Origin of the sequence: Helicobacter labetoulli, from assembly GCF_003670275.1 — a bacterium.
GTDB classification, from domain to species: domain Bacteria; phylum Campylobacterota; class Campylobacteria; order Campylobacterales; family Helicobacteraceae; genus Helicobacter_C; species Helicobacter_C labetoulli.
Map to the genome: position 1 here is coordinate 1 of NZ_QXJF01000001.1, position 57,671 is coordinate 57,671.

A 57,671-nucleotide genomic window follows, 5' to 3' on the forward strand; every position below is an offset into this window, starting at 1 on the left:
GCGTAAGATCGTCGGCAGCGTCAGATGTGTATAAGAGACAGGTACTGTTTAAATGGGGGAATTTTGGAAGTATTATCGCGGGGAAAAACACTTATAAAAATTTTTTTATTTTATCCCAATTGTCCCTTACCACCCCCCCCCCCCTTGTTTTGTTTTTTTTTTTTTTGTATCCTAGCACCTTTTAAACTTTACGCCACTTTTTTAAAATAGGTTCAAGGATATTTATGTTTTTTTCCTATCCGCTAGATTCTACACTTCTTTTGCGTAAGAAAAAATCGCTTAAGAGACAATTGCTAGATACTTTACAAACGAATACAGAATCCACTTTACACAAAAATATTGCTATTTTGGGTGGATCTAGTACGCAAGAAGTATGTGATATGCTTGAGCTATTTTTGCTTGATTGCGGGATTGTGCCGCATTTTTATCAAAGTGAATATAATAAATTTTATGAAGATTCTATTTTTGAAAATAAAGCTTTGAAGGATTTTAAGCCAGATATTATCTACATTCACACGAGCTTTGTTAATGTGCGTTTTGATGAGAGTGAATGGGCGGCTTTTACTCAAGTGTGGCAAAGTCTAAGCGATACATATCAATGTGCGATTATTCAAAATAATTTTGAATTGCCTCCGTATAGAATCTATGGCAATCTTGATTCTATCCTGCCGAGTGCGAAAACGCAGTATATCCACACGCTGAATGCGAAAATCCACACAAAAATATATGAAACCCCAAATCTCTATATACACGATATTTGCTATCTTTCAGCTAGTCTTGGACTAGAAAAATGGTATGACTTCTCGCTCTATGCAAGGACAAAATATGCCCTAAGTCTTGAGTGCATACCACATCTGTCGTGGAATCTAAGCCATATCATCAAAGCGATTTTTGGTATCAATAAAAAGGCTTTGGCGCTTGATTTAGACAATACGCTGTGGGGAGGTGTGATAGGCGATGATGGCTTAAGTGGGATACATATAGGAACAGAAACACCATTGGCAGAGAGCTATACGCTCTTTCAAAAATACATTAAAGACTTAAAAGATCGTGGTATTATGCTGAGTGTCTGCTCTAAAAATGAATATGAAAATGCTAAAAATGGCTTCACACACCCTAGCTCCATTTTGCGATTTGACGATTTTATGAGTTTTCAGGCAAATTGGAATCTAAAAAGTGAGAATATAAAAGTCATAGCTAAAGAGCTAAATATTGGGCTAAACACACTTGTATTTATTGATGATAATCCAACTGAAAGACATCTTGTTTCACAATCTCTGCCAAGTGTAGCCGTCCCAGAATCTCACAACCAACAAATTGACAGAGATTCTCAAGCTGTCTCTCAAATGCTTGGCGTAGATGTGCTAGATTTTATCCCCCATATTGATAAAAATGGCTATTTTGAAAGCATCTCTGTATCACAAGAGGATTTAGAGCGTAATAGCTACTATACGCAAAACAAGGCAAGAGATGAGGCTTTAAGTGCATTTACAAACTATAACGAGTTTCTTCAAAGCCTTGCTATGAAAGCCCAAATTATTCCATTTTCCCCTCTATTTATGGAGCGTATAGCACAGCTTACAAATAAAACAAATCAGTTTAATCTCACCACTAAACGCTATACACAAGCCACTTTAGAATCCATAGCAAAAGATTCTAGCTTTATCACATTGCAGGGGCGGCTAAAAGATAGGTTTGGCGATAATGGGCTTATTGCCCTACTCATCGCAAGAATAGAGGATAAAACGGCACATATTGATTTATGGCTTATGAGCTGCCGTGTCCTAAAGCGGACAATGGAGTATGCTATGCTTGATACCCTTATCAAACACGCAAAAACTAAGGGCGTGAAAACACTTATAGGTTACTACTACAAAACGCAGAAAAACGCTATGGTAGCAGATTTATATAGCGATTTTGGCTTTAGCTTGAAAGCACAAGATGGCGATGATAGCATTTGGCAGCTTGATATAGACAAGTATAAGCCCAAAGCTTATTTTATAGGAGTAAATGATGACTAAAGAAGCAATTCATAGTAAGGTGCAAGATATTTTTAGAGATATTTTTGATGATGAGACACTCAATATTGCAGAGCAAACTCATAGTGAAGATATTGAAGAATGGGATTCTTTAAGTCATATTAATTTAGTTGCTGCGATTGAAAAAGAGTTTTGCGTTAAATTTGCATTGGGCGAACTGCAAGAGCTTAAAAATGTCGGTGATATGCTGAATCTTATTATCAAAAAGCGTGTGTAAAATGAATGCTTACACATTTGATGAGATTAGCATAGGGCATACAGAAACTTTTGAGTTTAGTGTGAGTGAAGAAAAAATGGATACATTTTTAAAGCTTACCAATGATACAAATCCTTTGCATATAGATTCTACTTACGCAAAGCAAAATGGCTTCAATTATCGCGTAGTGTATGGAATGCTAAGTGCGAGCTTTCTATCAACCTTTGCAGGTGTATATCTCCCCGGTAAGTTTTGCTTACTGCACGAAGTGGCTATTGGATTCTTAAAGCCTGTGTATGTCGGCGATATGCTAAAGATTACAGGAAAAGTGATAGAAAAGCAAGAAGCATACAAGCAAATCACTATTAAAGTGGCTATTGAAAATACGGGGGGAGGGGTAAAACCATTTAAAATTGCCAAAGGACATATCAAAGCGGGTGTTTTACACTAGAGATTTTACACAAGGGGACAATATTGAAAGATTCCATTCTTATTACCGGAGCAAGTTCTGATTTGGGTGTATCGCTTATTCAAAGGCTAGATTCTAAAGCTACCATTTTTGCACTTTATCATAGCAATAATGTTTTCAAACAACAATGTTTTAGTGATAGGCACATTATTCCACTGCAATGTGATTTGAGCGATATACATCAAATACAAGCGATGATAACACATATTCAAACCATAGCTATACCTAACAAGATCGTTCATTTAGCTTCCCCTAGAATCTGCAATACACATTTTGGCAAACTTGCTTGGGAGGATTATAAAACACATTTAAGTATCTCTTTGGAATCCATATTTCACATTCTTCAAGCCTTTATACCGCAGCTTGTAAGGCAAAAAGATAAGCGGGATAAAAAGGTAGTCTTTATGCTTTCAAGCTGCACTATGGGCGTGCCACCTGCGACGCTAAGTCATTATGTAACAGCAAAATATGCACTTTTAGGCTTACTTAAATCGCTCACAAGTGAGTATAGAAGCAAAAATATTCAATTTAATGCCATCTCTCCATCAATGATTGAAACAAAATTTCTATCAAATATAAATGAAAAAATAATAGAGCTAAACGCCTATAATCACCCGCTTAAACGCAACGCTACAATAGATGATGTCCTACCTACACTGCTCTTTTTGCTAAGCAGAGAATCTAACTACATTAATGGCGAAAATCTCATCATATCTGGCGGAGAGGTGTTTTAATGCTATTTTCATCATATATCTTTATTTTTGCCTTTTTACCTGTGGTGTTTTGTGTGTATTTTATGCTTAATCACAAAGGCTTTTATAGGACTTCTATTGTGTGGCTTACATTTGCTAGTTTATTCTTTTATTCATATTGGAATATTATGTATCTGCCGCTTTTGCTACTCTCCATTGGCTTTAATTATACGATTTCTGGCTTTATGCTAAAAGCTCAAGAGAAAGCAAAGCTTGGCAGTATGCAATTTTTGAGTAATAAAAAATTGCTTTACATCGCAATTATTTTTAATATCTCATTACTTTGCTTTTTTAAATATATGGACTTTTTTATAGAGAATGTGAATCTGGTTTTTGGCAGTGACATTGGGCTACTTCATATTGTGTTGCCTTTGGGGATTAGCTTTTTTACTATTACGCAAATTGCGTTTTTGGTGGATTGCTATGAAGGTTTGGTGAAAGAGAGAAATCCTATCAATTACGCACTTTTTGTTACATTTTTCCCTCATCTTATTGCCGGTCCTATTTTGCATCATAAAGAGATGATGCCCCAATTTGCCGATACGAATAATAAGATTCTAAACTATAAGAATCTCTCTCTTGGGCTATTTCTCTTTTCCATTGGCTTATTTAAAAAAGTAGTCATTGCTGATAGTTTTGCAAGGTGGGCGAATGCTGGATTTAGTGTGGTAGAAAATGGCGAGATTCTTAATTTTTTTGAATCTTGGGCGAGTATTTTATGCTATGCTTTTCAGCTCTACTTTGACTTTAGCGGATATAGTGATATGGCTGTGGCTTTGGGACTTATGTTTAATATCAAACTGCCTATTAACTTTAACTCCCCATTTAAAGCGTGTAATATTTCTGATTTTTGGCGTAGGTGGCATATAAGCCTTACAAATTTCATCACCACTTATATCTATACGCCTATGATTAGAGCTTTTAAGAATCCTACATTTGCCAAAATGATGGTGGCTACATTTTTGACTTTTCTCATCGCTGGAATCTGGCACGGATCTGGCTGGGGCTTTGTGATATTTGGGGCTTTACACGGCTTAGCCCTTGTGATCCATCAATATTGGAGTAAAAAATGGAGTAAGATTCTACAATTTAAGTTTCCAAAGATTCTAGGTTGGCTACTCACTTTTCTACTCGTGCTTGTGGCTTTTGTATTTTTTCGTGCTGAAAATCTGCAAGGGGCGGTGAATCTGTTAAAGGGAATGTTTGGTGGGGACATAGTCTTACCTAGCTTTTTAGAATCTAGGCTTGGATTCTTAAGTGAATATGGGATTCAATTCCATTGGTGGTTAGAGCAGATAGAGGGGAGCTTTATAACGCCATTGTGGATTCTAGGGGCTTTTATTGTGTGTTTATGTTTCAAAAATAGTGTGGAACAAACAGCACATTTCAAGCCTACAAGATTCAATCTTTTTACAACCGCTCTTTTTTCGCTTATAGCTTTTCTTTCCATTGATAAAGCACAACAATTTTTATATTTTAATTTTTAAGGAGCAAAGATGAAATATAAAAAGTTTGTTTTATCTTATTTTATGATTTTGCTTATATTTGGACTACTGCTTGTAGGCATATTTTATTATCTCTCTAGAATCTTTGAACATAATAGCTTTGAAAGCATTGTGAAAAGACAACTGGAGCAGAACTCCATTTATGGCACAGCATTAAATGAAAATGTCTTTGCCTACAAGCTTGAGCTAGTGAAGCAGATAAAGCCAAAGATTATAGCACTTGGTGCCTCTAGGGTATTGCAGTTTAGAGAAAAGTTTTTTATAGATTCTTTTGTGAGTGCGGGTAATGCGATGAATACACTCAAAGAAGGGAGGTTATTTTTAGAAGAAGTATTAAAGTTTTACAAACCTGAAATAGTCATCTTAGGGCTTGATATTTGGTGGTTTAATGCTTTATATCCAAACTATGAAAGGGGAGAATATTTTAATATCACAGGGACAAATATTAGCACAACAAAGATACTTGATATAGCAAAACATATTTACAACCAGCAATTCTTTCAATCTCAATATCTCTTAGACAATCATTTTATTACAAATCCTTATAGCAATCTTGATTCTTTAGGACTAAATGCCATATATAATGGCAGGGGCTTTTTCAAAGATGGCTCATATTTGTATGGAGAGATTTTTAAAAACGAAAAGACTAAAGATGCCAACTTTACTGACACCTTGTTACGCATTACACAAGGAATAAGTAGGTTTGAATATGCTTCCCACATAGATGCAAAGCGTATGCAGGATTTATTTGATATACTCAATCTTTTAGAAAAACATCATATACAAGTTGTTATTTTTATCCCTCCTCTTGCTCCAAGTGTATATCAAGCTATGCAGGACAAACAAGAAAAATATGCTTATATTGATGAACTCTTTGCAACATTGCAAAAATATCACATCCCTTTTTTCAACTATCACAATCCGGCAGTTTTACATAATGACAATTGCGAGTTTTTAGATGGTTTTCACGGAGGAGATGTATTTTACGCAAGAATCCTTGCAGATATGGCACAAAAAAGTGAGATTCTAAAATCCTATGTCAATATGCCTTATCTCACAGAGCTAATACGCACACATAAAGGCAGGGTATTTTCTAAAGATTCTGTGAGCGATTTAAAAGAGCAAGACTTTTTAAATTTGGGGTGTGGGAAGTAAGGCTATCTCCCTTTTTTCTTTTTATTGTCCCCCCCCCCCTTTTTTTTTGCACCGCCTTTCTACTACTTTTTTGCCCTTTTTGTTTATTACTCGTGTCGCAGGGCGTCAATGGGGTTAAGCTTTGAAGCGCGTCTAGCTGGGAGATAGCCAAACAAGATTCCAATAAAAGCAGAAAACAAAAAGGCAACAATGGCTGTTGGCACATCAAAAATAAATGGAATCTCCATATAATAGCTTAATCCAAGTGAAGCAAAAAACGCCCATATAATCCCAATCAAACCACCAAAGGAGCTTAGTGTAATAGATTCAATCAAAAACTGCATAAGCACCTCACTTTGCAACGCCCCAATCGCCATACGCGTCCCAATCTCCTTTGTCCGCTCGGTTACAGAAACAAGCATAATATTCATAATGCCAATACCCCCAACAATCAAACTCACCCCCGCTATCATACCCAAAAGCCCTGTTAGCCTTTTTGTCGTGGAAGTAAGTGTTTGCTCAATTTGCTTAGTATCCATAATCTCAAAGGAATCTTTCTCACCAACGCGGACATTTCTCACTTCACGCAAAGCCTGAGTTAAAACAGGAAGTATTTCTGTGGAATCGGCATTATCCTTTGCCCTAAGCATTAAGCGATTAACAAAAAAGAGTGAGTTATTCCCTGAAACAGAGCGTAAAAACGCCTTCATAGGCAGTAAAATCACATCATCTTGATCATTTCCCATACCGCCCTGCCCTTTAGATTCTAAAACGCCTATACATTCACATACAATGTTATTTAAGCGGATTTTCTGCCCGAGCGGATTACTCTCATTAAAAAGATTTTTTCGCACAGATTCGCCTATCAAGCAGACATTACTCCCCACACGATATTCATTTTCTTCAAAGTCCCTGCCCTCACTACTATCCCATTGCGTTACTTCAAAAAAGCCTTCCGTTACGCCTTGAGCCTGTGTAGTGGTATTTTGAGATTGAAATTGCAGCACAACTGAACTTTGCAAGATGGGTGCAACAGCTTGTATATAATCTTGTGTAAGGGCTTGTAGCCTTTGGGCTTCTTGCAAACTAAAATTACGGCGTAAATTTGCCCCACTTGGATTCATAGCCCTTGCAGGAAACACAAGCAAAAGATTGCTTCCAAGTGAAGAAATTCTATCTGTTATCATTTTGGTTGTGCCATTGCCTATGCTAATCATCACAACAACCGCCCCAACGCCAATAATCACGCCAAGCATTGTCAAAAATGCGCGTAGAAAATTCCGCCTTATCTGCCGAAAGGCTAACATAAAGGCATTGAGTATCATAAATCCCCCTTAGAATCCATCTCTAAAGTATCAGTAGTTATAGAATCCGCCCTTAAAGATTCAGCCTTTTGAGCGTTTAAAGTATCGCTTTGTGAATCAGCCACCAACTTACCATCTAAAAAATGCAATTCTCTCTTGGCATATCTCGCCATATCCGGCTCGTGCGTTACCATAAGAATCGTAATACCTAAACTTTGATTTAAGCTCTTTAGAATCTCCATTATCTCCACACTTCTTTTGGTATCAAGATTCCCCGTTGGTTCATCGGCAAGTAAAAAAAGTGGTTCCTGTGCGATCGCCCTAGCGATAGCCACTCTTTGCTGCTGTCCGCCACTTAGCTTGGCACTTGTATGCTCTGCCCATTCTCTAAGCCCTACTTTATCAAGCGCTTTCAAGGCTATCTCTTCACGCACTGCCTTTTTCACCCCACGATACATCAAGGGTAGCTCCACATTTTCAAGTGCCGTTGTGCGGGGCAGGAGATTAAATCCTTGAAAAATAAAGCCTATATAATTGCGGCGGAGCAAGGCGCGTTCATTGTGAGATAAGCTAAACACATCTATATCCCCAAAGTGATATTCTCCACTACTCCCCACATCAAGTGTGCCTAGAATATTGGCAAGGCTTGATTTACCCGATCCACTAGGACCCATAAGGGCGACAAACTCCCCCTTATCTATCTGCAAACTCACGCCCTTTAATGCTTCAAACGCACTCTCTCCCTTGCCATAAGTCTTATGAATATTTTTTAGGACAATAAAATTACGAGATTCCATATCTCTGCCTTACTTCATCTTTATATTTGTAATGATGGGCGTTGTTTCATCAATTCCACTTAGAATCTGCGTAAAATTCCCATTGCTAATGCCTAGCTCCACGCTCACAGATTCTGCCTTGCCATTGTTTAGAATCCACAGAGTCCCCGTTTTTGTATGAGATTTTTGTTTGCTATGAATCTGTGCTTTGGGGCGAGGTGGCGGGGCAAACATATTCCCAAGAGATGAGCTAGTTTTTTTACCCCCCACTTTTTGCAAGGATTTGTTTAAGTCAAAATACAAAGCCGAGCTTGGCACAAGCAGGACATTTTCTGCCTTTGCAGTGATAATATCAGCTGTAGCACTCATATCAGGGCGTAAAAGCAAGGATTTGTTATCCACTTCAATTTTAGCACGATAGATAATAATACTTGAGCTTGAGCTACTAGAACTTGAATTACTTGAGCTACTAGAACTGCCATCACCTGAGCCAAAATTCACACGATTAACCTTTGCGTGAAAGATTCTATCTGGATAAGCATCAACGCTAAAAGTAACCTCCTGCCCCTCTTTGACTTTGCCAATATCAGCTTCCGAAATACTTGCATAAAGCTGCATCTCTTCTAGGTTTTCAGCTACCTTAAACAAAGTTGGTGCTTGAAAACTCGCCGCCACACTCTGCCCTACTTCCACATTACGAGTAAGCACAATGCCATCAACGGGCGAGATAATCTCGGAATTTTTTAAATCAATCTTAGCACTTTCAATACTTGTTTGAATCTCCACAATAGAAGCGCGTTTAATATCCACATCAGCACGAGCACTTGTATAATTTGTCTTGGCATTTTGTAGCTCTAAAAGCGAGGGAGAAGCTCCATTTGTCGCATTATACAACTCTTGCAATCTATCATAATTCCACTTTTTATCCTTTAAAGTTTGCTCACTTGCTTTGAGTTGGGCTTTAGCGGAATTAAGCTGTGCGGTGTATTTGGCAATTTGCTGATTAATGCTTTCAGGATTAATGCGAGCTAGAATCTGCCCTTTTTTCACTTCATCATTTTCTTCTACCAACACTTCAAGCACTAGCCCAGAGATAACACTCCCTATCTCCACTTCATTCACGGGGGAAAGTGAGCCAGAAGCCGAAATGCTTGATTGTATATCGCCTCTTGTTGCGTGTGTGCTCTCAAAACTTACTTTTGATTGAAGCAGCCACCACACAAGAGCACTGCCTAGAATGATGATAACTAATATAGCGATGATAATGCCCCACGCTAGAGGCGTGAGCTTTTTTCTTATTTTTTTGGGCTTTAATGTTTGATATAGATTCATCATTCTACCTTTTGCGTTGAAGTTTGTTGTGCTACACTTTCTAGTGCGAGATTCCCACCTAATGCTTTAAAAAGCGTGATGAGTGAGAGAATCTCATTTGTCTTTGCGTTAAAAAGCTGTGTTTGCAAAGATAGATAAGTGTTTTCTTGTGTTAAAAAATCATTTGTATCAAGCACTCCACGCGTATTTTTGGCACTATTACTTTCATAAGCTTTTACTCCCACTTCATAGGCATTTTGCGTATTTTGAGTTTGTCGTTTTTTAGATTCTATATCAAACAAGGCATTTTCAATTTCACTTAAAGCGGTGTTAATATTATTTTGCAAAGTGTAGTATGCCTCTTTACTTAGCTCCTTTTGAATAAGGTAGTTTTGCTTTAAAGATGTGCGATTAAGAAGCGGGGCGGTAATGGAATTTGCGATTTGAAAAACAAGCGACCCAGCCCCTGCACTGCTATATAGAATCTCACCTACAGAGCCACTAAGAGAAATGCTAGGCAACCTTGCAGCTTTTGCATTAGTTTGCTTGTAAAGTTGAGAATGTAAGGCGTATAAGCTAGATTCAATATCGGGGCGAGAGAGCAGAATCTCACTTGGCATTTTATCTATATGAAATGTTGCAATTTGTGGAAAAGTATAAACAGATTCCATAAAATCTATATGTTTATTCAGCTCACTCAATTCAATGTTAAGTAATACAAGCAGGGCATTTTTATTTTGTTCAAAGGTATAAAGCAGGGTTTCATAGCTATTTTTTTGTGTCGTGGTATTTGCCACAAAGCTTTGATATGTAGCAATGTCAATAAGCCCAAAATGCAACTTTTGAGTATTGATAGATTCAATCTCTTCAAGATTCTTAAGCGTATTCTTAGCAAGATTTAACGCTCTAGCATTATCACGCAATGTAAAATACAGATTTGCCACTTCGGCAATAAGCGAGATTTGTGCGTAGGCGAGATTGCTTTGAGCGATGGCATAGTCTTTTTTACTTGATTGACGCAAAGCATTAAGCTTCCCAAACAAATCAAGCTCCCAGCTCATACCTACACTTGCATTTATGGAGTTTGCTCCGGGGCGGATAGCTGTGGTTTGTGAAAGGGTGCGTCTATCAATGTAGCTTGAGTTAAGGCTACCATTGATTGTAGGGAGCATACTTGCGGTATTGATTTTTACTTGCGATTTGGCTTGCTTAATACGAGAAGTCATTGTCAGCACATTAGTATTATTTTCTAAAGCAATGTGAAGCAAAGAATGAAGCTCTTTATCATCAATGAGTGCTATAAATTGCTTAAGACTAAAGGGCATATCATCTGTGTGATTTTGAGTAGATTCTGTATCTTGTTTTATTTGTGAATCTTGAGATGATAAATCTTTGGCAAGTGAAGCAATATTATGAAATTTTTGTGGGATATGCGTTTGCTCTGCACTCTCTTCAAGACTTGGAATCTTTGTGCTACACCCTGCAAAAATGCAAATAAGTAAGATTCTGCTAAAGGCTCTAAAATGCGTCATTCTATCCCCTAAAATCCTTAATATAAAATGAAGTCTGGCATACTATTGAAACATTGTGAAGTTTAAGTGAAATCAAAAAAAAAAAAAATATAATATGAACCCTCTCAAAATTTTACACAAAAGGAGTGCAATGAGGTATGTTTATTCAGTTTTAGTGCCATTATGGCTGATTTTAATGACTGCGTGTTCTCATCAAGGGGCTTTGCAAACTTTCAACGAACACTATTATGGTGGAGAGGATACAAAGGCTTATGAATACGCAAAATCACAAGCAGGAGATTCTGGAGATGTTTTATGGAATCTACAAGCGGGTGTCAGTGGCTTTGGCTCATCACAAGAAGATGTTGCAACTTTGCTAGAACAAGGAGAGGGATTGTTTAACAAATATGAATCTGAAGGCTTGATGGGTGGCTTATTTGGCAATGTGGGTGCTGTGCTTGTGAATGAAAATGTCAAAACCTATCGTGGCAATATCTATGAGGGCGTTTTATTTAACTACTACAAAGCGTTAAATGCTATGGAGCTAGGAGATTACGCTTTGGCTCGTGTAGAGTTTAATAGAGCAAATGACAGGCAACGCAGGGCAAAGGAGTATTTTAGAAAAGATATTAATAAAGCAATGGAAGAAAGCAAGAAGGAAAATGCTTCAAATGAGGATCTTAAAAATATTAATGCTGGACATACCAAGGAAAGCACAGCTTCTATTTTAGAATCTCAATATAGCAACCTTAAAAACTTTAATATCTATGAAGGCTTTATTAACCCAGCTGTAAGCTATGTTTCAGCTCTATTTTTTATGAGTGAGGCGGATTACTCAAAAGCGACTGATTTGTATAAAGAGGCTTATGGAATCACTCACGCTTATGTAATCAATCAGGATTTAGAAGTGATGAATAAACGCAAAAGGGGTGATAAAACAAAATACACTTGGTTTATCATAGAAGATGGCAAAAGTGCTTCACTTGAAGAGCTATCCATTGACTTACCTGCATATCTTGTAAGTGAAAGTGTCTTGCACGTGGGCGTGTCAATCCCACAACTGAAAGAGGGTATCCCAAGTGCAAGTTTATACCAAGCAGTGAGTCATAAGAACAAGAGAGAATACAAGGCTTTTGAAGTAAGTGATACCGATGGTGTTATTGCAAATGAGTTTAGTGAAAAACTCCCTTTTATCCTTACTCGTGCTATAAGCTCTGCCATCTTAAAGGCAACAACTCAAGCGACTTTAAATAATGTGGGTGGCGATCAGTTTGGTGCGACTGGAGCGATTGTAGGATCGCTTGTTGGAGCGGCTTATTCTGCAGCTACAAATAATGCTGATGTGCGTATCACAACAGCTCTGCCAAAGCGAGTTTTAGCTCTGCAAGTGCCAAATAATGCGTTAGATTTTGCACTTCAAGCCGATGGCAACACATTGTATGAAGTAAGTTTTTCTTGCAAAAAAGATACAGAAAGCGAGAAAAAAGTAAGCAATGTTATTGTTTTGTGCGATAAAAATGATAACATTCTTTATCTGCGTTCAAAAGGTAAAAATCCAACTTATCAAATTCTAAAAGGAGGAATCAATGAATAAGAAGTTAGTAGCGTGTGGAGTGGCTTTAAGCACACTTCTCATAGCTGGGTGCAGTGGCGGACCTGAATATGTAGATGCGTCAAATTCTAAGGCGTATGCGAGTATGGGCTTAGATTACCACGATATTGAAAAGGCAGCCACTGATAGTGTGCAGTCTCTTTTGAGCAGTGCTCAAGTGCGTGAAATCTCACAAGGTGGGAAGAAAAGAGTCGTTATGATTTCTGGTGTAATTAATGACACTATGCAGACGATTGATACCGACCAGCTTAGTCGTAAGATTACACGCGATATGAGAAATAGTGGTAAGTTTGTGCTTACTCTAGCTCAAGGGGCAAAGACTGAAAAAGGCATTGATATGGCAAGAAGTGCGCGTGATAATGATGAGTTTGATCAACGCACAACCATAGAAAAAGGCAATCTAAAATCTGCCGAACTTTCACTCTCTGGGAAAATCGTGCAAAAGAACACAAAAGTTGGCTCAAAGCAACGCACAGATTATTTTTTCTTACTTACACTGACCAATCTTAAAGATGGAACTGTTGTCTGGGACGATGAAGTCAATATCATCAAGCTTGGCTCAAACTCATCGGTAACTTGGTAAGATTCTAAAACTAAAAACAAAGGAGATAAAATGAATACAAAGGCAAAATTGTTAGCAGGAAGTGTTGTAGCGGCATTATTACTCATTGGCTGTGGTGGCGATGATTCACTTGGGGTTGGCGGTAAAAGCATAGATAAAAAAGCACTTAAGGCTCTCAATCTTAAAGGTGCGCCAAATTGGGTGCTTAATGCTGGACAAGGCGATATGAGTGCTATTGGAGATGCGGAAATTGTAGGTGGAGATTTAGGCTTTGCGCGCAATGAAGCCCTTGCTTTAGCTAGAGATGAAATCGCACGACAAGTTTCAGTAAGTGTTAAAGGCTCACTTTTAAATGCTAAAAGCAAAACTAAAAGTGATATGGGTGATGCGAGTATGCAGTCTATCACAGAGGAAATTACAAAACAAAGCACAGATACGATTCTTAGTGGGACAAAACAAACTGACACTTGGATAACTGATGATGGCTCACGCATTTTTGTTCTTGCAAAGCTTGATGAAGGTAACAAAGCAAAACTTGAAGCAAATGTAAAAAAGCAAATTGCTCAAAACAGGCTTATCCCCAATGATATGAAGCGAGAAATGCTGGAAAACCTTGATTTAAGCTCTAGTGCTGAATAAAGATTGGTAGAGAATGCGGTTAATAGGTATCTTAGCGATAGGGGCTGTTTTTTGGTTGGCTGGTTGCGGTGGCGATTCGCCTAAGCAACCTACTTGGTTTGGTAAAAACGCACAAAGTGAAGCTTTTATGATTGGCTTTGGTAGTGCCAAAACGCTTGATGTCGCCAAAGCAAGAGCATTAAGTGATATAAGCAATCAGCTAAGTGTGCAGGTGAGTTCGCAGTTTAAATCACACACACAAAGGCAAGATTCCCATATCACACATAGTGTGAGCAATGAAGTCAAGCTTGATACGGCTGGGATTGAGCTAAGTGATGTGAGCTATGTCAAAGATGAGTTTAAGGACAATCAATATTTTGTCCAAGCTCAGATTCCAAAAGCTTCACTCATTAAGCAGTTTCAAAACTCATTTAACAAAGAGTATGGTGCTTTAAACTTTAATAGAATGTCGCAATGCAGTAGCATTTCAATCAAAGACAAAATGCGTCTAGCGTATGCATTAGATAAACTTAGTCTTTATGGAATGCTTTTGCACTCGCTTGGTGTGAATACAAGGGATCTTTCAGCACTTGAAGATACGCTTTCCGCAAACTCGCCCATGCCCACCGCACGGCTTCAGATTCAAGGTGCAGAGGCTGATATTGTCTCAGCTGAACTTGCACAGGAGCTAGGAGAGTTTTACAACTTTGATTCAGAGGCGGAGAATGTGATTAATGTTAAGCTTAAGATGGTGCTTATTAACGGGAATACAATTAAAGCTGATGCGATTATGACAATCTATGATTGCCGCAAAAATGCTGTATTTACAACTAGTGTAAGTAACATTGATGATTCGCTTAGCTTCACAGCCAAACGCATTGGGGTTCAGCTCTACAAAAAGCTTCAAGAATGGGTAGAAAGCTAATCTCTTAACATTTTGAAGAATCTCTTGGCTAAAAAGCCTTTTGATTTTTTTAGCTCTCCACTTCGGGGAGCTATTTTTCACTTAACTTTATAGATTAAAACTCTTACAAATTAAATTTTAAGATTTTGAAATCCGCCCTACATTCTCTCGCGTAAAAAGCTACTTAAATGCTTTATTTTTTTTTGGGTAAGACTTTAAGAAAAAAGCTATTTTTTAAGGAATATGTCAATGAAGTAAAAATTGTTTCTTTAAAAAATTCCGCCATTTACATTGTCAATAAACTTCATCTTATTCACAACAGAATCTATAAGCCCCTTCATTTCTTTGCTGTGATTATCATTTGAGGCAATTTTCTCAAACTCATCAAAGCTTAATTTTGATGAGTTGTTTTTGAGATAATCCATTGCAACTTTTTCGTTACTATTAATCAACCCCTCTTGCTTGAGTGTCTTTGCAAGATTCTCAAAAGAAGTCTTATCTTTGAATCCACCCTCCAACTCACCGCCAATTTCCCTAGCCTTTTCCAGTTCTTGAGATGGAGAAAACTTATCTTCAATTCTTTTGGTAATATCTGTATATTGTAGGGAATGTGTGGATTTGTCTCTATTATGGAGGCTATCAACGCCATTAATATCCTGCTCAGATTCACGAGTTCTATTTGCATTTTGCGGTTGATTAGCGACATTATAAATATTGGCGAGTAGCCCTTGCACACCGCCGTGATTAGTTTTTGTAATATCCACTCTGCACCTCCATTAAATAACAGAATATAAGCAAATAATATTCCTAAAAATCCCAACCCTTGCGTGATTTATCCTGCTCTACCTCCTGTTTCTCATCATTGCTTGAATATTCTTGTTTGCTTGTATCTTCTCCTTTAGATTCTAATAGCTCTAGCAAAATTGAGTAAGCCTTATCAATCTCCTTAAGATAAGTAAGGGAAGTATCTTGAAAGCTTTTGTTGATATTTTTATTATCAAAAATATTTTGCTTTGTCTGCTTGATAAGATTATGATACTTTTCGCTTAGCTTTGCCTTGTCTAGCTCATTTGTATCTGTTAGCTCAAAAATAGCCTTAGCCTGTTTCAAATCCATTTTCAGCTCATCAGCATATTCTTTTTCAAACGCATTGTATATGGCATTAAAATCATCATTAGCTATCTCAAAATACGCCGCAATATCCACAATGCTTTCTTGCTCAGAATCCTCAAGCTTACCATCAGCATACGCAAGGGCAAATAAAAACTCCACAACTTTTAACCGCTTTTTATACTCACCCTTTGTTAAAGCCACATAGCTCTCACATAGCTCATCAAGGCTGATACTTGGTGTTTGCTCTTTTTGGACAATCTCTTCTAGCTCCTCCTTGCTCAATCGTGGATTCTTAGATTCAGCTGCCATATCACTTAGAATCTCATCTAAAAGCTGCTTTTCCAAAAGGCAGATTTGCTCATCACTCCACACTACCCGCGCAATAATAGCTGCAAGAATTGAAAATTCATTTGATTTGATTTTACCTACCCAAGGATCTTGCATTTGATAAGGATTATCAAAATTTATAGGTGTATTATCCGCATTATTTGAGCCAAAAGGCATATTTTGTGGATTTTGATGAAGTGGATTTTTAAGATAATCTTGCAAAGTGTTGTAAAGAAAGTATATAACAACTCCAGCAATGAGTAAAAGTACGATTTCCATAATCTATTATCCTTTTGTGAGTTTTGCGGCATTTTAGCAAAATTTACTTTAGCGTTTGTTAATGCGTTTTTCAAAATCTTTTTTTAGCTTTTCTTCTTGCTCTCGTTCAGCTTTTTTTAACCTTTTAAGCTCTTCAATCCTCTCATTTTCAAGGGCAATTTTTTTCTCCCTACTATCACGGATTCTCTGCATATACTGTTCACGCCTTTTTGGGTCTTGATAGCGAATAGGCTTCATAAACAGCACACCCACGATGATAAAGAAAAATACCAACGCCATTGCAGCATCTTCCCCACCAAAATGATACCAAGTCGCCCCAACAACCGCCGCTAGAAGAAGTTTCCAAAACGCCTGCATTAAAACATCTCTACTTTTTGCTGATGATAGTTAAAACCGAGCTTTTTAGGGTCATTTTCTCCAAAAGCAAGAAGTAAAATTTGGGGCAAAAACACAATGGGCAATGCGATATTATCACGATTATACGCTCTACAAAGTCCAGCTCGTTTAGAATCCAACATCTCAAATTGACTTAATGAATGCGTAAGGATAAAATCTATCCCCAAATCTGCCAAATCAAAAAATAATCTTGCACTATTATATAACGCACTTTGCGAATTGCTCTGTAAGAGATGAGCATAATATTGTAATGCGATTGGATTTTCAAGCATTGTTAAATCAATTTTTTTATAAAGTCCGTGATTTGTGCTTTTGGGTAAATGCCCTTGATAAGCTCCACGCACAATAATGGAGCTAAAGGGTGAAAATCTTTTTTGGATAAGAGATTCAAAATTGATAGTATTTAACAAATCTGGTAGATAACTCATCTGCACCTTACTATCATAAAGCAAGTTAAAGCGATGTAAAAATTGCTGTTCAATATCACGCATAAGTTCAGAATCTGATTCTATAAGTGTTTTAGCATACAACGCATTAGCATACGCATCTTCTTCTAAAAAAACAAGCGTGGCATTCAGCGAGTTTGCCAAGGCAAGATTGTAGGCGACATTACGCAACAACACATCTTTTTGCACAAACCTTGCAAAATATCCACCACAATCAAGCAATGAATCTTTTGGCTTTATTATCTCAAGCTGCAATCTCCAAAAAAGCTCTCCTGTGCTGGTTAGCAACGCTTTGGCGTTTTCATATCTGCCATATATAATATACTTCATAGCCTAAATCTCCTTGAGTGTGTATAAATGACTGAATTGCTTGTGTTTTGTCCTAAGCACAAGCTCTATAAATTCCCATATTTCCTCATCAAGTGCAGTGCCGCGTGGATATACCATATCTGTCAAACTTACAAAGTTTAAAACTCCACTTTGATGCTCAATCACCCACTCTAAAATCTCGCCAAGCTTCTCTGGGTGGCGAGCAAGTAACCATTTAAGATACAAGAAAAATCCATCTCCTAAATACTCATCATTACTCATCGGCGTAATGAGATTAAGCAAAAGATATTTATCTAGCTCTTCTCTCTCCTCAACACTCAAAAAGTCCGCCCACGCAAAAAATGTATCATATTTTTTTCTCAACGCCTTTTTATCAATAAGTAAATCTTTATACGCATAATAAGTGCTTATAGGCTCAATCTGCCATTCATTGCCAAATCGTTGAGTCAAATCAATCATTTCAAGATTCTCAAAAATAGCAATACCATTAATCCGCAATGCCAAATGCTCCACATCACAGGCATATCCACTTATTTCTTGGCTCAAAAATATAAGCAAATCTCGCAAAGTTTGATTGCTTTTTACCTGAAAAGATAGCTTTTTATAATAAGGGAGATAATCCACACCTGCTTCAAATGCAAAAACCTCTAATTGCACCTTATCCATTAAAACTCCTTAGCCTTATAGATTCTATTCTTAAATGCCCCGATTGTAGCACATTTCATTTGCACTATCCCTTAAAAGGTTAATTATTTTTTAAAAAATCTACCATTTTCTGGATTTAACGCAAAGGCGAGATTGGACTGCTCTAGCCCCTCTCTTTGAATAGATTCAATCTCTTGTAGCTCTTCTTCTGAAAAGTTATAAAAGCAAGGGTGGCTTACATTGGTAAAAAGTGGAATCTCACGCAACAAATCGTTATCGTGAAGCAGAATCTGCACAATTCCCTCATACTCAATGCTTACAAAGCTCCCAATATTTTCACTCCCAAACCCCGCCTCAAAACTCATACAGCCCTCGTGCAACTCTATGCTTTCAAAAGTGTATCCCGCCAAAACAAAAAGCGTAATCTCATTAAAAGTGCTTGTGATATGTTCGGGTAGCTGTGGAGAGAAACTTGCTTTTTTCATATCACACAAAATGTTGAAATTAACACTATTTTGAACTAAAAACTGCAAAATATCCCGCGTATGTGTGTTCATTACCGACTTAAACTGCGGCTGAAAGAGTATCTTGCGCATTGACTAGCTCCTTAAACTCCGTAAGCATTTTTTGCACTTCATTCATACCGATGAGCCAAAACTTATCACTTTCTAGATTCAGCCCAAACGCACTGATTAGCTCTTTGGGACTCTTGCTTCCCCCAAGCGATAAAAATTCCGTATATTTTTGGATAAATTTCTCTTTGTTGCGTGGTGTTTTTTGAGATTTGTATAAGCCAAAAAGAGCCAAAACAAGCAATTGTCCATAGCTATACGCATAGCAATAAAAAGGTGAATGCACAAAATGAGGAATATAACACCACCAGCTTTCATAATTCTTGCTTAACTCAAGGCTTTCCCCAAACATTCTCTCATTTTCTTCACGCCAGATTCTATCAAAATCCTCCGCCTTAAGCTCATCACTTAGAGCGTGAATCCTCCGCTCAAAATGTGTCATTGTAACTTGACGAAAGAGTGTTGAGAAAATATCTTCTAGCTTCCCAGCATAAAGCGGAATCAGCTCATCTTTATGGAGAGAATTTTTCAATGTATCAAAAAGTAGCATTTCAGCAAAAACAGAGGCGGTTTCTGCCGTAGTAAGTGGCGTGTCCATATTGAGATAACCTTGAGTTTTTGAAAGCTCTTGGTGAATCATATGCCCAAACTCGTGAGCGATTGTAAAAACATCACGACGAGAATTTGTGTAGTTTAAAAGCACATAGGGGTGAGCGCTTGGCACACTTCCGTGGCTAAAAGCCCCACCGCGTTTATTTGCCATAGGGTGTGAATCTACCCAGCCTTTTTTCAATGCCTTTGAAGCTATGTCTTTAAACTCCTTGCTAAAATCTCCAAACGACTTTAGCACAAGCTTCAAGGCGTCATTATAGCTCACATCACTTTGCTTAGATTCAAGTGGTGCGTAACGATCATAGTCTTTTAAACGCTTAATGCCAAGCAACTTTGCCTTTATCGTGTAATATTCTCCAACAAGCCCATAATGCGAACTCACAATATCAATGAGCTTATCGACACTTTTTTGTGTCGCACCATTACTTAAATGCCGAAAAGATTCAGGGAGTTTGTATCCACGCAACGACTGCATAATATTTAAATCCTTACACACCATATTGAGAATATAGCTTAATAGATGGCGTGATTTTTTAAGCTTTTTGGTAAAGATTTTTTGAGCTTCTTTACGCACACTGCGTTTAGAATGATGTAACAAACTAAGTATCTCTTCTTCACTTAAACTAGCTTTTTGTTTTTTAATCTTTTTTTGCACAGGGCTTTTGGTGTTTGCTTTGTCATTTGGTATAGGATTTTTAAAACTAAGATGAGATAAATGCTCATCAAAAAGCCGAGAAAATGCCCCCACACCAACCGGTGAAGTAGCCAAAAGCACCCTTTCTTCTTTAAGTGAGAGACTAAACTCATCTTGCTCAATAAGCTTTTGTAAAAAATAGGAGTATTGTGGGCTAGATTCAATACATTCTTGCCGCTTATGCTGTGGGAGTTTGCAAAACTCTAGTTCAAAAAATAGCACGAGATTCTGAATCTGTGTAGTTTGCAGCTCATATTTGGCGTATATATCACCTTGTGTGGTATCTTTAGCAAAGCCCAAAAATACAAAGGTCATAACCCGTCCAATACCCTCTAAAATATCCTCATATTCCTTGATAACCGCACAAAACCCCTGTGGCTCTATCTCACTTAGCTTGCCTTCATATTTTTTAGCAAACTGCTTGGCATCACGCTTGAGAGAAAGCATAAATCGCTCAAGCTGCTCTTCACTCCTAAAAAGTGCCTTTAAATCCCATTCTGTAGTTTCTATCATTCCTCGCTCCTTTTTTAAAGTTTGTATATCATCTCAAATCTTTAGCTCCTCTAGCTCATCTTCTTGAATGAGTGTCAAAGCTTTAAGGAAGCTTAGCTTATCCATTTGCATACCTGAAGTCATATTTTTCAAAGTAAGCGTTTTTGAGTTAAACTCACTCTCACCAATTACGATAACAAACTCGTGTCCTTTGGCATTAGCATAGCCAAACTGCTTTTTAAGCTTACTCACCTCTGGATAAACTTCAATGGGGACTTTTGAGCGGCGGAAAGATTCTGCTAGAAAATGCGCGTAACCAAAATACGCACGATCCATACAAACAATAAGCGCACGAGCGGAAGTTGCCTTTTTATCAAGTAAATTTAGCTCTTCAAGTGCTGCTAAAAGCCTATCAATACCAATGCTCGCACCCACACCACTCATTTTATCCTTAGAAAAGGTGCGTGTGAGATTATCATACCGCCCACCTGAACACACGCTCCCTATACTTTTTAGGGCATTCAGCGTTGTTTCATACACAATCCCGGTGTAATACCCAAGCCCTCTAGCGATTGAAAAATTCACACGATAAGTATCCCTATCCATTTGTAAAGGCTCTAGCACCGTATACAAGGCTTTTAAATCCTTTATGCCTTCCCTTGTATTTTCATTCCACTCTTCCATAAATGATATTTGTTTGAAAAAGCTCTCACTATCGCCCTGCTGCTTGATTGAAGTATATTCTAGCAGATTATCAGCTTGAGTGCTAGAAAGACTAAGCTCTTTTTGTAGTTCCGCACTTACAGCCTCTTTTCCAATCTTATCTAACTTATCAATAATCCGCAAAGTCGCATTGACATTCCGCTCCCCTACAATGCCGCAATACTCGCAGATTCCATTTAAGATTTTACGATGATTAAGCCAAATAGTAAATTCATCTATGCCAAGCCCCACAAGCGAAGCGTATATCACTTGCAGAATCTCCGCATCACAAGAGATACTATCACTCCCAATAAAGTCAAAATCACATTGTGTAAATTCCCTATATCGCCCCCTTTGCGCTCTCTCTCCACGAAACACATTCCCAATAGCAAAGCGTTTAAAAGGCAAATCCACTTCGTTTTTATATTGCGAGACAAAGCGTGCTAAAGGCACAGTCAAATCAAAACGCAACGCTACATCTCTATCCCCGTGATCCTTAAAGCGATACAATTCTTTTTGAATCTCTTCACTCCCCTGCTTTACAAGCACTTCAGCATATTCCAAATGCGGCGTCTCAATGGGGACAAATCCAAAGTTCATAAACACACTGCTAACCTTACTTAACAAATGAGCTTTAGCAAGAGCCTCTTTGGGTAATCTATCCTTAAAGCCACTAAGTGTGCGGGGTGTGATAAGTGCCATTATAAAACCTCCTAGAATAAAAAAGCAAAATTTTAACCTATTAAAATTCCAAAACTCTACATTTTTTGGTGCGATGTTTAGATTTTTTAAGATAAATGCAAGATTTTATCTTAAAAATGTTGTATTTCGGCTATATTTTTAACTATTTTTATTCTCACATACTTTAATTTTTGAATTTTTTGGCTTTTTCTTTGCTACAATTTTGACTTTATTGCATTATGCTAATTTGTGGAGTTAGAATCTTGTTTCAGTCTCATCATACAATTCATACCAAAGATGTTAAAAGCATTTTGTTGCGGCTGCCAAATTGGCTAGGCGATAGCGTTATGGTATCTTCTGCGTTTGAATGGCTTAAGCTTAGCTTCCCCTGTGCTGATTTTAGCCTTGTAGGCACAAAGGCGAGTTGTGGAATCTATGAGCGAGATTCACGCATTAAACATATTTTTATTGATGAAAGCAAAAAGGCTAAATCTAGAATCCTAGCCACAAAAGACTTAGCCAACGCCATAGGCAAACACGACTTAGCCATTACTTTTAGCAACACCTTTTTTTCTGCCCTGCTTTTGTATCTCATAAAAAGCCCTGTGCGTATAGGTTACGCAAAAAACGCTCGTGGATTCTTGCTTACCCACGCATTAAAATTACAAAAGCAAAATTTACAAGGCAAAAAATATCATCAAGTGCTTTTATATCTCTCTCTCATCGCCCCACTTTTACAAGTAAGAGAGCAAGTAGCCCATAAGCTCACACAAGCAAATAACTCAAATAACACCCCAAAAGAGACAATCTCACACAAGATTCTAATGCCAAATGAAATTTTAAATACCCTCTCAACAAAGCCTTTGCAACTTATTGCGGATTCTATACAGATTTGCTCAAATAAGCCTAACATCGGCATAAATCCCGGTGCTGCCTTTGGAAGTGCCAAGCGATGGGAGCAGTCGTATTTTATAGAAGTTATACAATACTTTTTAGATAGAGAATATGAAGTCTATCTCTTTGGCTCAAGCGCTGAATCTAGTGCAAATACAGATATTGCTTCTGCCTTAAAGAATCATAAAAACTTACAATATTTTCATAATCTCACAGATAAAACAGGCTTAAGCGAATTAATTGACTATATCAACGCTATGAATGTTTTTATCACTAATGATAGCGGACCTATGCATATCGCCACAGCGTTGAAGGTCCCAATAGTAGCCATTTTTGGACCCACAGATATAAATGAAACAGCTCCGTATATCCCAACCCACACAGAGCAGTCCATTACCTTACTTCATATTGACTTGCCCTGCTCTCCTTGCAAAAAGCGTGAATGCCCTTTAAAACATCATAATTGTATGAAGCTCATCTCGCCACAAGAAGTTATCACTTCTACACTAAGAGTGCTAGAAAATCAACCAAAAAGGCTAAATAATGATAATTGACGCACATAGCTCCACACCATTGCAACGCTACAAGATTCTAAGCAACACCATAACCCCCCGCCCAATCGCGTGGGTTAGCACGATTTTTCCAAGTGGCAATATAAACCTTGCACCATTTAGTTTTTTTGCCCCAATTAGCGTGAATCCACCCATTTTTTCACTTTGTATAATGCAAAAAAGTGATGGTAGTCAAAAAGATACTTTTAGAAATATCATACAATCAAAAAAGGCTACTATCAGTATGTGTGAGCTTTCACATCTTCAAGCCTTGCAAGATTCTAGTGATGAGCTAGACTACAATGTCAGTGAGGCAAATGAGTTTGACATTCCACTTGAGATTATAGAATCTAACTATCCACCCGTGCCACAAGGGATAAAAGTCGCTTTTATGTGTGAGCTATATGATGTGCTAGAGCTTGGCGATAGTAAAAGTGTGCTACTTGAAGCAAAAAGCTTTTATATCGCTGATGAGCTTTACACAAAAGATTTAAACTTTTTGCCACAATTTATTGGACGCGTAGGGCGTATATACAAAAGCCCGGGCAGTCAAATATTCTTACAAAATAACCACGAGAAAAAGGACTGATATGCCCGTGTCTTTACTTAAAGAGTTGATTAGATTACCGAGTGTTACGCCCAAAGAATGTGGGATTTACACAATAATCAAAGCAAGGCTTGAGCAGATTCAATCGCCACTTTTAGAAAAAATTGTCATTGAGCAGGAAAATGAGGGGGTAAAAAACCTCTTCTACCTCTTTTATCCAAAAGGTAGCGATGTAAGCACATTGCCCCATTTTTGCTTCGCAGGACACATTGATGTCGTCCCCACAGGTGAAAATTGGCAGTATGAACCATTCTCTGCTAAAGAAGTAGATGGATATATCTATGGCAGGGGAACACAGGATATGAAAGGCGGTGTAAGTGCCTTTGTGAGTGCGATTTGCCAAAGTTTAGAATCTCAAAGCCTTGTAGATTGTATGCTCTCTATCCTGCTTACAAGCGATGAAGAAGGGGAAAGAACTTATGGCACAAAAATTATGCTAGAAGAGCTACAAAAACGCGATTTGCTTCCGCATTGCTGCATTGTCGCCGAGCCTACAAGCACACATCACACAGGCGATATGCTAAAAATCGGTCGCCGCGGCTCCATTAATGGCACACTCATCATTGAAGGCAAACAAGGGCACGCCGCCTATCCGCAAAAATGTCTTAATCCCATAGAATTGCTTGGGAGCAGACTTGGGCTTTTGGCTGGAGTGAATCTTGATAATGGCAATAGCTATTTTGAGCCGAGCAAACTTGTGATAACCGATATTCGCGGTGGTATGGAGGTCGTGAATGTAACGCCACAGAATCTTAAAATAATGTTTAATGTAAGGAACTCTCCCTTAAGCGATGAAGATTCTATCCGCACATATATAGAATCTACTCTTGCCACATTGCCCTATACGCTGACACTCAAAACAAGCTCCCTGCCCTTTATCACTGAAAGCAACACAGAACTTGTAAAATCACTCAATGCCGTGATTGAAGCAAAGATAGGCAGAAAGGCGGAGCTTAGCACAAGTGGTGGAACAAGCGATGCGAGGTTTTTCTCTGCTTTTGGTGTCAAAGTGGTAGAACTTGGCGTCCCAAATGATAGAATCCACGCCATCAATGAGCGAGTAAAAATAGATGATATTCTCATACTGCACGATATTTTCATTGATTTTCTAGCAATTTTTAAAAATAGTGCTAAAAAATTTGTTTGAGTTTAGAATCTACACAATCTATAAAAGGAGTTATAAATGGCAATTATCGCACAAGCTAGGACATTAGAGTGGTTTTTTAAAGCTTACCCACAGCTCAATGTCGTAAAAGAATATATCTCTCAAGCTCTCAATCCGCAAAGTGAGATTCATAAAAGAATTTCAACACTTCAAATTCCACAATCTCAAGATAGAATTGAAGTGAGCTATCCCCTTGAATACGGCATTAGAGCCATTGAGCAAAGCTATTATCTTAAGCCTATGAAAAACGCATTTTTTGAAACACACAAAGCCTATTTAGACTTTCAACTTGTAGTAAGCGGTTATGAATATATGTGTATTGGCGATAAAGACACTTTTGATGTGAAGATTCCTTATGATGAAGCTAGGGATTTAATCGTGTATGAAAACACCCTACCACAGAATCTTTGCTTAAGTAATACAAATACCAAAGGAACGCAAACACAGCAAGATTCTAGCAATAATCAAAATAGAATGCTAGAATCTTGCTATACACTCCCAAACAACGAAACTTTAAATGCCCCTTACCGCACACAGATTCTTTTAAGTAGTGGGGATTTGGCTATATTTTTTCCAGAAGACACACACGCTGGGGGCTTAGAGCCAACACCTGATATACTCCCACATTCTAAAATTATCAAAAAAAGTGTGCTAAAAGTCCCGGTAAGCCTGATTCTCTAAGGCAAGTGGTAAATTTAAAAACTTGTAAATTAGAATCTCTAGCAAAACTCAATCAATCACTTGCGAGTCTGCTTTAAGTCCAAAATCTCTAAAAATAAATATGCTTTCGCCTAGAATCTCAGCTTAACTTTCCTGCATACACGCCATAAACTCTTCCTCACTCAAAGTCCTAATTCCTAGAATCTGTGCTTTCTCTAGCTTACTCCCTGCCTTTTCTCCATAAATCACAAAATCCGTCTTCTTACTGACACTTGAGCTTATCTTTGCTCCCTTAGATTCTAGCATTTCAACAACCTCATCTCGTGGCTTATTCAATGTGCCTGTTAGCACGATACTTTTGCCATAAAAGATATGATTCTCATCAAATTTTATCTGCTCACTCTTTGGCTTAAGAATCTCAAGCAATTTAGCGATTAGCTCTTTATTTGCGTGGTTAAACTCCACAAGTGAATACGCCATCTCTTCCCCAAAGCCATCAAGACCTAGAATCTGCTGAAAATCCGCACTAAAAGTATCTCTGCCAAAGCTTTGAGCTAATCTCTTACTCGCCCCCTCACCTATATGCTCAATTCCAAGTGCGTTGATAAAACGCCATAGCTCCACACCTATAGTATTTTGTATCGCTAAAATAAGATTTTTTGCCCTTTTTTCTTTCCAACCCTCAAGGGCTAAAAGCTGAGATTCTTCTAAAGCATAAATATCTAAAATACTTTGGATTAAGCCATTTTCAAAAAGCTGAATTACAATCTTTTCGCCTAGTCCTTCAATATTGAGTGCTTTTTTTGAAGCAAAATGGATAATAGATTCTATCACTCGTGCTTCACAGCTCAAATTTTGACATTTGATAAAAATCTCTTCAATCAATAGCTCCTGCTTACACACTGGGCAATGCGTGGGCTTTGTGATAGGGATTTGTGTGCCATCACGCAACGCACTTAAAGGCTTTATAATCTTAGGTATCACATCACCACTGCGGATAATAATCACTTCATCATTTATGCGTATGTCCTTGCGTTCAATCTCGCTAAAATTATGCAGTGTCGCACGAGCAATCATCGCCCCTTCAATCTCCACAGGCTCTAGTTCCGCCACAGGCGTGATAATGCCCGTGCGTCCCACTTGCAAGGTAATATCTAGAATCTTAGAGCTTTTCTCCACAGCTGGAAACTTAAACGCACACGCAAAACGCGGAGATTTAATCGTCCAGCCGAGTTTTTGCTGAGATTCTATCTCATCAAGCATTATCACCATACCATCAAGCATTATGGGATAAGCATCGCGTTTTGATAAAAGGTTTTTATAAACCTGTGAAATGTCCTTGCTATCCCTACAATGTGTAAGGAAAGGCACAGGAGCAAAGCCGAACTCTGTAATTTTTTGCAACGCTTCATAAAAGCTACCAAACTCACCAAGTCCCGCTCCAATCCCCCAAGGCATAAAGCGGAGTTTGCGTTTGGCTGTGATTTTAGAATCTAGCTGCCTTAGGCTGCCAGCGGCAGCATTGCGTGGATTAGCAAAAAGACTAAGATTCTGTTCCAATCGCTCATTATTGATACGCTCAAAATCATCTTTAGCTATCACCACTTCACCGCGTATCTCAATCTCCCCTTTATAATCAATACTTAAAGGAATGCTTTGAATCGTCCTTGCATTGCTCGTTACAAGCTCACCCATAATGCCATCGCCCCTTGTAGTTGCACTCACTAAGATTCCATCACGATACAACAAGTTGAGACTTGCCCCATCAAATTTTGGCGAACAAGTAAAACTCGCTTGTGGGTGGCTTTTATATATCCTCTCACACCACTCTTGCATTTGCGTTTCATCAAAGACATCTTCTAAACTCCACATACGCTCTATATGGGAATTTTTACTAAAAGATTCTAAGGGCGTGTCGCCTACGCGTTGAGTTGGGGACTTTGGGCTAATAAGTGTTGGGTTTTGCTTTTCAAAGTTTAAGACTTGATGATATAGCTCATCATATTGGCTATCAGTGGCGATTGGGTCATCAAGCACATAATAATGATATGCCATTTTTGTGAGTGTTTGAATATGTGTATTGTATTCTTGATGTGTCATAGGCGTCCCTTTAGATTCTAAGTTTAATGGGTTTTAATGCTATTTTATGTATTTTGAGGTAGAATTATAACACTTTCACTCAAATACTAAGTTTTGAAAATACTAAATTTTGGAGGCAGGGTTTGACACAGGGACAAAATGCGATTGACAAAACCACTTCGTTACACCTTAATAATGAAGTGCAGTTTTTATGCTTCACACTTGAAGAGGAAAAAGATGGCACAAATCAGCTTTATGCGATGAATGTATTTAAAATCCGCGAGATTATTTATTATGACAACGAGCTTACAGAAACTGCTGGGGATAATAGTGGCATTATCCTAGGCTATCTTACCGTGCGTGATGAGACGATACCGCTTGTAGATATGCGACGATGGCTCTATTATAGCAAGGATAATCCCTATAGAGATTTGCGAGAATATTCGCTTAATACAGAAAAAAGCCTTGTGATTATTTGTAGCTTTTCAAATAATACCGTTGGGCTTAAGATTATGGGTGTGAAACGCATTATCCATAAAAGTTGGAATGATATTAATGTCGGCTCGGAGTTTGGCATTGATGGAGATTCAAAGATTACTGCGACAACAAAATATGATGATGGCTCTGTGATACAGATTCTTGATGTGGAGAGAATGCTTATAGAAGCCTTCCCTGCGGGTAATGCCGCAAATGAGCTTGAGATTAATGATTTGCAAAGTATTTCAAGTGATAAAATCATACTTTTGGCTGAAGATTCTAAATCAGCTGCAAAATCCTTGCAGAAAATCATAGAAAAGCTTGAGTTAAAATATTTTAGCTTTCCTAATGGCAAGGCTTTGCTTGATTATATTCATAACCCCGGAGTGGTGGCAAATATCGGTGCTATCATTACGGATTTAGAGATGCCTGTTGTCTCTGGCTTTGAAGTGCTAAAGCGTATCAAAGAAACCCCTGCGACTTGCCATATCCCCGTGATTATCAACTCATCAATGAGTAGTGATAGCAATCATCAAATGGCGGAACGACTAAAGGCTGATGGATTTATTAGCAAATCTAACCCTACTGAGATTGAACAAGCATTGCGTCAGATTCTCGTAGGGCTTGATTTTTAGATTCTATTTTATAACTTCATAATTTTAAAGGTAAAAAATGTTAAGAACTCATTTGTGCACAGAATTAGGCAAAGAAGATATTGGTAAAGAAGTTCAAGTATGCGGTTGGTGTAATACTTACCGCGACCACGGCGGCGTAATTTTTATTGACTTGCGTGATAAAAGCGGGATTATCCAGCTTGTGTGCGACCCGAATAGTCAGGCTCATAGCATTGCTTCAAGTGTGCGTGATGAATATGTGCTTTTAGCAAAAGGTAAAATCCGTGCTCGTGGTGATGGATTAGAAAACCCAAAATTAAAAACGGGTATGATTGAAATTGTGCTTGAAAGCCTAGTGATTGAAAATAAATCTCCAACCCCTCCAATTGCCATCGGCGATGAAAGTGTGAATGAAGAACTAAGGCTCAAATATCGTTATTTAGACTTGCGTTCACCCAAAGCGTATAATATTTTTAAAATCCGCTCCGATGCGGCAATTGCAGCAAGAAATAGTTTGCAAAAAATGGGCTTTCTTGAAGTGGAAACACCCATTCTCACAAAAGCCACACCTGAAGGGGCAAGGGATTATCTCGTGCCTTCTCGCGTTCATTCTGGTGAGTTTTACGCCCTGCCTCAAAGCCCACAGCTTTTTAAGCAACTCCTTATGATGAGCGGCTTTGATAAATATTTTCAAATAGCTAAGTGCTTTAGAGACGAGGATTTGCGGGCAGATAGACAGCCTGAATTTACTCAAATTGACATTGAAATGAGCTTTTGTGAGCAAAATGACATTATTGCTATGGCTGAAACATTACTGCAAGATATTTTTGCAGCCTGTGGAGAGCAAATCGCCATACCTTTTATGCGTATGCCCTATACTCAAGCAATGGAATCTTATGGCAGCGATAAGCCGGATTTACGCTTTGAAATGCCGCTTGTGGAAGTTGGTGATTTGTTCTTAGATTCAAGTAATGAGATATTTAAAAATATCGCTAAAGATTCTAAAAACAATCGCTTCAAAGCCCTTTGTGTTAAGGGTGGGGATACTTTTTTCACACGCAAAAGTCTGGGTGAAGCTGAAGAATTTGTGCGTAAATTTGGAGCTAAAGGACTTGCTTACATTCAAGTTAAAGAAAATGAGCTAAAAGGTCCGCTTGTCAAGTTTATATCAGAATCTGCAATGAATGAGCTTATCTCACGCGTAGGAGCAAAGCCAAATGATATTATATTTTTTGGTGCTGGAGCAAAAAAAGTCGTGTGGGATTATATGGGGCGTTTGAGACTTAAAATTGCCGCGGATATGAATCTTATTGATGAGAATATGCGTAAATTTTTGTGGGTGGTGGATTTCCCAATGTTTGAAAAAGAAGATGGCAAGGTAAAAGCCCTGCACCACCCTTTCACAATGCCAAAAGATTTAGACAAAGATGATGTTGAAGAGATAGAATCTATCGCCTATGATGTGGTGCTAAATGGTATTGAACTCGGCGGTGGAAGCATTAGAATCCATAAAGATAGTATTCAAAAAAGCGTCTTTGAGCTGCTAGGCATTACACAAGAAGAAGCACAAGATAAGTTTGGATTCTTGCTTGAAGCCCTAAGTTTTGGAGCACCACCTCACGGGGGGATTGCCATAGGTTTTGATAGGCTTATTATGCTTTTAGCCAAAACACAAAGTATCCGCGATGTGATAGCATTCCCAAAAACGCAAAAGGCTACCTGTCCGCTCACTCTTGCCCCAAGTGCGGTAAGTGATGAGCAGCTAAGAGAACTTCATATCCGCCTTAAAGGCTAAACTTAGAATCTAACACAGAAAATATAAGGGAATGGAGTGGATTCTCATAACAGCATAAAAAACAAAAGAAGAATCTTTTTCCTGCCTTTTCTCTTTGTGCTTTATGCGACACTCTGCATTCTTGGCATTTTAGCTTACCGATATTTCATTACACAAATGCCACTTTTTGACCACACTTTTTTAGAGCTTGTATCAAGGAGATTATCCTTGTTTTTATCTTTTTGTTGTGAATCTCCCCGCATTTTTTCCTATACTTTTTCCCACTTTGCAACATAACCTTATTGTTTTTGGTCTATGCCTTGCTCTTGTTGCTGTATTTTCTTTCACAGGGCTATCTGCCAATACACCTAAACTCAATGTGTCTATCGTGCTATTTTCAAGTCTTAAAATCATCTTTGGCTTTTGCCTTGGCATTGTATTTTTTATATTTTGCATAGCATTTCAAAGCTCTATTTTTGAAAGATATGACTTCACAGGTAGAAACTATGGGATACCATTTCATAAAAGAGTTCTCTTTCAAGACTTAGGATTCTAGATTCTCACAATCTATAAAAATCACGCAAATGCCATATTTTTAGCACGAGTTAGAATCTCCTTAGCCCCTTTAGCAATAAAGCTTTGTGCGAGATTTTTGCCAAGAGATTCTGCCCTGACAATTTCATCTTCCAACATAGAATCTTCCAAACTCTCCTGCAAAATTTCTTGCCCATTTGGTAGCCCAACCATAGCCCTAAGCCTTAAAATCTCACCATCATACACCCCTTGCACGCCTATTGGCACTTGACAGCCACCCTCAAGCACACGCACAAAAGACCGCTCCGCACTCACGCACAATGCACTTTTTTTATGCGTGAGCTTTGAGACAATCTCAAAATATGCATTATCCTTTCTCATCTCAATACCCAAAGCCCCCTGCCCCATAGCAGGTATCATAAAATCTAAAGGCACAATATGGCAAATCCCCATATCATTTTTTTTCACATCAATGCCTAGTCGCTTCACACCCGCTTGTGCCAAAATAATCGCGTCAAACACACCATTTTTGAGCTTTTCTAAACGCGTTTGTATATTCCCACGCAAACTTAGCGTATCTAAATCCGCACGAAAGGCTTTAATCTGCATAGAGCGGCGAAGTGAAGTCGTCCCCACTCTCGCACCTTGTGGCAAAGATTCTAAACTCTCATATTTCATACTCAAAAAACAATCCCTGCAGTCCTCACGCTCTGTAATTGCCGCCAAATCAAGCAAAGGCATAATCTCCACAGGCACATCTTTTAAACTATGCACGGCTAAATCAATCTCTTTATCCAAAAGCTTTTGTTCTAGCTCCTTTGTGAAAAGCCCCTTGCCACCGATTTTTGCCAATGGCACATCAAGAATCTTATCACCTTGCGTTTTGATAATCTTAAATTCTGAATCTAGCCCACACTCATTTTTCAAGCGAGATTTGACATATTCTGCTTGCCATAGAGCCAATGCACTCCCGCGTGTGCCAATGATAAGTTTTTTCTCCGCAACATTTTGCATTTTTACCCCTTTAGCTATTCCGCCCTAGAATCCCAAGCAGATTTTCAAGTGTATTTTCATCACATTGAAGCTCAAACTTCTCTAATCCCTTACGCTTGATAAGCTCTACTCGCCCATCATTTAGCCCTTTTCCCACAATCAATGCAAATGAAAACCCAAGTAGCTCAAAATCCTTCATCTTCACTCCAAACCGCTCATCTCTATCATCAAGTAGCACATCTATACCCCTAGCCTTGCACTCTTCATAGATTTTTGTAGCAAACTCATTTTGCGTATTGTCTTTAACATTTGAAATGATAATGGCTAAATCAAAGAGCTTGACCTCTTTTCCCCACACACAGCCAAGCTCATCGCTTTTTTGCTCTAAAATTGCCGGTAAGATTCTAGATACACCAAAGCCATAACACCCCATAATCAAATCCTGAATCTTGCCATCTTTATCTAAAAATTGTGCATTCATTGCGTGAGAATACTTTGTGCCAAGTTTAAAAATATGCCCCACTTCAATGCCTTTTGTGTAATACAGCTCACCTTGACATTTTGGACATAAATCTCCCTCTTGTGCTTTAGCAATATCCACAAAGTTAAGATTCTCAAATGTGTCTAAATCCACACCGACAAAATGATAATCTTTTTCATTGGCTCCACAAATCAGCCCTTGAGCCTCTCTCAAACTCTCATCAAAATAAATGTATTGACTTTGTGTTATATGCCCCAAGCCATAAGGTCCTATGAATCCAGCCTCTAAGCCCACTTGTGTCATCTCCTCTAACTCCGCATCTTCTAGGCTTAAAAAAGAGCTATCCACGCGATTAATGGTATTAAGCAGTTTTGTCTCTTCAATCTCATCATCACCTCGCACAAAGCCATACACAAGCTCAAAGCTCCCATTAGCCCTTATTGCCTTTTTCACAACCGCCTTTAAGAGATAGAATCTATCCACTTTGAAAAACTCGCTTAGAGATTCTATGCTTTTAATATTTGGTGTATAGAATCTTGCAAACTCCGCCTTTGGTGGATTCTTATCATATCGTAGCTCATTTGGACGCGGGGAAACTCGCAACGCCCTTGAGCCTATCTCAACATTTGCACCATACTCGCAGTTTTTACACACAACAATCGTATCTTCCCCGCAAGGAGCCAATACCATAAATTCCTTGCTTCCACTTCCGCCAATCGCTCCAGAATCCGCCTCCACGATTTTAAAATCCACACCTATGCGTTCTAAGATTTTTTTATAAGTTTGTTCCATTACATCAAACTCTCTATCTAAGTCCTCAAAGCTACTATGAAAACTATATCCGTCCTTCATAATAAATTCACGCCCACGCATAAGCCCAAAACGAGGACGCACTTCATCGCGGAATTTTGTGTGAATCTGATAGAGATGAATGGGGAGTTGCTTATAGCTTTTCACACCATTTTTAGCGATAAAAGTTACCACTTCTTCGTGTGTAGGTCCTAGCACAAACTCATTATCCTTCCTATCCACAAAACGCAAAAGCTCTCGCCCATATTTCTCATATCGCCCAGATTCACGCCACAAATCCGCAGGAGTAACAAAACCCATTAGAATCTCTTGTGCACCGGTTTTATCCATCTCTTCTTTGATGATATAACGCACTTTATCAAGGAGCTTCTTTCCAAGCGGCAAAAAGTTATAAATCCCACTGCCAACTTGCTGGATAAATCCACCCCGCATAAGATATTGATGACTTTTTAGCACCGCGTCTTTTGGGGCATCTTTTAGGGTATTAACAAAAAGCTGTGAAAATCTCATATATCTTCCTTTACAATGGTGGTGTCTTTTTCGCATTTATAGTTATTTAGCATAACAATTTCATCGCCAATATCAAACATACTCTTCATTGCTTCAATGATAGGATCTCCTTGATGGCTCTCACTTGCTTGTCGTAGCCTCATTGTGGGATTATGTAAAAAGCTATTAAATGCCCCGTGGAGAATCTTCTCTACATTTTGACGATACTTTTCTGGTAAAAACCCTTTCTTAATCGCCCTATCAAGCTCTTTGAGTGAAGCTTCTTTAGCCAAATAACGGATATGCTTTATCACCGGCTCAACACTCAAAGTCTGCAACCAAGTAAAAAAATCTCTCGTATAAGATTCTAGAATCTTATGTGCCTCTTTGGCACTCTCATCACGCACATTTTTATGCTCATTGATAATCTCCTGCAAATCATCAACACAAAAAATTTCTAAATCCGCAACGCTCATAGATTCTATATCGCGAGGCAAGGCTAGGTCAAACCACATACGCTTGACTTGACTAGGCTTCACCATATTTGCCTTAATAATACACTCTTCTGCACTTGTCGCACTAAAAAGCAAAGTAAAATCATTTAAAATTTGAGGGAGTTTTTCAAAAGATTCTATATTTACATTTTGAGAATCCAGCTCTTTAGCAAGGCTATGGGCGTTATGCTTTGTGCGGGAAAGAAGGGTAATTTTTGCTCCAGCATTAAGCAAATGCTTGCACGCAAGGCGTCCCATTTCTCCACTACCTATAACCAATGCGTGAATGGAGCTAAGATTCTGTCCAATTTGCTTAAGCTTATGCTCTGCCATACGCACCGCTGTGGAGGCTACCGAGATGCTATGGGCTGAAATATCAGTTTTTTGTCGCACACTTGCTGCACACTTAAAAGCAAAATGCATTAAACGCGTCATATCCCTACCACACAGCCCACTATCAAAAGCAATTTTATAGGCATTTTTAAGCTGTCCTGTGATTTGTGTCTCACCTACCACAAGGCTATCAAGACTTGAAGCCACACCAAAAATATGATAAATCGCATACTCATTTAAACGCACAATGGCATTTTGCTCTATGAGTGTAGAATCTAAGCCTGTGTATTTTGCTAAAGTGTCGTATATGTGCGTTCTTGCTATTTTTCTATTATACATACTTACATAAATTTCAATACGATTACAAGTGCAAAGCAAAATACTCTCGCTTATGCTTTCATTTTCATTAATCTCTTGCAAAAAAGGAAGTATTTGGGTTTGAGTGATATTTAGCTTTTCACGCATAGCAATATCTGTATTCTTATGTGAAAAGCTTACCACCATATATTGAGTTTGTTCTTCTTGTCTTTGCATATCCACCTCTAAAATGTCCGCTCAACCATCTGCGTGATAATTTCTTGTAATTTTGCATTATTTTCATTAGCCACAGCCATAAGGGCTTTGTTGGCAAATATTTTTGCTTCATCTATACTTTGGGAAATGATATTGTGCTTTTGCATTTGCACTCTTATCCAAACCTCCTCTTCCTCGCTTAGCTCCTTTGCCCAAAGATTACGGATATGCTCACGCCCATTTTCATCTAGCTTTTCATACATAAGCATAAGGGGTAGGGTTATCTTACCTTCTTTAAAATCACTCATTGCGGGCTTGCCAAGTGTTTTTGAATCCTGTGTAAAGTCCAAAATATCATCAATAATTTGAAAAGCTATGCCAAGATTTTCACCATAGATTCTGTATATATTTTTATTTAGCCCTTTGAGTATTGCTCCACACTCTGCTGCAGCGACAATAAGAGCAGCAGTTTTATTCGCACACATTTTAATATAGGCTTGTTTATCAATATGGAATCTTGAAGCAAGTGAAACATCTTCAATCTCGCCAATGGATAGTCTCACCACCGCTGAAGACACACTTTGGGCTAATCGCACATCAAGACAACTTAATTCATAAAATGCCTTAGAATACAGCACATCGCCCAACATAATGGCGTTTTTATTTCCAAAAAGAGCGTTGATTGATGGCTTTTGACGCCGTGTTTGTGCCTCATCAATCACATCATCGTGCAAAAGAGATGCACTTTGAATCATCTCAATCATCGCACATACCCTTAAGGCATCTTCACTCACACCACTAATAGCAAGTAAAAGCTTGCTTCTTAGCATCTTACCTTGGCTAAGATGGGAGCTAAGATTTAGCACTTCATCATTACCGCACTCTTTGATATACATATCAATATGTGCCTTAATCCGCTCTAATGCAAATTCCAAACTCATCAATCCACCCCTTGCGAGAGATTTTCATCAAGCACAGAGACGCCAAACCCCTCGATATATAGCTTCAAATGTGCTTTCTTATCAGCAAAATCTTTAAAATATAAGAGTAGTTGCGGGTCATCTTTTAGCGTATTGTCCCCTCTACTAAGGGGAAGCTTAAAGGCGTTGCGTTGATAGTCCTGATACAGCACAACTTGATGATTAAACTTATCATAACGGATATACAGCACAAGTCCTTGATTTTTAAATAATGTCCAGCGAAACTCTAGCTTTTTTTGCACATTGCCCAAATCAAAATGTGCAGTATAGACCTGCTCTTTTTTAAGCTCAAGGCTCTTTTCCCAACTCCATTGTGGAATCGCCCCATAAGCTTGTATCACAACAAATAGGGCATACAAGAGACATAAAAACTTCGCTCTATTCATAATTTCCCAATATATTTGCCATAGAGGTTATTGCAAGATTCTGCTTCCCACTCTCTATCTCTTCCTTATTTGCTTCATCAAAATAATACGCCTTAAAAGCCTTATCCACATCTATATCTTTTTGTTCTAAAAGTGCCTCATACACCACTAAGCGTTCTAACAATCGCTCTAGTTCCAACCCAACTAAAGTAGGTGAAGCATTGCAAATAATCTCTTGCCATTTTTGTAATACACTCCCCTCAAAAAACGCATCTTCCATTCTACCCTACTCCTTTATAGAATCTAGTCTTTTTAAGACTGCTTGTGCGTGAGCGTGAAGAGATTCACACTCCGCTAAAATAGCACAAGATTCACCCATTTGCCTAATAGCTTGTGCGGAGAAAGAAATAATAGAACTTCTTTTTGTAAAATGCTCCACTCCAAGGGGAGAAAAGAATCTTGCACTTCCTCCTGTTGGCAGCGTGTGATTGGGACCAGCGAGATAATCTCCAATAGGCTCACTTGAATACTCTCCTAAAAATATCGCTCCAGCGTGCTTGATATAGGGCAATACATCAAATGGAGCTTGAGTGAGAATCTCCAAATGTTCCACAGCTAACGCATTTGCTATCTCTATACTTTCTTGTAAATGGCGTGTATAGATGAATATGGAGCGATTTTTAATGCTTTGCTCCGAGATAGCAAAACGCGGCATTGTGGGGAGAATCTTTTCAATCTTTGTCTGCACATTTTTGATAAGCTCCATATCATCGCTTATGAGAATGGAGCTTGCCATTTCATCGTGTTCAGCTTGAGAGAGTAAGTCATAAGCGACATACTGCGGATTTGCACTTTTATCAGCAATAATGGCAATTTCGCTAGGACCTGCCACCATATCAATATTGACTTCACCAAAAACAAGTTTTTTCGCACAAGCGACAAAAATATTGCCCGGACCTGTGATAACATCTGCCTTTTTTACACCCTCAACACCATACGCCATAAGCCCAATAGCACTTGCCCCGCCAACTTTATATGCCTCTGTAATGTTACACAAATGTAAAGCTGCAAGTAGCAAGGGATTTAGCTCATTATGTGGAGCGGGGGAACAAACGATAATCTCCTTGACACCTGCGACAATAGCAGGAATTGCATTCATCAAAAGTGAGCTAGGATAGGCGGCTTTACCACCCGGAATATATAGCCCAGCGCGTTCCATAGGCGTGATTTTAGAGCCAAGAATTGTGCCATTTTCTTCACAATCAATCCAAGTTTGTTGTTTTTGTTTTTGATGAAATGCATAGATTCTATCATAGGCAAGATGAAGAGCTTTTTTTAAATCTTTTGGCAAATCATCATAGGCTTTGGCACACTGCGTTTGAGAGATTTGCAAATCCTGCAAACTTTTTGCTTCCCACTTATCAAAACGAGCGATATGCCTTTGCAAAGCTCCAAAACCTTCATTTTTTATCTCTTCAAGGATACTCTGCACGATAGATGAAACCTCTCCCATATCCATCTTGCCACGCTCTAGAATCTTTGCAAATTCTTTATCAAACTCACAAGTATGCGTATCAAGGATTTTCATTCTTTTCCCCATAATCAAAAGTAAATGAGAATTATATACAGCAACTCTAAACAGACAAACACTTGCACCAAAAGGCACTAGGATTTAGATTGTAAAGCCTAGAATCTAAAAATCATAGCCGCGTAAAATCCCAATATTAAAATATGCTCTCAAACTTTATATCGCACAAAAAGGCATTTTAAGAATCTGAGCTGTTTTTGAACGCCACTCATTAAAATGAGTAATTTTCTCTTCTAGTGGTCGCTTATACGATGGAATCATCTCGGCAAGTTTATCTTTCCACGCACTACTTTTCATCTCTTCACCAAAACAACGCTCAAGCACTTGTAGCATAATATCTACAGCTGTTGAAGCCCCCGGCGATGCACCAAGCAGAGCTGCCAATGTCCCATCACTTGAAGTAATGACCTCTGTGCCAAATTGCAAACTTCCCCTGCCATTACTATCTTTTTTAATAATCTGCACCCTTTGCCCAGCAAATAATGCCTCCCAATCTTCAATCTTCGCATCGGGAAAAAATATGTGTAGCTTACGCATTCGCTGCTTATTTGACATTAAAATCTGTTTAATGAGATAAATTGTCAAAGGCACATTGTCAATACCCGCTTGAAACATCGGCAAAAAGTTACTAAAACGCACTGACATAGGAAGGTCAAGCAAACTTCCGTGTTTTAAGAATTTTGTATTAAACCCCGCATAAGGACCAAAAAGCAACTCTTTTTTACCCTTAATAATACGCGTATCCAAATGCGGCACAGACATCGGCGGATCACCAATAGATGCTTTACCATATATTTTCGCATTATGTTTATCAATAATATCACGATTTTTGCACACAAGCCATAAACCACCAACAGGGAATCCACCATAGCCACGACCCTCTGGTATGCCACTTTTTTGCAATAATGGAAAAGAACCACCACCTGCACCTAAAAATACAAATTTTGCCTTGACTTGCTTTTTTTCACCAGTCTTAGTATTTAGCACATCTAAAACCCATGAAGCACCTTGTTTTGTGAGATTCTGCACCTTGTGGCTGACATATACATTAAAGTTATCTTTTTGGCTAAGCTTTTCTTTAAACTGCCTTACAATCTCGCCAAAATCCACATCTGTGCCTTCCTGCATATATGTCGCAGCTATGGGTTGATTCTCATCTCGCCCTTCAAGCAAGAGTGGAGCCCATTGCTTAATCTGCTCTTTATCTTCAGAATAAACCATATTTTTAAAAAGCGGACAACTTGCCGTGAGTGTTTCATAGCGTTGCTTCAAATATGGCACGATATGATCCACCACAAAGCTCAAATGCGGCACTGAATTTAAAAAAGTCTGTGGCTCCTTTAAAATTCCAGATTTTACACAATACGCCCAAAACTCCTTGCTAAGCTCATATTGCTGATTAATCCTAACTGCCTTTGTAATATCAATACTACCATCTTCTTTTTTTGGTGTGTAGTTTAACTCACAAAGTGCCTGATGTCCTGTCCCGGCGTTGTTCCATACCATGCTGCTTTCCAACGCAACATCATCAAGCATCTCATATACACTGATATGTGCTGAGGGTTTAAGCTCCTTTAGCATCGCTGCTAATGTCAAGCTCATAATCCCTCCACCAACCAAAACTACTTCTGAATCCTCACTCATTCCCTTGCTCCTTCCTCATACTTACGCTTTGGGCTAGGCTTATATAAGCTTAAATGCTTTTGTGCGTTAGGGGATTATTATGTATTAAACCTACCTTTGAAGTTCTCTTTATGTTAGGACATTTTTGTAAATGAGTATTCAAAAAAAGTAAAATAAAAAATAACTTTGTTACTAAAATCACTTTTTTACATATTTACACTATAAAGATGGGAAGTTTTGCCACACTCTACTAAGCTTTATGCAAGATTCTAGAGTATTAATATTCATATCTTAAAGCTTTGTGTTAAAGCTTCACACCCACATATAGCGTGGAAATATTCGCACTATATGATTTAACAAAATAACTCTTCACGCCCCTTTGTGAAAGTTTTTGTGCCAGCTCATCGCTACTTACAAAATTTTGTATAGAATCTGGCAAATATTTATATGCTGCATAGTTTTTTGACACAAGCCCACCCACTAAAGGCAGAATCTTAGAAGTATAAAACCGCATAAGAGAGCTAAACACTCCCCTCTTCTTATTGTTCATAAATTCCAAAATAACAATAACGCCACCGGGCTTTAATACACGCACAAACTCATCTAATGCCTCTTCAAGTGCCACAACATTACGCAATCCATAAGCAATGGAGAGAATATCCACACTTTGAGACTGAATATCAAGTGCCTTTGCCTCACCCTCTTGTAAGGTAAGCCTCCCCTCTTCCAGCAATGCAGCAAGCTTTTGATGCGCCACTTCAAGCATACCACTTGATGGGTCTATCCCACGCAAATGTGCAATATGCTTTTGTGCCTTGTTGGCTTCATTTTGCCAATGCCAAAGCATATCGCCCGTCCCACAAGCCACATCAAGCACACATTCAATATGTTCTTTCCCCAAAGCCTCAAATGCCTTCTTACACGCACTCACACGCCAACTCACATCAACGCCTAAGCTCATCATACGATTTGCCTTATCGTAGCTTGGGGCAATCTCATCAAACATATTGACAATCTTTTCTTGTTTATGCAATGTTTCTTTTGTGATTGAGTCGTGTGGATTCTGCTTACTCATTACTTTCCTTTACATCATTCATTTTTTGTGTTACAAAGCCAATAAGTTCATCAATTTGAACCTGCGTTTGTCTGCTTGAAGTCCCGCCTAGTGTGTCTCTTGCGTTCATAGAAGATTCTAAACTTAGCACTGCCTTTACCCCCGCCTTTATCCTAGAATCTATACTTAAAATTTCAGATTCAGCTAACTCACTTATATCCACGCCCTTATGCTCCGCATACGCTACAACCTGCCCTGTGATATGATGTGCGTCTCTAAATGCTACGCCACATTCACGCACCAAAAAATCCGCCAAATCAGTCGCACTCAAATGTCCGCATTTTGCCATTTTTGCCATATTTTCTGTATGGATTGTCATAGTTTGAATGCACTCCTTAGCAATTCGCAAAGAAATTTTTACATTTTTAATCGCATCAAACACGCCCTCTTTATCTTCTTGCGTGTCCTTATTGTAGGCAAAAGGCAAACCTTTCATCACGCTAAGCAGTCCTATGAGTGATCCATACACTCGCCCACTTTTCCCACGCAGGAGTTCAGGCACATCGGGATTTTTCTTTTGGGGCATAATGGAGCTTCCTGTCGCATACGCATCGCTTAGGGATATAAACTTAAACTCCGCACTGCTCCATAGCACCAGCTCTTCAGCCACACGCGATAGGTGCATAGCAATCATTGATAGGCTATAAAGCATATCCAAGGCAAAGTCCCTATCACTTACTGAATCCATTGCATTAAGCGTAGGCTTTGCAAAGCCAAGCGTTTGAGCTAAAAATTCCCTATCATTACCATAAGGTGTCCCAGCCAATGCCCCGCTTCCAAGAGGGCAGAGATTATTGCGTTTAAAATCATCTTCCAAACGCTCCACATCTCGCTTAAAGTTACACGCCCACGCTACGAGATGAAAGCCAAAGTTAATGGGTTGGGCGTGTTGCAAATGTGTCATTCCGGGCATAATGCTTTGTGTATGGGCTTTGGCAATATCTAAAAGTGTTTCCATCAACTCTAAAAGTAGAATTTGAATCTCTTTATTATTCCTTAGCACAAATAGCCGAAAATCCACCGCCACTTGATCATTACGAGATCTTGCGGTGTGAAGTTTCTTGCCCACTTCACCGATATGCTTTGTTAGGGCAGATTCTATTGCCATATGTATGTCTTCATCGCTTATCTTAAAGCTAAAATCACCAGATTCTATTTCCTGTGCGATAGATTCAAGCCCTTGTAAAATCTGTGCTAGTTCATTTTTATTTAAAACACCGATTTTTTCAAGCATTTGAGCGTGGGCTTTTGAGCCTTGTATATCCTCACGCCACAAAATCTTATCAAACAAAATAGAAGCGTTAAATTCCTCTAAAAGTGAGCTAGATTCTAACTCAAATCGCCCTCCCCAAAGCTTTGCCATCTCACTCTCCTAAAAAGGCTTACACACTGCTAAAAACGCAATGAGAATAATGGCGATTGTTGGGAATTCATTGAAAATTCTAAAAAATGTATGTGTTCTCTTGCACAAGCCATTACCCAAAGTTTTAATAAAGTATCCACAAGCAAAATGATACACCACAAGCAACAACACGATTGTAAGCTTGATATGTAGCCAGATTCCAGAATCTGCAGGTTTTAACAGACTTGGGTTTAGAGCTATCATCGCTACACCTGTGGCAATTGTCAGCACCATTGCAGGTATGCCAATAAACTTATATAGCCTTATCTCCTGAAGCTTAACAATCTCCACAAACTCCGCATTATCCCTATGCGTAGCGTGATAGACAAATAATCGCGGCAAATAAAACAACATAGCCATCCACGACACAAGCACAACAATATGAAATGCCTTTATATAAAGATATTCCATTTTTTCACTCCTTTTTTAGAATCTTAGCTCAAAATCTCAAGGTCGGTATTATACCCACTTTGAATGAATAGGCTCTATCTGCTTAAATCAAATTTGTTTATCAAATTTTGCCTTTATGCTCTCTATATTCTCCTTTTCTCCTTCTAAACGCAAAGCAATGCTATTTTCCAAAAAAGATTCTTTAACTAGCTCCACGCCTAGCTTCTTTGCCATATACTCGCATTGTGAAAGCAAGGCATAGTCAATCTCAAAGTTAAGATTTTCACGCAATACAAAATCTTCCAAAAGCCCTTGTGATTTTGCAGAATCTATGGCATCTTTTATCGCATTCGTATAAGCCCGAACAAGCCCTCCAACACCTAACAATGTCCCGCCAAAATACCGCACCACAATCACGCCAATATCAATGAGATTCTCCCCACGCAAAACATTGAGGCTTGGCATTCCGCTGCTTCCCTTTGGCTCTCCATCATCATCAAAAGATTCTAGAATCTGCTTAAACTCATTCAAATGCCGCGTAGCACTCACAAAATGAACTGCTTTAAGATGTTCTTGTTTAAGAGAGGTAAGCAAAGATTCAAACTCACCATAAGGAACTAAAAAAGCTAAAAACTTTGATCCCTTACTTTCAAAAATCCCTTGTGCTTGAGAATATAAAGTTTTCATTTATATTGCAAATAATAAGTCGCCTTATTGCCCCTTAGCTCCATTTTATCACCCTTCTTTTTAACAGCAAACTCTCCATCAAGTGCTTTAAAAAACCAAAATTCATAATTCATTCCCTCATTCTCTTCACACATACGGCGAGATGAGCCTATCCCGCTTACTTGCAGTTTTTTGCCAATGAGTGCAAATGTTGCAAAATAATTATTACACACACCCACGCCAAAAATGCGATTTTCATCAGCGTCAAAAATCATTGTTGATTTTGCACCCTCCCACACAGGAGTTAGCTCTCTAGCATCGTGCAGGACAATCTTATACACATACCATTCCTGTTTAGATTCTAAAAGATTCTCCTTATTTTCCTGTTGTAATAAATCCACAAAACAACCCTGAATCCCTATCATAAGCCCAGCAGCCAAAGCAATCCTAAAGAATAAATGTGAAATTTTCATAAAAACCCCTTTGTTATATTTTAAGTTATAGCAGAATCTAAGCCATTTGTAAGTGTGCCATTATAGAATCTCATTGCAAATAAAACCCAACTCAACAAAGGCAAAATATGCGTATTGACCTACATAATCACACAACCCTTTGTCATCACGCCACAGGAAGTATGGAGGAGTATATCGCTTGTGCGATAGAAAAAAAGATTGATGTTTTTGGCTTTTCTTGCCACGCACCTATGGCATTTGATGAAAAGTATCGTATGTCTAAAGATGAGCTGCTAGGGTATTGTGAGAAGATTCACTCTCTCAAAGAATGCTATCAAGGGCAGATTCAAATTTTGTGTGCCTTGGAGGTGGATTATATTTTAAATAAAGAATATTTCATAGAATCTCAAGTGCTAGAATATCCCTTTGATTATCTCATCGGCTCCGTGCATTTTTTAGATAATTGGGGCTTTGATAATCCTGAGTTTATCGGCAAATACGCTGAAATTAATATAGAAGAATGTTGGGGCGAGTATCTCCACTCCATAGCACAAATGGCACAAACAGGGCTTTTTCAAATTGTTGGGCATATAGATTTGCTCAAACTCTTTGGGCATACGCTCCCAGATTCTCAAATCCCCAATCTTAACCTTGCTTTAGAATCTATTGCTGATAATCATCTTGCCATAGAGCTAAATCCAGCCGGATTGCGAAAACCTATTAAAGAAGCCTACCCATCAGCCAATATTCTACAAAAAGCCTACAAAAAGGGCATTCCCATTACTTTTGGCTCGGACGCTCACGCTTTAGAACACATAGGCTTTGGTTATGAAAAGCTATGCGATTTGGCTAAAAGTATCGGCTACACCCACGCCTTGTATTTTACAAACAAAGAACCTGTGAGTGTGAGAATCTAGCGGATTTTATTTGTTTCAAACCCTAATGTAAAAAACAACAAACTACAAAGCTTCCGCACTAAAATTTTCAAGCTTTCAACACCACCAAGATTCTAGCTTTTAGGCTACCTATAAAAGCTAGATTAAATCTCCACTCTGTCCTTACATTTCAGGCACTCACGCATTTGCTTTTTGCGATATTCCCTCTCACACATTGCCCCACCGCATTTTTCACATTTTTGGGCAGTAGGTTGAAACTTTGAGATAAAGTTACATTTTGGGTAATTCTTACAGCCAAAAAACGCTCCCCTGCGGCTAAATCTCTGCACTATCTCCCCTCCGCACTCCGGACACGCCACACCTTCCACACTCTTTGGCTCTGCTTTATTTTGCAGTGATTTTGTATTTTTACACTTTGGATAGCCACTACACGCGATAAATTCTCCATTACGCCCAAGCTTCTTTACCATAGGCTTGCCGCATTTCTCACACTCTCCATATTCCGTAGAATCTGCTTGTTCATTCTCTTGTGGTTTCCTCTCATTAGGCTTAATATATTTACACTTTGGATAACCACTACACGCGATAAACTCTCCATAACGGCTTTGTCGCTGCACGAGTTCCTTTCCACACTGCGGACACATCTCGCCTGTGGGGATATTGACTTTTTGTGAAGTGATATTTTTCTTACCAGATTCTATTTTCTTGATAAATGGGTCATAAAAATCCCAAAGCACCACCTGCCAATCCATACGCTCCTGTGCGATTTCATCAAGCTTATCTTCAAGCCCTGCGCTAAAATGCGAATCTACAATCTCATTAAAATTTTCTTCAAGCATAGCTGTGGCTTTAAAGGCACTCTCTTGTGGCACAAGCTGCTTTTTTTCTAGCCTCACATACTCTCTATTCACAAGCAAGGCAATTGTTGGTGCATAAGTTGATGGACGCCCTATACCTAAAGTCTCCATACTTTTAATGATACTTGCTTCAGAATATCTAGGGGAAGGCTCTGTGGATTTTTGCTCACTTTTTACCTCTTTTAGCACTACACTTTGCCCCTGCTTACACTCGGGCAAAAGTTTATCCTTATCATCACTCCCCATAATTTTATAAAATCCATCAAACACAAGCTTCCGCCCACTTGCTTTAAACACAATCTCATCATTTGCTTCATTTGGGGCAAAAAGAATGTTTTGCGTTTCAAATACCGCATCTTGGCTTTGTGAAGCAAGAAAGCGATTATAGATTAATGTATAGATTTTTAACTCATCAGGCTTTAAATACTCTTTAGCAAGAGTTGGAGTAAAAGCGAGATTTGTCGGGCGGATAGCCTCGTGAGCCTCTTGAGCGGCTTTAGACTTTGTACTGTAATTTTTAGCTTTAGCCGGGACATATTCCTTGCCATAAGTTTTTAAAAGCACCTCCCTAGCAGAATCTTGAGCCTCTTTGGCGATATTTAGACTATCTGTTCTCATATATGTAATAACCCCCATCGTCCCAAAGCTCGTATTTACCCCTTCATAAAGCTTTTGAGCGATACTCATTGTGCGTGTAGGTGAGTAGCCAAGCAGACTTGAAGCACTCTGTTGTAATGTAGAAGTCATAAATGGCGGAGGCGTGGGCGTTTTCTTGCTTTTTGTAGTGATTTCTTTAATGTAAAATTGCTGTTTTTTAATGTTTTCACACATTTGCTCTACGAGCTTAGAATCTTGGAGCGAGAGTTTTTCAAGCTTTTGATTATACACGATGAGTTCAGATTCTATATCGCTATTTTTTTCTCCGCCCTGTGTGGCAAAAATCGCCCCTATATTGAAATAAATTGTTGGCTTAAAAGCCTCTATCTCCCTTTCTCTATCTACGATGATTTTTAAAGCCGCACTTTGCACACGCCCAGCTGACAACCCTTTTTGAATCTTAGAACTCATAAGTTGAGAGAGCTTAAAGCCTACAATCCTATCAAGCAGCCGCCTAGCCTGTTGTGCATTAACCCTTGCCATATCAATTTTTCTAGGATTTTCCAAGGAATGTGTAATGGCATTTTTGGTTATCTCGTGAAAGACAATGCGCGGAAACTCATCATAAGGTCGCTTCAAAGCCTGTGTAATATGATAGCCTATCGCCTCCCCTTCTCTATCCTCATCGGTTGCGATATAGGTTGTTTTTGCCTTTTTATGGGCTTGTTTTATCTTTTCAACAACATCGGCGTGATCTTTACTAATGGTGTATTGTGGCTCAAAGTGTTTATTCTCAATCTCTATCCCAAAGCTATATTTTGGCAAATCGCGAATATGTCCTTTTGAAGCAAGGACTTCATATTTGTCTCCTAAAAAATGTTTGATTGTTTTTGCTTTGGCTGGTGATTCTACAATGATTAAGTCTTTCATAAAAGCCCCTCTAGTTCCATATAAAAAGTAAAAGCGGATTTTAGCACAGATTCTAAACAGAATTTCTACAAAAAGCAAAATATAGACTGCAAAAATTGGAATGCCTTTTGCTTAATCGGCATAAACAAAAAAACTTTAGCAAAGGATGCAAAAATGAGTTTTAGGATAAACACAAACATCTCCGCCCTAACTGCCCACACCATTGGTGTGCAAAACAATAGAAGTTTGCATAGCTCACTTGAAAAGTTAAGTTCTGGTTTGCGATTAAATAAAGCAGCAGATGACGCTTCAGGTATGGCGATTGCCGATAGTTTGAGAAGCCAAAGTGAGAGCTTGGGACAAGCTGTAAGAAATGCCAATGATGCTATTGGTATGATTCAAGTAGCTGATAAAGCAATGGACGAACAGCTCAAAATCTTAGATACTATTAAGACAAAAGCCATTCAAGCCGCACAAGATGGACAAAGCACAGAGACAAGAAAGGCATTACAAAGTGATATTATCCGCCTCTTAGAAGAGCTAGACAATATCGCCAACACTACAAGCTACAACGGACAACAAATGCTTTCCGGTGCATTTTCAAACAAAGAATTTCAAATTGGGGCTTACTCAAATACAACGGTCAAAGCCTCTATTGGTCCAACAAGCTCGGATAAAATAGGACACGTGAGAATGGAAAGCAGCTCATTTGCAGGGGAGGGAATGCTCGCCTCTGGTGCTGCAAACAACCTAAGTGAAGTAATGCTAAAATTCCGCCAAGTTGATGGAAAGCACGATTTTGAACTTGAAACGGTAAAAATTTCAACTTCTGCTGGGACAGGCATTGGTGTTCTCACAGAAGTCATCAACAAACACGCTGATACGCTTGGTGTGCGTGCTGCGTGGAGTGTTATGGCAACAGGTGATGTGCCGGTTTTATCTGGAACGGTGCGAGGACTTGTCATCAATGGCGTAACGATTGGGAATGTCAATGATGTGCGTAAAAATGACTCCGATGGTCGTTTGCTTAATGCCATTAACTCAATCAAAGAGAGGACAGGCTGTGAGGCTTACACAGACATTACAGGGCGGATAAATGTAAGAAGCCTTGATGGAAGGGCGATTTCCATTCAAACAGAGGACGATAGTGGTAAAGTCTTTGGTGGTGGAAACTTCGCTGGAATCTCCGGGACAGATCACGCCATTGTGGGGCGTTTAACGCTTATTAGAACAGATGCGAGAGATATTATTGTAAGCGGGATAAACTTTAGCCATATTGGATTCCACTCTGCACAAGGTATTTCAGAATATACGGCAAATCTCCGCTCTGTGCGTGGTGAAATGGACGCAAACATCGCTTCAGCGTGTGGGGCAAACGCTAATGTGGCTCAAGCAAACTTACATTTTGATGGTATTGGTGCTGGGGTTACAAGCCTTAAGGGTGCAATGGTTGTTATGGATATGGCAGAATCTGCACGGATTCAGCTTGACAAACTAAGAGCGGATATTGGTTCGGCTCAGATTCAGCTTGTTGCAACGATTAACAATGTCTCTGTTACGCAAGTTAATGTCAAAGCCGCAGAATCTCAAATCCGCGATGTGGATTTTGCCTCTGAATCTGCGACATTCTCTAAGCATAATGTTTTGGCACAAAGTGGTAGCTTTGCGATGGCTCAAGCTAATGCGGTGCAACAAAATGTTCTTAGACTGCTTCAATAATCGCCCTAAAGTTCTAATAACCTAAAACTTTAAGAATACGCTATGCAGGATTTTTTCTCTCTTAATCTTTCAGCTTTGGCGGTGCGTTCCCCCGCCCTTGCCTTAAAGCTTAAAGATTTTGTCCCAAATCAAAACTATGAAGTGTTTCAAGGCAGTGATGTTTTAAATATTAATATCATTGATAAACGCACAAATACGCCTTTATTTCAACACAATCCCCTTGACGAGACAAATGCCAAAATCGCCGAGTTTGGAGCATACTCACACTATCCATATTTATATTTTTTTGGCGTGGGCAATGGTGTGCTTTTTAAGGTTTTATTACAAAATGAGCTTCTTAAACGCATAGTTGTGCTAGAGCCAGAATTAGAGCTGCTTTTTATTGTGCTTCATTTTATGGATTTTAGCCGAGATATTTTAGAGCAACGCATTATGTTTATTGATGCTACAAGTGTGGATTTCACAGGCATTGATATTTTATTCTCCACTAATCGCGATGCGAAAATTTACTCCAAAGTCTATGATTTGCATTTGTTTAATGCCTATTATAACGCTTATGCGGATTTATATATCAAAATCAATCAGCTTTTTATCCGTGCTATTGAGCATAGTGTCATCAGTGTGGGGAATGATAGCCGAGATTCTATTGTTGGTATTCAACAGCATATACAAAATATCCCAAGCGTGATTCAAAGCCCGACTTTGCTTGATTTACTCGCACAGATTAAAGGCAGAGATACAGCTATTATCGTAGCCACCGGTCCAAGTCTTAGCAAACAACTTCCGCTTTTAAAGCAGATTCAAGACTATGCGACTATTTTTTGCATTGATGCTTCATTGCCAATCTTAGTAAGAGAGGGCATTAAACCTGATATTGTCTTTTCATTAGAACGCGTAGAGCCAACGGCGAAGTTTTACGAAGATACACCAAAAGAGCTAAGAGATGGCATTGTCTTTGCTATTACTTCTATTGTGCATAAAAGGCTAAAGGACGCATTAGAGGGGGATTTGGTGCAATACTCATTGCGTCCATTTGGCTATACAAACTATTTTGAAATTGCTGAATACGGCTATTTGGGTATTGGTATGAGTGCGGCAAATATGGCATACGAGCTTGTTGCTCACGCTAGATTCAAGCGATGTATCATTATAGGACAGGATTTAGCCTTTGGTGAAGATGGCACTTCTCACGCTAAAAATGCCGTATATGGTGCAAATGAGATAAACCCCAAAGTCATAGAAAAAAAGGGACAAAAGGTTATGGTAGAAAAATATGGCGGTGGAGGCGAGATAGAATCCACGCTTGTATGGAAGCTGTTTTTAACCTTTTATGAACGAGACATTGCCAACACCCCCTATCCCATTGAGGTGATTAACTCTACTGAAGGTGGAGCTAGGATTGCAGGGACAAAGGAGATTCCATTTGCTGAATCTATCAAGCTTATTGACACTTCGCACAAAAAGCAGCCCATCAAACTCACCTACCCCACACAAGAAATGTATGAGAAAAATTTAGAAAAAGTGCGGCAAAAAACGCTTGAATGGATTGAATTAGGATTAAAAGATAAAGCTTTTGTTGAAGAGGTGTTTTTGGAAGTGGCAGCACTCACAGAGCGGCTTGAGCTACTCAATAAAGAGGGGAGACTAGATGAACTAGATTCTAAAGAGTTGCAAGAGTGTATTGATAGAATCCAGCAGGTTAAAGAACTTTTTGATGATAGGCGGTTTAGAGAATGCTTTATGGACGCGATACAATCTTATATATTCCATCAAGAAATGGATATTGCTAAAATTCTTGTTATGCCAACAAACAATGAAGAATCTAAGCTCATCAAACAAGCTGAGCTTATTTACGCACACAAATATTGGCTTTTCTCCCTTGCAGGTGGTATGGATAGCGTGATTGAAGTTGTGAAAAAAGCGTATGAAACTTGGGAAGTATAAGGGTATTTAAGATTCTAATGTTTCTCATTGCAAGATACTATCGTAGATTCAAACAAATAATAAAGCATAAGCCATACAAGCACCAAAAGGCAATGCCAAAACAAAAAATCTTGCAATAGCATAAAATACAAAAGGCGACTGGTTAAGAGGTTGGATAAGATGCCCTGCCCATTAGTCAAAGGGCAGAGCGTGGATAATCTTAGCTACCATTATACTACTATAAGACATAGTAGTATAATGGTAGCTAAGATTTTGGAGCAAATCTTATCCATTCTAGCCTCCTTTACAATAAAGTAGGCTATCACTTAAGAGGCTGCCACCTCTTAAGGACAATCTCAAAGGCATTGTATCACTTTCTCTTTAACTTTCGTTTTTTTGATTTTATGTTTAATGGCTATGCTAGGGTAGCGAGGCACTCTCTATACTAAATTGCGATTTTATTTTATCTCCTTAAGTTTTTCTAAATTCAAAGATTCTTTGCTTATAAGGCTACTTCCACGAACATTATTTGCCTTATAGTCATATACTCTAAATCCCGCATTTATGGCGTTTTCACGCACTGCCCTGCTTTGGGAATAAGTGGTGATAATGCCCTGTGGGTGTAAAAGATGATAAAGCAAGGCAAAATATTCCTTGCTCCATAGAGTTGGATTTTTCTTAGGGCTAAAGGCATCTTGAAAAATAATGTGAAACTCACCGCATAAATCCCGCTTAAGATTTTCCAAAAACACAAGTGTATCGCCTTTATAAAGATAAATCTCAAATTCCATATCGCCTATTTTCCCATCATATTGACTGACTTGCCTAGCAGATTCAAAATGCTCTAACATCTCATTAAGTTGCAAAACATCGCTCATATATGGCGGATAGGTGAGATTATGAAGCATTTTAAAGACACTCTCATCTTTTTCTGGCGAGTATATCTTCACCTTGCATGCAAATGGCACTCCTAGAATCTGCCCTCGTGTAAGCGTGCTTAAAAGTGCCAAGGTGTTATAGCCTAAGCCAAAGCATATATCAAGCACATATAGAGCATTTGGCAAAGCCTCTAAAGTATCGCCATAATGCGTTTTGCAATGCCACAAAGAGGGATAGATATGTTTATACAAGCTCTCATTCAATGCCCCATCTTTCAAGCTATGATAACACTCATCAAATTCCGCATTATACGCACTCATAGAGCCATCGGCACTTTGACGAAAACTTATCATATTCTCCATTTTTTAAATCCATTAAATCCACTCAACCCATTTAGCTTAGCTTGATTACTTGGCTTTCTTCTCATTTTTAACTTCATAGCCATTTTTTAGAATCCACCAGCTCAATGCCGTGGCTTGTTCCAGTCGCTTATAAAGAGATTTTGCCAATTCTTTATCGTTATATTGAGCCGTGCCTTCATTAAAATACTCTATCTCGCCATCTTTATTAGCAATAAACCTATCCGTAGCGATGGCAAAATAGCCCAATGCACTATTTTTTTCACTCAATGCCATATTCTCATTGCTCGCAAGTGGTGTGCCAAAGCTATGGTATGTATAGCCATTTGGTGCGATAAGCTCTACAATACTTGGTGTTATATCAATGTGAGAGCCGATATTTGCGAGCTTTTTTATCTCCAGTGTTGGAGAGTAGATAATAAGTGGAATGGTATTATTTGCCTTAAGCATCGCACCTACTTTTGGATACTCTCTATCATAATGATCACCTGTTATCACAAACAAGGAATTAGGCAAGATTTTTGAAACTTCCTCAATAAAGCGAGTAATCATCTTATCCTGATACCAAATATGCCCTATAAGACGAGGATTCTTCTCTTTGTAGTGTGATGACTTGGCAAAAAATCGCTCAATTTCTTTTAAAGGGACATTAAACTGCTCCAAAGGCACATCATAGGGCGGGTGATTGGAAGTTGTAAGAATCATATTAAAGCTTGGCTTGTTGCGTTCTTTAAAGGTATTGTCCCGCACAAGTGCAAAAAGATGATGGTCATACGCTCCCCACAAGCCTTCATAGGGTGCAGAGTAGCCATTAAGCTTTGCATTTTCAATAATCTGGGTATTGTAATAAATCTTTTCAAAGCCCTGTGTAGCAGTGTATTGGTCTAGCTTTTGCCAAATCCCACTCCCACCATAATAAAAGTTATTTTGATAACCCAAATTTTTCATAATATAACCCGGAGCGGTTACAAAAGGCTCTAAAGTGCCAAGCAAGGAATTCACCGGTATTTCAGTTTGGAAAAGCCCTGTAAGATGCACATCCATACTTTTAATCGTAGAACCAGCATTTTCTAAAAACACGCCAATTTTTACGCCGTGTTTATCCTTAAGAAGCGATTTTAGCCCAGAAGTCAGTCCAATCTCATCAAAATATTCATCAAAATGCCATTCACTCAAAGATTCAGCTACGATATAAAACACATATTCTATATTTTGCCCTGTGCTATTAGTTACTTTCTTTTCTAGCAAATCTTTAAGATTATATTGTGTCTGTTTTGAATCTAGCTCAAAATACTCCTCCACAACTTCAAGTGGATCTTGCGTAGTATAATCGCTAAAGCGTGAGTTTGAAATCCTCGCATACCCACGATACACCAAATATAAATCCCTAAACGCACCCGGTGAGGCTTTACGCAAAAAAGTATTTTCAACAGGCTTTAAGGCTTGGTCTAAGCTTATACCCTTAAAACTAAAAGCAGAATTAATGGAAATCATCATAAAAAATGCAAAAAAGATAAAAAGAATAAAAGTTGCTAGAGCCGATTCTCTGCGTGTAGAGCGAGAGCGAATGGAGCTTAGTGGGTCTTTGCCATATTCTCGTGTAATTTTCCCAGAGATTCTTGTATATACCCACATAAACACAAAGCTAAGAAAAAGCCAAAGTAGCACTTTTGAAGTAATACCATACTGCCCACTTATGCCTGTATGGAAAATTGCCTTCTGGTCATCAAAAATAAGTCCTAGCAAATTTGCATTAAACACATCATTATAAATTTGATAAAAAACAATCTCTGCAATACCTATAAATAAACTCAAAACAACAACAATCAACGCATAAATCCATAATATAAACCAACGAAACTCCGTCCAAAAAAATAATAATCCAAGCACAAAATACGCAAGGCTTAGTCCTGCGATATGCCTTGAATCATAACGCAACCCATTAAAAAAAGTATTGACATATTCCATATAGCTTTTAACTTCCCCGATAGCCCCGTGATGTACGCCACTATACAGCACAAAGCTAAGCTTCATTACAAAAAACAAAACAAACAAAAATAACGCAAATACAATTGATTTGACAAGAAGTTTTTCAAGCCACTTTCTTTCCATTTCTCGCTCCAACACAGATTCTATACCCAAAGCAAAAGCCTCGCCACAACGCTACCATAATACACAAAGTCCATAAAAATGGGTCAATGCAATACTCCCAAATACTCATCTGCCCTAGAATCTGTATTTTGTAAGCAATGATACAAAGGATTATCCCCCAACCTGTGAGAGTGCTTAAGCCATAGGATATAATGGATATTACGCATAAAATAAAAAGCGTTATTCTAAACTCTAAATGGTAAATATCCACAAAACCATAGCCCAAGATTCCAAAGTATAGAAAAATTCCAAGCACAATCCACACATACTGCACGCTTGGAGGGAAAAATGACTTATCCCAAAAACCCTGCTTTATATCAACACAACCATCTATATAAAACTTCATCAAATAATATAAACATAGCAATATAAGCATCATACTTGGCACATCAAACAACGCATAAGCATAATTTTTTAAGCTCCATTCCATAAAGGGTATATTAAAGATAAGAATCCACACTCCACCAATGCCCAATAAAGCTTTTTTTGAGCTAAAAAAATGAGATAAAAAGCTAAGCTTAGAACAACACCACACAATTCCCGCAAGAGTGATGATATTTAGCCCAATACTTATGGCAAGATTGACAGCATTCACTTTTGCCCTCCTTGTGTAGCATAATTTTTCAATACTGCTTTTGGTATCAATGCAACACGAATATGCAAACGCCCATAAGTGTAAGCAACCGCGATAAACTCATCGCCCACAGCCACGCTTGGATAAGACACTTCATTATCAAGGAGTGTATCTAGCTTCAACACAGGCTCAAAGCTCACAGATTCTGAATCTAAGCTTTTTTGATTAAGAGACATAATCCACAGCTCCTCGCGTTTATTGCCACTTTTCCTTTGTGTTTGATTATGAAGCAAATAGATAGAATCTAGGCTCGTAAAAAGCACGGAAGAAAAATCAAAGCTTTGCAAATTGCTCCGCTTTGGGCTTTGACAAAACTCATCGCACAATGATGTGAAAAGCACATTATCATAAGCTTTGTGATTGCGATATACCCCAAAAACAGTGTGCGAATCTAATGCGATAAAGCTAGGCTGAAGCTGTGAGTGAATATTTAAGGGCTTTATTATAGAATCTAGCTCTAATGTGGAGCTAAAATCAAGCAGGAGTGGATATTTCCTTGCAAGCTCGTGATAAATTGGCAAGATAAATCCGCCATCTTCTTTAAGCATTGGCGGGGTGCGGACAAGATGAGAAAAGTTTAAAAATGGGCTTAAATGTAGCTCCCTAACAAAGCTAAGATTTTGCAATGTAGAATCTAAACACAGCCAATATATCTTACTTGTCGCCCAACCACCTAAGCTCACTCCCACAACAAACAAATGCACACGATTTTGCCTATCCACAAAAGTGATAGGATTGCCTAGCTTTTTGATAAATTTTCCACTAAGTTGTGAAAGTTTTTGTGCATCTAAAAGATGATGTGGCTCACTCCAAGTGCCAAGATTCTCACTCTTACTTTCATTACCCAAAGCCTTGCTATCATTAAAAGTAAAAAAGCTTTGATAAATCCCCACATCTCTAGCTCCCTCTCTGCTCCCTGCAAAATATAGTAACATAAAATCCTTATCACTCACAGAGCGGATATTTGTAATTGCACTTGCGTGAGCTGAAGCTTGAGCATTTGGAATATCAAAATAAGTTATAGAATCTAAGGTGTGTGTGGGCAGATGTGAAGCAAAGGATTCTTCATTCTCTAATCTTAGGGAAGAGATGAGTGTATGCTCGCTTAAATCAAGTGTCGTTTTTGGGCTTTCATCAGTGGCTATGCACCACCAAGCACACAAAAGCAAAACACTCACAAAAGCTATGCTTTTTCTTATCCCCATCTCTTTAAACTACCCAAAGGAATTAAAGCAGTGTTTTAACAAACTTAGCAATACGCGATACTCCCTCTTCAAGCTGCTCTAAAGAACACGCAAAAGAAAGTCGCACAAAGCCCTCCATACCAAAAGCACAGCCCGGCACTAACGCCACACACTGCTCTTTTAGCAATGCTTGACAAAAGCTCATAGAATCTGCTCCATACTGAGGCAGGGCAGAGATATTGACAAATAAGTAAAACGCACCCTGTGGAGCAATAACGCTAAGATTTTGAATATTATTAATCGCATCACACGCAAACCGCATACGCTCTTCAAATGCCACTCGCATTTCTTCAATATCATTATCTGCTTCGCCCTTAAGAGCTATTATAGAAGCTTTTTGCGTAATGGAGTTAATATTTGAAGTGCATTGACTTTGGAGATTATCCATAAGTTTGACAAGCTTTTTATCCTTACACGCAAGATAGCCCATACGCCACCCCGTCATTGCTACTGACTTGCTTAGACCATTAATAGTAATCGTGCGCTCACACATATCTTGGCTAATTGCCGCAGCAGAAGTGAATTTCACGCCATAAATAAGCTTCTCATACATCTCATCACTTACAACCCATACATTTGTATCTTTTAGCACCTCTGCAAGTGCCTCTAGCTCCTCTTTGGTATAAACCATACCTGTTGGATTAGAAGGAGTGTTAAGCACAAATATTTTTGTTTTTGGGGTGATGGCTTGTTGTAACTGCTTTGGCGTTATTTTAAAATTACTCTCCTGTGTTGTCTCAACAAAAACAGGCTTTCCACCGCTGAAGGTTACAAGCTCTGGGTAAGTAACCCAATAAGGCGAAGGGATAATCACTTCATCACCAGAATCAATCAAAGCCTGAAATACATTAAAAAGCGAGTGTTTTGCACCATTGCTAACAAGAATCTCATTCTTTTCATATGCTAATCCATTCTCACGCAAAAACTTATTTTGAATAGCCTCACGCAGCTCCACAATCCCAGCTACGGCTGTATATTTTGTAAAACCACTCTTTAATGCCCTAATGGCTTCATCTTTTATCACCTCTGGTGTGTCAAAATCCGGCTCACCTGCTGAAAAACTCAAAACATCTTGCCCTTGAGCCTTTAGCTCCTGTGCTAGTGTGCTTATGGCGATTGTCGTAGATTCTTGAAGTAGCTCTACTCGTTTGGCATATGTGTGATTTTTCATTTGTTTCTCCTTTGTATGGATTTATTCCTTAATATCTGCAAGTTTGATGGTAAATTCTATCTCACCCTTGCTTAAACGCATCTCTTTTGCAATCGCATCTATACTCCACCCATCGCGAAACATTCCTAAAATGCGTTTTTGGTCTATATTTGTGCTTGAGCTTGGGAAGTAGCCAAACTCGCGGATTTTCTCTTCTAAGCTTACAAGCTTCTCTTCAATATATGAACGCTCTTTATTAAATTGTGCTTCTAAAATCTCAATCTGCCGATATACGCTCACAAGCGAATTATTAACCGCATCAG

The 57,671-nt window shown here is 38.7% G+C and carries 52 protein-coding genes (1 of these 52 running past the window's edge); 19 read left to right on the forward strand and 33 right to left on the reverse strand.

Annotated elements, in window-relative coordinates:
• The first annotated feature begins 224 nt into the window (after positions 1–224).
• From EBF12_RS00010 to EBF12_RS00035, 6 genes are read left to right on the forward strand one after another with little or no spacing between them, the layout of a single operon-like run.
• Positions 225–2,021 (forward strand): HAD-IIIC family phosphatase, encoded by a 1,797-nt coding sequence (locus EBF12_RS00010; protein WP_121725824.1) that lies wholly within the window; start codon positions 225–227, stop codon positions 2,019–2,021.
• Positions 2,014–2,256 carry an acyl carrier protein gene (locus tag EBF12_RS00015; protein WP_014666730.1) on the forward strand — a complete coding sequence of 81 codons (243 nt, stop codon included), beginning with the start codon at positions 2,014–2,016 and terminating at the stop codon, positions 2,254–2,256. The genes EBF12_RS00010 and EBF12_RS00015 overlap by 8 nt, the downstream gene beginning before the upstream one ends.
• 1 nt (position 2,257) lies before the next feature.
• A complete protein-coding gene (locus EBF12_RS00020) occupies positions 2,258–2,686 on the forward strand; it encodes a MaoC/PaaZ C-terminal domain-containing protein (protein ID WP_014666731.1) in 429 nt (142 codons plus the stop codon).
• A 23-nt stretch (positions 2,687–2,709) separates the two neighbouring features.
• Entirely contained in the window at positions 2,710–3,438 is a 729-nt protein-coding gene (locus EBF12_RS00025) for an SDR family NAD(P)-dependent oxidoreductase (protein ID WP_014666732.1), read from the forward strand.
• The gene (locus EBF12_RS00030; protein WP_121725825.1) at positions 3,438–4,943 is read left to right on the forward strand and encodes an MBOAT family O-acyltransferase; all 1,506 of its coding nucleotides are present in this window, start codon (positions 3,438–3,440) and stop codon (positions 4,941–4,943) included. Before EBF12_RS00025 ends, EBF12_RS00030 begins: the two co-directional genes overlap by 1 nt.
• 9 nt (positions 4,944–4,952) lie before the next feature.
• Entirely contained in the window at positions 4,953–6,116 is a 1,164-nt protein-coding gene (locus tag EBF12_RS00035; protein ID WP_121725826.1) for a hypothetical protein, read from the forward strand.
• Positions 6,117–6,202: 86 nt separating this feature from the next.
• Here EBF12_RS00035 and EBF12_RS00040 read toward each other — a convergent pair whose 3' ends face one another.
• The 4 genes from EBF12_RS00040 to EBF12_RS00055 are packed head-to-tail and all read right to left on the reverse strand — an operon-like array spanning position 6,203 to position 11,018.
• The gene (locus EBF12_RS00040) at positions 6,203–7,420 is read right to left on the reverse strand and encodes an ABC transporter permease (RefSeq protein ID WP_121725827.1); all 1,218 of its coding nucleotides are present in this window, start codon (positions 7,418–7,420) and stop codon (positions 6,203–6,205) included.
• On the reverse strand, positions 7,417–8,196 hold the full coding sequence (locus tag EBF12_RS00045) for an ABC transporter ATP-binding protein (RefSeq protein ID WP_002956663.1): 780 nt from the start codon (positions 8,194–8,196) through the stop codon (positions 7,417–7,419). The genes EBF12_RS00040 and EBF12_RS00045 overlap by 4 nt, the downstream gene beginning before the upstream one ends.
• 9 nt (positions 8,197–8,205) lie before the next feature.
• Positions 8,206–9,507, reverse strand: a complete 1,302-nt coding sequence (locus EBF12_RS00050) for an efflux RND transporter periplasmic adaptor subunit (RefSeq protein WP_121725828.1) — start codon at positions 9,505–9,507, stop codon at positions 8,206–8,208.
• Complete coding sequence (locus tag EBF12_RS00055; protein ID WP_121725829.1) at positions 9,507–11,018, reverse strand: TolC family protein; 1,512 nt, start codon at positions 11,016–11,018, stop codon at positions 9,507–9,509. Before EBF12_RS00055 ends, EBF12_RS00050 begins: the two co-directional genes overlap by 1 nt.
• Before the next feature lie 130 nt (positions 11,019–11,148).
• On the opposite strand from EBF12_RS00055, the gene EBF12_RS00060 reads away from it, so the two are divergent.
• The 4 genes from EBF12_RS00060 to EBF12_RS00075 are packed head-to-tail and all read left to right on the forward strand — an operon-like array spanning position 11,149 to position 14,714.
• Positions 11,149–12,591, forward strand: coding sequence for a COG3014 family protein (locus EBF12_RS00060; RefSeq protein WP_121725830.1), 1,443 nt, complete (start codon positions 11,149–11,151; stop codon positions 12,589–12,591).
• The gene (gene lpoB, locus EBF12_RS00065) at positions 12,584–13,192 is read left to right on the forward strand and encodes a penicillin-binding protein activator LpoB (protein WP_121725831.1); all 609 of its coding nucleotides are present in this window, start codon (positions 12,584–12,586) and stop codon (positions 13,190–13,192) included. The genes EBF12_RS00060 and lpoB overlap by 8 nt, the downstream gene beginning before the upstream one ends.
• Before the next feature lie 30 nt (positions 13,193–13,222).
• The gene (locus EBF12_RS00070) at positions 13,223–13,810 is read left to right on the forward strand and encodes an LPP20 family lipoprotein (protein WP_104716988.1); all 588 of its coding nucleotides are present in this window, start codon (positions 13,223–13,225) and stop codon (positions 13,808–13,810) included.
• A 13-nt stretch (positions 13,811–13,823) separates the two neighbouring features.
• Positions 13,824–14,714, forward strand: coding sequence for an LPP20 family lipoprotein (locus tag EBF12_RS00075; RefSeq protein ID WP_244196261.1), 891 nt, complete (start codon positions 13,824–13,826; stop codon positions 14,712–14,714).
• Positions 14,715–14,962: 248 nt separating this feature from the next.
• Here EBF12_RS00075 and EBF12_RS00080 read toward each other — a convergent pair whose 3' ends face one another.
• The 8 genes from EBF12_RS00080 to hisS all read right to left on the reverse strand — a co-directional run bounded on the left by EBF12_RS00080 (position 14,963) and on the right by hisS (position 22,003).
• Entirely contained in the window at positions 14,963–15,457 is a 495-nt protein-coding gene (locus EBF12_RS00080) for a hypothetical protein (RefSeq protein ID WP_121725832.1), read from the reverse strand.
• Between the two features lie 43 nt (positions 15,458–15,500).
• Positions 15,501–16,412, reverse strand: coding sequence for a TerB family tellurite resistance protein (locus tag EBF12_RS00085; RefSeq protein ID WP_121725833.1), 912 nt, complete (start codon positions 16,410–16,412; stop codon positions 15,501–15,503).
• 48 nt (positions 16,413–16,460) lie between these two features.
• Positions 16,461–16,769 (reverse strand): hypothetical protein, encoded by a 309-nt coding sequence (locus tag EBF12_RS00090; protein ID WP_121725834.1) that lies wholly within the window; start codon positions 16,767–16,769, stop codon positions 16,461–16,463.
• A complete protein-coding gene (locus EBF12_RS00095) occupies positions 16,769–17,584 on the reverse strand; it encodes an HdrB C-terminal domain-containing protein (RefSeq protein WP_121725835.1) in 816 nt (271 codons plus the stop codon). Before EBF12_RS00095 ends, EBF12_RS00090 begins: the two co-directional genes overlap by 1 nt.
• 3 nt (positions 17,585–17,587) lie before the next feature.
• Positions 17,588–18,250, reverse strand: a complete 663-nt coding sequence (locus EBF12_RS00100) for a DUF5644 domain-containing protein (protein WP_121725836.1) — start codon at positions 18,248–18,250, stop codon at positions 17,588–17,590.
• An 83-nt stretch (positions 18,251–18,333) separates the two neighbouring features.
• A complete protein-coding gene (locus EBF12_RS00105) occupies positions 18,334–18,825 on the reverse strand; it encodes a hypothetical protein (RefSeq protein WP_121725837.1) in 492 nt (163 codons plus the stop codon).
• The gene (locus EBF12_RS00110) at positions 18,794–20,617 is read right to left on the reverse strand and encodes a M3 family oligoendopeptidase (protein WP_208630925.1); all 1,824 of its coding nucleotides are present in this window, start codon (positions 20,615–20,617) and stop codon (positions 18,794–18,796) included. The genes EBF12_RS00105 and EBF12_RS00110 overlap by 32 nt, the downstream gene beginning before the upstream one ends.
• A gap of 36 nt (positions 20,618–20,653) precedes the next feature.
• Positions 20,654–22,003 (reverse strand): histidine--tRNA ligase, encoded by a 1,350-nt coding sequence (gene hisS, locus EBF12_RS00115; protein ID WP_121725839.1) that lies wholly within the window; start codon positions 22,001–22,003, stop codon positions 20,654–20,656.
• A 218-nt stretch (positions 22,004–22,221) separates the two neighbouring features.
• Here hisS and waaF point away from each other — a divergent pair, with 218 nt between their 5' ends.
• The 4 genes from waaF to EBF12_RS00135 are packed head-to-tail and all read left to right on the forward strand — an operon-like array spanning position 22,222 to position 25,880.
• On the forward strand, positions 22,222–23,430 hold the full coding sequence (gene waaF / locus EBF12_RS00120; RefSeq protein WP_121725840.1) for a lipopolysaccharide heptosyltransferase II: 1,209 nt from the start codon (positions 22,222–22,224) through the stop codon (positions 23,428–23,430).
• Positions 23,420–24,016 (forward strand): flavin reductase family protein, encoded by a 597-nt coding sequence (locus EBF12_RS00125; RefSeq protein WP_121725841.1) that lies wholly within the window; start codon positions 23,420–23,422, stop codon positions 24,014–24,016. The genes waaF and EBF12_RS00125 overlap by 11 nt, the downstream gene beginning before the upstream one ends.
• A gap of 1 nt (position 24,017) precedes the next feature.
• A complete protein-coding gene (dapE, locus tag EBF12_RS00130; protein ID WP_121725842.1) occupies positions 24,018–25,181 on the forward strand; it encodes a succinyl-diaminopimelate desuccinylase in 1,164 nt (387 codons plus the stop codon).
• A gap of 36 nt (positions 25,182–25,217) precedes the next feature.
• Positions 25,218–25,880: a YhcH/YjgK/YiaL family protein gene (locus tag EBF12_RS00135; protein WP_121725843.1), complete on the forward strand. Its 663-nt coding sequence runs from the start codon at positions 25,218–25,220 to the stop codon at positions 25,878–25,880.
• Positions 25,881–26,003: 123 nt separating this feature from the next.
• Here the strand turns inward: EBF12_RS00135 and ligA are convergent, their stop codons facing one another.
• A complete protein-coding gene (gene ligA, locus EBF12_RS00140; protein ID WP_121725844.1) occupies positions 26,004–27,959 on the reverse strand; it encodes an NAD-dependent DNA ligase LigA in 1,956 nt (651 codons plus the stop codon).
• Positions 27,960–28,081: 122 nt separating this feature from the next.
• Between ligA and EBF12_RS00145 the strand changes: the two genes are divergently transcribed.
• Positions 28,082–29,050, forward strand: a complete 969-nt coding sequence (locus EBF12_RS00145; protein ID WP_121725845.1) for a chemotaxis protein — start codon at positions 28,082–28,084, stop codon at positions 29,048–29,050.
• 37 nt (positions 29,051–29,087) lie between these two features.
• A complete protein-coding gene (aspS, locus tag EBF12_RS00150; protein ID WP_121725846.1) occupies positions 29,088–30,824 on the forward strand; it encodes an aspartate--tRNA ligase in 1,737 nt (578 codons plus the stop codon).
• Positions 30,825–31,379: 555 nt separating this feature from the next.
• On the opposite strand, the gene hemC is transcribed toward aspS, so the two are convergent.
• From hemC to EBF12_RS00220, 13 genes are all read right to left on the reverse strand, one after another.
• Positions 31,380–32,351 (reverse strand): hydroxymethylbilane synthase, encoded by a 972-nt coding sequence (gene hemC, locus EBF12_RS00160; protein WP_121725847.1) that lies wholly within the window; start codon positions 32,349–32,351, stop codon positions 31,380–31,382.
• 10 nt (positions 32,352–32,361) lie between these two features.
• Entirely contained in the window at positions 32,362–34,131 is a 1,770-nt protein-coding gene (locus EBF12_RS00165; RefSeq protein ID WP_121725848.1) for a proline--tRNA ligase, read from the reverse strand.
• The gene (gene hemA, locus EBF12_RS00170; RefSeq protein ID WP_121725849.1) at positions 34,128–35,471 is read right to left on the reverse strand and encodes a glutamyl-tRNA reductase; all 1,344 of its coding nucleotides are present in this window, start codon (positions 35,469–35,471) and stop codon (positions 34,128–34,130) included. Before hemA ends, EBF12_RS00165 begins: the two co-directional genes overlap by 4 nt.
• An 8-nt stretch (positions 35,472–35,479) precedes the next feature.
• Entirely contained in the window at positions 35,480–36,391 is a 912-nt protein-coding gene (locus EBF12_RS00175; RefSeq protein WP_121725850.1) for a polyprenyl synthetase family protein, read from the reverse strand.
• Positions 36,391–36,816 (reverse strand): hypothetical protein, encoded by a 426-nt coding sequence (locus EBF12_RS00180; protein ID WP_121725851.1) that lies wholly within the window; start codon positions 36,814–36,816, stop codon positions 36,391–36,393. The genes EBF12_RS00175 and EBF12_RS00180 overlap by 1 nt, the downstream gene beginning before the upstream one ends.
• On the reverse strand, positions 36,809–37,075 hold the full coding sequence (locus EBF12_RS00185; RefSeq protein ID WP_121725852.1) for a DUF2018 family protein: 267 nt from the start codon (positions 37,073–37,075) through the stop codon (positions 36,809–36,811). Before EBF12_RS00185 ends, EBF12_RS00180 begins: the two co-directional genes overlap by 8 nt.
• Before the next feature lie 6 nt (positions 37,076–37,081).
• Entirely contained in the window at positions 37,082–38,383 is a 1,302-nt protein-coding gene (gene hisD / locus EBF12_RS00190) for a histidinol dehydrogenase (RefSeq protein ID WP_121725853.1), read from the reverse strand.
• Positions 38,384–38,539: 156 nt separating this feature from the next.
• Complete coding sequence (gene mqo / locus EBF12_RS00195; protein WP_121725854.1) at positions 38,540–40,027, reverse strand: malate dehydrogenase (quinone); 1,488 nt, start codon at positions 40,025–40,027, stop codon at positions 38,540–38,542.
• Positions 40,028–40,310: 283 nt separating this feature from the next.
• Positions 40,311–41,081, reverse strand: a complete 771-nt coding sequence (ubiE, locus tag EBF12_RS00200; RefSeq protein WP_121725855.1) for a bifunctional demethylmenaquinone methyltransferase/2-methoxy-6-polyprenyl-1,4-benzoquinol methylase UbiE — start codon at positions 41,079–41,081, stop codon at positions 40,311–40,313.
• Entirely contained in the window at positions 41,074–42,483 is a 1,410-nt protein-coding gene (argH, locus tag EBF12_RS00205) for an argininosuccinate lyase (RefSeq protein ID WP_121725856.1), read from the reverse strand. The genes ubiE and argH overlap by 8 nt, the downstream gene beginning before the upstream one ends.
• A 9-nt stretch (positions 42,484–42,492) precedes the next feature.
• Entirely contained in the window at positions 42,493–42,933 is a 441-nt protein-coding gene (hemJ, locus tag EBF12_RS00210) for a protoporphyrinogen oxidase HemJ (RefSeq protein WP_121725857.1), read from the reverse strand.
• An 87-nt stretch (positions 42,934–43,020) separates the two neighbouring features.
• Positions 43,021–43,599, reverse strand: a complete 579-nt coding sequence (locus EBF12_RS00215; protein WP_121725858.1) for a YigZ family protein — start codon at positions 43,597–43,599, stop codon at positions 43,021–43,023.
• Positions 43,596–44,051: an META domain-containing protein gene (locus EBF12_RS00220; protein WP_121725859.1), complete on the reverse strand. Its 456-nt coding sequence runs from the start codon at positions 44,049–44,051 to the stop codon at positions 43,596–43,598. The genes EBF12_RS00215 and EBF12_RS00220 overlap by 4 nt, the downstream gene beginning before the upstream one ends.
• 107 nt (positions 44,052–44,158) lie before the next feature.
• Between EBF12_RS00220 and EBF12_RS00225 the strand changes: the two genes are divergently transcribed.
• Positions 44,159–44,947 (forward strand): histidinol-phosphatase, encoded by a 789-nt coding sequence (locus EBF12_RS00225; RefSeq protein WP_121725860.1) that lies wholly within the window; start codon positions 44,159–44,161, stop codon positions 44,945–44,947.
• Positions 44,948–45,069: 122 nt separating this feature from the next.
• On the opposite strand, the gene topA is transcribed toward EBF12_RS00225, so the two are convergent.
• The gene (topA, locus tag EBF12_RS00230) at positions 45,070–47,310 is read right to left on the reverse strand and encodes a type I DNA topoisomerase (RefSeq protein ID WP_121725861.1); all 2,241 of its coding nucleotides are present in this window, start codon (positions 47,308–47,310) and stop codon (positions 45,070–45,072) included.
• A 153-nt stretch (positions 47,311–47,463) separates the two neighbouring features.
• Between topA and EBF12_RS00235 the strand changes: the two genes are divergently transcribed.
• Together EBF12_RS00235 and EBF12_RS00240 are read left to right on the forward strand one after the other, a co-directional pair.
• Complete coding sequence (locus tag EBF12_RS00235; RefSeq protein ID WP_121725862.1) at positions 47,464–49,008, forward strand: flagellin B; 1,545 nt, start codon at positions 47,464–47,466, stop codon at positions 49,006–49,008.
• A gap of 42 nt (positions 49,009–49,050) precedes the next feature.
• A complete protein-coding gene (locus EBF12_RS00240) occupies positions 49,051–50,952 on the forward strand; it encodes a motility associated factor glycosyltransferase family protein (RefSeq protein WP_121725863.1) in 1,902 nt (633 codons plus the stop codon).
• Positions 50,953–51,389: 437 nt separating this feature from the next.
• Here the strand turns inward: EBF12_RS00240 and EBF12_RS00245 are convergent, their stop codons facing one another.
• The 6 genes in view from EBF12_RS00245 to EBF12_RS00270 are tightly spaced (at most 49 nt apart) and all read right to left on the reverse strand, a layout consistent with a single transcriptional unit that may run on beyond the window.
• Positions 51,390–52,172 carry a tRNA (5-methylaminomethyl-2-thiouridine)(34)-methyltransferase MnmD gene (locus EBF12_RS00245; protein ID WP_121725864.1) on the reverse strand — a complete coding sequence of 261 codons (783 nt, stop codon included), beginning with the start codon at positions 52,170–52,172 and terminating at the stop codon, positions 51,390–51,392.
• A 45-nt stretch (positions 52,173–52,217) separates the two neighbouring features.
• Positions 52,218–54,281 carry an LTA synthase family protein gene (locus EBF12_RS00250; protein ID WP_244196262.1) on the reverse strand — a complete coding sequence of 688 codons (2,064 nt, stop codon included), beginning with the start codon at positions 54,279–54,281 and terminating at the stop codon, positions 52,218–52,220.
• Complete coding sequence (locus tag EBF12_RS00255) at positions 54,262–54,915, reverse strand: hypothetical protein (protein WP_121725865.1); 654 nt, start codon at positions 54,913–54,915, stop codon at positions 54,262–54,264. The genes EBF12_RS00250 and EBF12_RS00255 overlap by 20 nt, the downstream gene beginning before the upstream one ends.
• Complete coding sequence (locus tag EBF12_RS00260; protein ID WP_244196263.1) at positions 54,912–56,132, reverse strand: sialidase family protein; 1,221 nt, start codon at positions 56,130–56,132, stop codon at positions 54,912–54,914. The genes EBF12_RS00255 and EBF12_RS00260 overlap by 4 nt, the downstream gene beginning before the upstream one ends.
• Before the next feature lie 49 nt (positions 56,133–56,181).
• Positions 56,182–57,369 (reverse strand): pyridoxal phosphate-dependent aminotransferase, encoded by a 1,188-nt coding sequence (locus tag EBF12_RS00265; protein WP_121725866.1) that lies wholly within the window; start codon positions 57,367–57,369, stop codon positions 56,182–56,184.
• 21 nt (positions 57,370–57,390) lie between these two features.
• A protein-coding gene (locus EBF12_RS00270) for a hypothetical protein (protein ID WP_121725867.1) crosses the window boundary here: on the reverse strand, positions 57,391–57,671 show its 3' portion. 247 nt of this gene lie beyond the right edge of the window; 281 of the gene's 528 nt are visible here — the last part of the coding sequence; its start codon lies off the right edge, out of view; its stop codon occupies positions 57,391–57,393.

What these genes read in the sequence shown, in the direction of transcription:
- EBF12_RS00010 (WP_121725824.1), top strand. Translation starts at nt 225, where the DNA reads ATGTTTTTTTCCTATCCGCTAGATTCTACACTTCTTTTGCGTAAGAAA.
- EBF12_RS00015 (WP_014666730.1), top strand. Translation starts at nt 2,014, where the DNA reads ATGACTAAAGAAGCAATTCATAGTAAGGTGCAAGATATTTTTAGAGAT.
- EBF12_RS00020 (WP_014666731.1), top strand. Translation starts at nt 2,258, where the DNA reads ATGAATGCTTACACATTTGATGAGATTAGCATAGGGCATACAGAAACT.
- EBF12_RS00030 (WP_121725825.1), top strand. Translation starts at nt 3,438, where the DNA reads ATGCTATTTTCATCATATATCTTTATTTTTGCCTTTTTACCTGTGGTG.
- EBF12_RS00035 (WP_121725826.1), top strand. Translation starts at nt 4,953, where the DNA reads ATGAAATATAAAAAGTTTGTTTTATCTTATTTTATGATTTTGCTTATA.
- EBF12_RS00040 (WP_121725827.1), bottom strand. Translation starts at nt 7,420, where the DNA reads ATGATACTCAATGCCTTTATGTTAGCCTTTCGGCAGATAAGGCGGAAT.
- EBF12_RS00045 (WP_002956663.1), bottom strand. Translation starts at nt 8,196, where the DNA reads ATGGAATCTCGTAATTTTATTGTCCTAAAAAATATTCATAAGACTTAT.
- EBF12_RS00050 (WP_121725828.1), bottom strand. Translation starts at nt 9,507, where the DNA reads ATGAATCTATATCAAACATTAAAGCCCAAAAAAATAAGAAAAAAGCTC.
- EBF12_RS00055 (WP_121725829.1), bottom strand. Translation starts at nt 11,018, where the DNA reads ATGACGCATTTTAGAGCCTTTAGCAGAATCTTACTTATTTGCATTTTT.
- EBF12_RS00060 (WP_121725830.1), top strand. Translation starts at nt 11,149, where the DNA reads ATGAGGTATGTTTATTCAGTTTTAGTGCCATTATGGCTGATTTTAATG.
- lpoB (WP_121725831.1), top strand. Translation starts at nt 12,584, where the DNA reads ATGAATAAGAAGTTAGTAGCGTGTGGAGTGGCTTTAAGCACACTTCTC.
- EBF12_RS00070 (WP_104716988.1), top strand. Translation starts at nt 13,223, where the DNA reads ATGAATACAAAGGCAAAATTGTTAGCAGGAAGTGTTGTAGCGGCATTA.
- EBF12_RS00075 (WP_244196261.1), top strand. Translation starts at nt 13,824, where the DNA reads ATGCGGTTAATAGGTATCTTAGCGATAGGGGCTGTTTTTTGGTTGGCT.
- EBF12_RS00085 (WP_121725833.1), bottom strand. Translation starts at nt 16,412, where the DNA reads ATGGAAATCGTACTTTTACTCATTGCTGGAGTTGTTATATACTTTCTT.
- EBF12_RS00090 (WP_121725834.1), bottom strand. Translation starts at nt 16,769, where the DNA reads ATGCAGGCGTTTTGGAAACTTCTTCTAGCGGCGGTTGTTGGGGCGACT.
- EBF12_RS00095 (WP_121725835.1), bottom strand. Translation starts at nt 17,584, where the DNA reads ATGAAGTATATTATATATGGCAGATATGAAAACGCCAAAGCGTTGCTA.
- EBF12_RS00100 (WP_121725836.1), bottom strand. Translation starts at nt 18,250, where the DNA reads ATGGATAAGGTGCAATTAGAGGTTTTTGCATTTGAAGCAGGTGTGGAT.
- EBF12_RS00105 (WP_121725837.1), bottom strand. Translation starts at nt 18,825, where the DNA reads ATGCGCAAGATACTCTTTCAGCCGCAGTTTAAGTCGGTAATGAACACA.
- hisS (WP_121725839.1), bottom strand. Translation starts at nt 22,003, where the DNA reads ATGGCACTTATCACACCCCGCACACTTAGTGGCTTTAAGGATAGATTA.
- waaF (WP_121725840.1), top strand. Translation starts at nt 22,222, where the DNA reads ATGCTAATTTGTGGAGTTAGAATCTTGTTTCAGTCTCATCATACAATT.
- EBF12_RS00125 (WP_121725841.1), top strand. Translation starts at nt 23,420, where the DNA reads ATGATAATTGACGCACATAGCTCCACACCATTGCAACGCTACAAGATT.
- dapE (WP_121725842.1), top strand. Translation starts at nt 24,018, where the DNA reads ATGCCCGTGTCTTTACTTAAAGAGTTGATTAGATTACCGAGTGTTACG.
- EBF12_RS00135 (WP_121725843.1), top strand. Translation starts at nt 25,218, where the DNA reads ATGGCAATTATCGCACAAGCTAGGACATTAGAGTGGTTTTTTAAAGCT.
- ligA (WP_121725844.1), bottom strand. Translation starts at nt 27,959, where the DNA reads ATGACACATCAAGAATACAATACACATATTCAAACACTCACAAAAATG.
- aspS (WP_121725846.1), top strand. Translation starts at nt 29,088, where the DNA reads ATGTTAAGAACTCATTTGTGCACAGAATTAGGCAAAGAAGATATTGGT.
- hemC (WP_121725847.1), bottom strand. Translation starts at nt 32,351, where the DNA reads ATGCAAAATGTTGCGGAGAAAAAACTTATCATTGGCACACGCGGGAGT.
- EBF12_RS00165 (WP_121725848.1), bottom strand. Translation starts at nt 34,131, where the DNA reads ATGAGATTTTCACAGCTTTTTGTTAATACCCTAAAAGATGCCCCAAAA.
- hemA (WP_121725849.1), bottom strand. Translation starts at nt 35,471, where the DNA reads ATGCAAAGACAAGAAGAACAAACTCAATATATGGTGGTAAGCTTTTCA.
- EBF12_RS00175 (WP_121725850.1), bottom strand. Translation starts at nt 36,391, where the DNA reads ATGAGTTTGGAATTTGCATTAGAGCGGATTAAGGCACATATTGATATG.
- EBF12_RS00180 (WP_121725851.1), bottom strand. Translation starts at nt 36,816, where the DNA reads ATGAATAGAGCGAAGTTTTTATGTCTCTTGTATGCCCTATTTGTTGTG.
- EBF12_RS00185 (WP_121725852.1), bottom strand. Translation starts at nt 37,075, where the DNA reads ATGGAAGATGCGTTTTTTGAGGGGAGTGTATTACAAAAATGGCAAGAG.
- hisD (WP_121725853.1), bottom strand. Translation starts at nt 38,383, where the DNA reads ATGAAAATCCTTGATACGCATACTTGTGAGTTTGATAAAGAATTTGCA.
- mqo (WP_121725854.1), bottom strand. Translation starts at nt 40,027, where the DNA reads ATGAGTGAGGATTCAGAAGTAGTTTTGGTTGGTGGAGGGATTATGAGC.
- ubiE (WP_121725855.1), bottom strand. Translation starts at nt 41,081, where the DNA reads ATGAGTAAGCAGAATCCACACGACTCAATCACAAAAGAAACATTGCAT.
- argH (WP_121725856.1), bottom strand. Translation starts at nt 42,483, where the DNA reads ATGGCAAAGCTTTGGGGAGGGCGATTTGAGTTAGAATCTAGCTCACTT.
- hemJ (WP_121725857.1), bottom strand. Translation starts at nt 42,933, where the DNA reads ATGGAATATCTTTATATAAAGGCATTTCATATTGTTGTGCTTGTGTCG.
- EBF12_RS00215 (WP_121725858.1), bottom strand. Translation starts at nt 43,599, where the DNA reads ATGAAAACTTTATATTCTCAAGCACAAGGGATTTTTGAAAGTAAGGGA.
- EBF12_RS00220 (WP_121725859.1), bottom strand. Translation starts at nt 44,051, where the DNA reads ATGAAAATTTCACATTTATTCTTTAGGATTGCTTTGGCTGCTGGGCTT.
- EBF12_RS00225 (WP_121725860.1), top strand. Translation starts at nt 44,159, where the DNA reads ATGCGTATTGACCTACATAATCACACAACCCTTTGTCATCACGCCACA.
- topA (WP_121725861.1), bottom strand. Translation starts at nt 47,310, where the DNA reads ATGAAAGACTTAATCATTGTAGAATCACCAGCCAAAGCAAAAACAATC.
- EBF12_RS00235 (WP_121725862.1), top strand. Translation starts at nt 47,464, where the DNA reads ATGAGTTTTAGGATAAACACAAACATCTCCGCCCTAACTGCCCACACC.
- EBF12_RS00240 (WP_121725863.1), top strand. Translation starts at nt 49,051, where the DNA reads ATGCAGGATTTTTTCTCTCTTAATCTTTCAGCTTTGGCGGTGCGTTCC.
- EBF12_RS00245 (WP_121725864.1), bottom strand. Translation starts at nt 52,172, where the DNA reads ATGGAGAATATGATAAGTTTTCGTCAAAGTGCCGATGGCTCTATGAGT.
- EBF12_RS00250 (WP_244196262.1), bottom strand. Translation starts at nt 54,281, where the DNA reads ATGGAAAGAAAGTGGCTTGAAAAACTTCTTGTCAAATCAATTGTATTT.
- EBF12_RS00265 (WP_121725866.1), bottom strand. Translation starts at nt 57,369, where the DNA reads ATGAAAAATCACACATATGCCAAACGAGTAGAGCTACTTCAAGAATCT.